This is a genomic window from Parvibaculum sp. (genome assembly GCF_019635935.1).
In the GTDB taxonomy this organism is placed as follows: Bacteria; Pseudomonadota; Alphaproteobacteria; order Parvibaculales; family Parvibaculaceae; genus Parvibaculum.
In genome coordinates this window covers 2,105,707-2,162,204 of the sequence record NZ_JAHBYN010000001.1, presented here as the reverse complement: position 1 = coordinate 2,162,204, position 56,498 = coordinate 2,105,707, and the positions used below count along the sequence as shown (strand labels likewise).

The 56,498-nt window shown below is 64.3% G+C and carries 56 protein-coding genes (2 of these 56 only partly in view); 21 read left to right on the top strand and 35 right to left on the bottom strand.

The features are described from left to right. Positions 1–823 carry the 5' portion of an MBL fold metallo-hydrolase gene (locus tag KF719_RS10800; protein WP_293508723.1) on the bottom strand. It extends 158 nt beyond the left edge of the window, so only the first 823 of its 981 coding nucleotides appear in the window; it begins with the start codon at positions 821–823; the stop codon falls past the left edge of the window. 108 nt (positions 824–931) lie between these two features. After that, on the bottom strand, positions 932–1,507 hold the full coding sequence (locus KF719_RS10795) for an ankyrin repeat domain-containing protein (protein WP_293508722.1): 576 nt from the start codon (positions 1,505–1,507) through the stop codon (positions 932–934). Positions 1,508–1,680: 173 nt separating this feature from the next. Here KF719_RS10795 and KF719_RS10790 point away from each other — a divergent pair, with 173 nt between their 5' ends. The 3 genes from KF719_RS10790 to phaZ all read left to right on the top strand — a co-directional run bounded on the left by KF719_RS10790 (position 1,681) and on the right by phaZ (position 5,777). Next, positions 1,681–2,286: an SCO family protein gene (locus KF719_RS10790; protein ID WP_293508721.1), complete on the top strand. Its 606-nt coding sequence runs from the start codon at positions 1,681–1,683 to the stop codon at positions 2,284–2,286. Positions 2,287–2,550: 264 nt separating this feature from the next. After that, the gene (leuA, locus tag KF719_RS10785; protein WP_293508720.1) at positions 2,551–4,242 is read left to right on the top strand and encodes a 2-isopropylmalate synthase; all 1,692 of its coding nucleotides are present in this window, start codon (positions 2,551–2,553) and stop codon (positions 4,240–4,242) included. A 284-nt stretch (positions 4,243–4,526) separates the two neighbouring features. Next, entirely contained in the window at positions 4,527–5,777 is a 1,251-nt protein-coding gene (phaZ, locus tag KF719_RS10780; RefSeq protein ID WP_293508719.1) for a polyhydroxyalkanoate depolymerase, read from the top strand. On the opposite strand, the gene KF719_RS10775 is transcribed toward phaZ, so the two are convergent. Then, positions 5,774–6,205: a VOC family protein gene (locus KF719_RS10775; protein WP_293508718.1), complete on the bottom strand. Its 432-nt coding sequence runs from the start codon at positions 6,203–6,205 to the stop codon at positions 5,774–5,776. The genes phaZ and KF719_RS10775 overlap by 4 nt on opposite strands. Positions 6,206–6,301: 96 nt before the next feature. On the opposite strand from KF719_RS10775, the gene KF719_RS10770 reads away from it, so the two are divergent. Together KF719_RS10770 and KF719_RS10765 are read left to right on the top strand one after the other, a co-directional pair. Next, entirely contained in the window at positions 6,302–7,090 is a 789-nt protein-coding gene (locus KF719_RS10770; RefSeq protein ID WP_293508717.1) for a SprT family zinc-dependent metalloprotease, read from the top strand. Further along, a complete protein-coding gene (locus KF719_RS10765; protein ID WP_293508716.1) occupies positions 7,087–8,268 on the top strand; it encodes a multidrug effflux MFS transporter in 1,182 nt (393 codons plus the stop codon). Before KF719_RS10770 ends, KF719_RS10765 begins: the two co-directional genes overlap by 4 nt. Here the strand turns inward: KF719_RS10765 and KF719_RS10760 are convergent. From KF719_RS10760 to mutM, 11 genes are all read right to left on the bottom strand, one after another. After that, entirely contained in the window at positions 8,265–10,634 is a 2,370-nt protein-coding gene (locus KF719_RS10760; protein WP_293508715.1) for a PBP1A family penicillin-binding protein, read from the bottom strand. The genes KF719_RS10765 and KF719_RS10760 overlap by 4 nt on opposite strands. 71 nt (positions 10,635–10,705) lie before the next feature. Continuing rightward, positions 10,706–13,150 carry a DNA topoisomerase (ATP-hydrolyzing) subunit B gene (gene gyrB / locus KF719_RS10755; protein ID WP_293508714.1) on the bottom strand — a complete coding sequence of 815 codons (2,445 nt, stop codon included), beginning with the start codon at positions 13,148–13,150 and terminating at the stop codon, positions 10,706–10,708. Positions 13,151–13,197: 47 nt separating this feature from the next. Continuing rightward, positions 13,198–13,791, bottom strand: a complete 594-nt coding sequence (locus KF719_RS10750; RefSeq protein WP_293508713.1) for an ATP-dependent Clp protease proteolytic subunit — start codon at positions 13,789–13,791, stop codon at positions 13,198–13,200. Positions 13,792–13,815: 24 nt separating this feature from the next. Next, positions 13,816–14,988: a DNA replication/repair protein RecF gene (gene recF / locus KF719_RS10745; RefSeq protein ID WP_293508712.1), complete on the bottom strand. Its 1,173-nt coding sequence runs from the start codon at positions 14,986–14,988 to the stop codon at positions 13,816–13,818. A gap of 21 nt (positions 14,989–15,009) precedes the next feature. Beyond that, positions 15,010–16,128, bottom strand: coding sequence for a DNA polymerase III subunit beta (gene dnaN / locus KF719_RS10740; RefSeq protein ID WP_293508711.1), 1,119 nt, complete (start codon positions 16,126–16,128; stop codon positions 15,010–15,012). A 419-nt stretch (positions 16,129–16,547) separates the two neighbouring features. Then, the gene (dnaA, locus tag KF719_RS10735) at positions 16,548–17,978 is read right to left on the bottom strand and encodes a chromosomal replication initiator protein DnaA (RefSeq protein WP_293510636.1); all 1,431 of its coding nucleotides are present in this window, start codon (positions 17,976–17,978) and stop codon (positions 16,548–16,550) included. Between the two features lie 208 nt (positions 17,979–18,186). Continuing rightward, complete coding sequence (locus KF719_RS10730; protein ID WP_293508710.1) at positions 18,187–18,654, bottom strand: rhodanese-like domain-containing protein; 468 nt, start codon at positions 18,652–18,654, stop codon at positions 18,187–18,189. A gap of 495 nt (positions 18,655–19,149) precedes the next feature. Further along, complete coding sequence (gene rpsT, locus KF719_RS10725; protein ID WP_293508709.1) at positions 19,150–19,413, bottom strand: 30S ribosomal protein S20; 264 nt, start codon at positions 19,411–19,413, stop codon at positions 19,150–19,152. 182 nt (positions 19,414–19,595) lie between these two features. Then, a complete protein-coding gene (locus tag KF719_RS10720; protein ID WP_293508708.1) occupies positions 19,596–20,372 on the bottom strand; it encodes an enoyl-CoA hydratase in 777 nt (258 codons plus the stop codon). A gap of 51 nt (positions 20,373–20,423) precedes the next feature. Continuing rightward, on the bottom strand, positions 20,424–20,825 hold the full coding sequence (locus KF719_RS10715; protein WP_293508707.1) for a hypothetical protein: 402 nt from the start codon (positions 20,823–20,825) through the stop codon (positions 20,424–20,426). Between the two features lie 8 nt (positions 20,826–20,833). Continuing rightward, entirely contained in the window at positions 20,834–21,715 is an 882-nt protein-coding gene (mutM, locus tag KF719_RS10710) for a bifunctional DNA-formamidopyrimidine glycosylase/DNA-(apurinic or apyrimidinic site) lyase (protein ID WP_293508706.1), read from the bottom strand. Between the two features lie 67 nt (positions 21,716–21,782). On the opposite strand from mutM, the gene ubiE reads away from it, so the two are divergent. The 6 genes from ubiE to cysK all read left to right on the top strand — a co-directional run bounded on the left by ubiE (position 21,783) and on the right by cysK (position 27,541). Beyond that, on the top strand, positions 21,783–22,583 hold the full coding sequence (gene ubiE / locus KF719_RS10705) for a bifunctional demethylmenaquinone methyltransferase/2-methoxy-6-polyprenyl-1,4-benzoquinol methylase UbiE (protein ID WP_293508705.1): 801 nt from the start codon (positions 21,783–21,785) through the stop codon (positions 22,581–22,583). A 2-nt stretch (positions 22,584–22,585) separates the two neighbouring features. Beyond that, positions 22,586–24,193 (top strand): 2-polyprenylphenol 6-hydroxylase, encoded by a 1,608-nt coding sequence (gene ubiB, locus KF719_RS10700; RefSeq protein WP_293508704.1) that lies wholly within the window; start codon positions 22,586–22,588, stop codon positions 24,191–24,193. Positions 24,194–24,343: 150 nt separating this feature from the next. Then, positions 24,344–25,588 (top strand): bifunctional phosphopantothenoylcysteine decarboxylase/phosphopantothenate--cysteine ligase CoaBC, encoded by a 1,245-nt coding sequence (coaBC, locus tag KF719_RS10695; protein ID WP_293508703.1) that lies wholly within the window; start codon positions 24,344–24,346, stop codon positions 25,586–25,588. Then, positions 25,585–26,058: a dUTP diphosphatase gene (dut, locus tag KF719_RS10690; RefSeq protein WP_293508702.1), complete on the top strand. Its 474-nt coding sequence runs from the start codon at positions 25,585–25,587 to the stop codon at positions 26,056–26,058. The genes coaBC and dut overlap by 4 nt, the downstream gene beginning before the upstream one ends. A gap of 16 nt (positions 26,059–26,074) precedes the next feature. Further along, positions 26,075–26,524, top strand: coding sequence for an Rrf2 family transcriptional regulator (locus tag KF719_RS10685; protein WP_293508701.1), 450 nt, complete (start codon positions 26,075–26,077; stop codon positions 26,522–26,524). A 54-nt stretch (positions 26,525–26,578) separates the two neighbouring features. Next, positions 26,579–27,541 (top strand): cysteine synthase A, encoded by a 963-nt coding sequence (cysK, locus tag KF719_RS10680; RefSeq protein ID WP_293508700.1) that lies wholly within the window; start codon positions 26,579–26,581, stop codon positions 27,539–27,541. Here cysK and KF719_RS10675 read toward each other — a convergent pair. Then, a complete protein-coding gene (locus tag KF719_RS10675; RefSeq protein ID WP_293508699.1) occupies positions 27,508–28,008 on the bottom strand; it encodes a helix-turn-helix domain-containing protein in 501 nt (166 codons plus the stop codon). The two genes, cysK and KF719_RS10675, sit on opposite strands and share 34 nt — an antisense overlap. A gap of 203 nt (positions 28,009–28,211) precedes the next feature. On the opposite strand from KF719_RS10675, the gene KF719_RS10670 reads away from it, so the two are divergent. Genes KF719_RS10670 through KF719_RS10650 form a run of 5 tightly spaced genes read left to right on the top strand, consistent with a single transcriptional unit; the run spans position 28,212 to position 31,731 of the window. Continuing rightward, positions 28,212–28,949, top strand: coding sequence for an SDR family oxidoreductase (locus KF719_RS10670; protein ID WP_293508698.1), 738 nt, complete (start codon positions 28,212–28,214; stop codon positions 28,947–28,949). 24 nt (positions 28,950–28,973) lie between these two features. After that, entirely contained in the window at positions 28,974–29,576 is a 603-nt protein-coding gene (locus tag KF719_RS10665; RefSeq protein WP_293508697.1) for a 2-hydroxychromene-2-carboxylate isomerase, read from the top strand. A 15-nt stretch (positions 29,577–29,591) separates the two neighbouring features. Next, on the top strand, positions 29,592–30,188 hold the full coding sequence (locus KF719_RS10660) for a 2-hydroxychromene-2-carboxylate isomerase (RefSeq protein WP_293508696.1): 597 nt from the start codon (positions 29,592–29,594) through the stop codon (positions 30,186–30,188). A gap of 29 nt (positions 30,189–30,217) precedes the next feature. Continuing rightward, positions 30,218–30,919, top strand: coding sequence for an SDR family NAD(P)-dependent oxidoreductase (locus KF719_RS10655; protein ID WP_293508695.1), 702 nt, complete (start codon positions 30,218–30,220; stop codon positions 30,917–30,919). Beyond that, positions 30,916–31,731, top strand: a complete 816-nt coding sequence (locus KF719_RS10650; RefSeq protein WP_293508694.1) for a thioesterase family protein — start codon at positions 30,916–30,918, stop codon at positions 31,729–31,731. Before KF719_RS10655 ends, KF719_RS10650 begins: the two co-directional genes overlap by 4 nt. A gap of 71 nt (positions 31,732–31,802) precedes the next feature. Here KF719_RS10650 and KF719_RS10645 read toward each other — a convergent pair whose 3' ends face one another. Then, positions 31,803–32,240, bottom strand: a complete 438-nt coding sequence (locus KF719_RS10645; protein ID WP_293508693.1) for a CBS domain-containing protein — start codon at positions 32,238–32,240, stop codon at positions 31,803–31,805. A gap of 347 nt (positions 32,241–32,587) precedes the next feature. Here KF719_RS10645 and KF719_RS10640 point away from each other — a divergent pair, with 347 nt between their 5' ends. Continuing rightward, positions 32,588–33,391 (top strand): HesA/MoeB/ThiF family protein, encoded by an 804-nt coding sequence (locus tag KF719_RS10640; RefSeq protein ID WP_293508692.1) that lies wholly within the window; start codon positions 32,588–32,590, stop codon positions 33,389–33,391. A gap of 16 nt (positions 33,392–33,407) precedes the next feature. Here KF719_RS10640 and KF719_RS10635 read toward each other — a convergent pair whose 3' ends face one another. Next, complete coding sequence (locus tag KF719_RS10635) at positions 33,408–34,400, bottom strand: D-glycerate dehydrogenase (protein ID WP_293508691.1); 993 nt, start codon at positions 34,398–34,400, stop codon at positions 33,408–33,410. Positions 34,401–34,527: 127 nt separating this feature from the next. On the opposite strand from KF719_RS10635, the gene KF719_RS10630 reads away from it, so the two are divergent. Continuing rightward, on the top strand, positions 34,528–35,100 hold the full coding sequence (locus KF719_RS10630) for an SH3 domain-containing protein (protein ID WP_293508690.1): 573 nt from the start codon (positions 34,528–34,530) through the stop codon (positions 35,098–35,100). A 34-nt stretch (positions 35,101–35,134) separates the two neighbouring features. On the opposite strand, the gene KF719_RS10625 is transcribed toward KF719_RS10630, so the two are convergent. From KF719_RS10625 to irrA, 4 genes are all read right to left on the bottom strand, one after another. Next, complete coding sequence (locus tag KF719_RS10625) at positions 35,135–35,719, bottom strand: DUF3501 family protein (protein ID WP_293508689.1); 585 nt, start codon at positions 35,717–35,719, stop codon at positions 35,135–35,137. 12 nt (positions 35,720–35,731) lie between these two features. After that, positions 35,732–37,087: a heterodisulfide reductase-related iron-sulfur binding cluster gene (locus tag KF719_RS10620; RefSeq protein WP_293508688.1), complete on the bottom strand. Its 1,356-nt coding sequence runs from the start codon at positions 37,085–37,087 to the stop codon at positions 35,732–35,734. 89 nt (positions 37,088–37,176) lie between these two features. After that, on the bottom strand, positions 37,177–37,599 hold the full coding sequence (locus KF719_RS10615; RefSeq protein WP_293508687.1) for a rubrerythrin family protein: 423 nt from the start codon (positions 37,597–37,599) through the stop codon (positions 37,177–37,179). Positions 37,600–37,826: 227 nt separating this feature from the next. Next, positions 37,827–38,267 carry an iron response transcriptional regulator IrrA gene (irrA, locus tag KF719_RS10610; RefSeq protein WP_293508686.1) on the bottom strand — a complete coding sequence of 147 codons (441 nt, stop codon included), beginning with the start codon at positions 38,265–38,267 and terminating at the stop codon, positions 37,827–37,829. A gap of 241 nt (positions 38,268–38,508) precedes the next feature. Between irrA and fabA the strand changes: the two genes are divergently transcribed. The 3 genes from fabA (at position 38,509) to fabI (ending at position 41,218) form a co-directional block, all read left to right on the top strand. Continuing rightward, positions 38,509–39,027, top strand: coding sequence for a 3-hydroxyacyl-[acyl-carrier-protein] dehydratase FabA (gene fabA, locus KF719_RS10605; RefSeq protein WP_293508685.1), 519 nt, complete (start codon positions 38,509–38,511; stop codon positions 39,025–39,027). Between the two features lie 50 nt (positions 39,028–39,077). Continuing rightward, positions 39,078–40,304, top strand: coding sequence for a beta-ketoacyl-ACP synthase I (gene fabB / locus KF719_RS10600; RefSeq protein ID WP_293508684.1), 1,227 nt, complete (start codon positions 39,078–39,080; stop codon positions 40,302–40,304). A 110-nt stretch (positions 40,305–40,414) separates the two neighbouring features. After that, a complete protein-coding gene (gene fabI, locus KF719_RS10595) occupies positions 40,415–41,218 on the top strand; it encodes an enoyl-ACP reductase FabI (RefSeq protein WP_293508683.1) in 804 nt (267 codons plus the stop codon). A 5-nt stretch (positions 41,219–41,223) separates the two neighbouring features. Here the strand turns inward: fabI and KF719_RS10590 are convergent, their stop codons facing one another. The 14 genes from KF719_RS10590 to KF719_RS10525 form a co-directional block, all read right to left on the bottom strand. After that, positions 41,224–41,844 (bottom strand): DUF4893 domain-containing protein, encoded by a 621-nt coding sequence (locus tag KF719_RS10590; RefSeq protein ID WP_293508682.1) that lies wholly within the window; start codon positions 41,842–41,844, stop codon positions 41,224–41,226. 71 nt (positions 41,845–41,915) lie between these two features. Then, the gene (gene pnp, locus KF719_RS10585) at positions 41,916–44,099 is read right to left on the bottom strand and encodes a polyribonucleotide nucleotidyltransferase (protein ID WP_293508681.1); all 2,184 of its coding nucleotides are present in this window, start codon (positions 44,097–44,099) and stop codon (positions 41,916–41,918) included. A 323-nt stretch (positions 44,100–44,422) separates the two neighbouring features. Continuing rightward, the gene (rpsO, locus tag KF719_RS10580) at positions 44,423–44,692 is read right to left on the bottom strand and encodes a 30S ribosomal protein S15 (RefSeq protein WP_293508680.1); all 270 of its coding nucleotides are present in this window, start codon (positions 44,690–44,692) and stop codon (positions 44,423–44,425) included. Between the two features lie 9 nt (positions 44,693–44,701). Continuing rightward, complete coding sequence (truB, locus tag KF719_RS10575) at positions 44,702–45,625, bottom strand: tRNA pseudouridine(55) synthase TruB (RefSeq protein WP_293508679.1); 924 nt, start codon at positions 45,623–45,625, stop codon at positions 44,702–44,704. 5 nt (positions 45,626–45,630) lie between these two features. Next, positions 45,631–46,077: a 30S ribosome-binding factor RbfA gene (rbfA, locus tag KF719_RS10570; protein ID WP_293508678.1), complete on the bottom strand. Its 447-nt coding sequence runs from the start codon at positions 46,075–46,077 to the stop codon at positions 45,631–45,633. Between the two features lie 57 nt (positions 46,078–46,134). Further along, complete coding sequence (gene infB / locus KF719_RS10565; RefSeq protein ID WP_293508677.1) at positions 46,135–48,768, bottom strand: translation initiation factor IF-2; 2,634 nt, start codon at positions 48,766–48,768, stop codon at positions 46,135–46,137. Next, entirely contained in the window at positions 48,765–49,445 is a 681-nt protein-coding gene (locus tag KF719_RS10560) for an RNA-binding protein (RefSeq protein ID WP_293508676.1), read from the bottom strand. Before KF719_RS10560 ends, infB begins: the two co-directional genes overlap by 4 nt. Then, positions 49,432–51,045, bottom strand: a complete 1,614-nt coding sequence (gene nusA / locus KF719_RS10555) for a transcription termination factor NusA (protein ID WP_293508675.1) — start codon at positions 51,043–51,045, stop codon at positions 49,432–49,434. The genes KF719_RS10560 and nusA overlap by 14 nt, the downstream gene beginning before the upstream one ends. A gap of 5 nt (positions 51,046–51,050) precedes the next feature. Continuing rightward, a complete protein-coding gene (gene rimP / locus KF719_RS10550; RefSeq protein ID WP_293508674.1) occupies positions 51,051–51,668 on the bottom strand; it encodes a ribosome maturation factor RimP in 618 nt (205 codons plus the stop codon). Between the two features lie 140 nt (positions 51,669–51,808). Further along, positions 51,809–52,534: a tRNA (guanine(46)-N(7))-methyltransferase TrmB gene (locus KF719_RS10545; protein ID WP_293508673.1), complete on the bottom strand. Its 726-nt coding sequence runs from the start codon at positions 52,532–52,534 to the stop codon at positions 51,809–51,811. A 119-nt stretch (positions 52,535–52,653) separates the two neighbouring features. Further along, positions 52,654–53,823 carry a methionine adenosyltransferase gene (gene metK / locus KF719_RS10540; RefSeq protein ID WP_293508672.1) on the bottom strand — a complete coding sequence of 390 codons (1,170 nt, stop codon included), beginning with the start codon at positions 53,821–53,823 and terminating at the stop codon, positions 52,654–52,656. A gap of 158 nt (positions 53,824–53,981) precedes the next feature. Further along, the gene (locus tag KF719_RS10535) at positions 53,982–54,356 is read right to left on the bottom strand and encodes a helix-turn-helix domain-containing protein (protein ID WP_363318013.1); all 375 of its coding nucleotides are present in this window, start codon (positions 54,354–54,356) and stop codon (positions 53,982–53,984) included. A 221-nt stretch (positions 54,357–54,577) separates the two neighbouring features. Further along, the gene (lnt, locus tag KF719_RS10530; protein ID WP_293508670.1) at positions 54,578–56,251 is read right to left on the bottom strand and encodes an apolipoprotein N-acyltransferase; all 1,674 of its coding nucleotides are present in this window, start codon (positions 56,249–56,251) and stop codon (positions 54,578–54,580) included. Positions 56,252–56,255: 4 nt separating this feature from the next. Next, a protein-coding gene (locus tag KF719_RS10525; protein ID WP_293508669.1) for a hemolysin family protein crosses the window boundary here: on the bottom strand, positions 56,256–56,498 show its 3' portion. 693 nt of this gene lie beyond the right edge of the window; only the last 243 of its 936 coding nucleotides appear in the window; the start codon falls outside the window, past its right edge — the gene reads right to left on this strand; it ends in the stop codon at positions 56,256–56,258.

Sequence of the window (56,498 nt, the reverse complement as noted above, 5' to 3'; positions counted from 1 at the left end):
TGCCGACGACACGTTTGGCCTTCAGGTCGCGGCCCATCTGCACGGCTTCCTCGGGCGTTGCATGGGAGGCCTTCATCATCACGCGCGGTTCATAGGCGCCGATGCCGAGCAGCGCGGTGTCGAAGGGTCCGTACTCCTCGCCGATCTCACTGAAGACGGGCCCATAGCCCGAATCGCCGCCGAAGAAGAGATGATGCGTCTCGCTTTTCAGCGCAAAGCCCGCCCAGAGCGTGCGGTTGGTGTCGAAGCCCGAACGCCGCGACCAATGCACCACCGGCAGCGCGGTCGCCGTCACGCCGCCGATTTTGTGGCTCTCATGCCAGTCGAGTTCGACGACATTGGCAAAGCCGCGCTCGCGGAAAAAGCCGCCAAGCCGGAGCGGCACGGCCACGGTCATCCGGTCCTTGCCGGCAAGCCGCGCCAGCGCGCGTTCGTCGAGATGGTCGTAGTGATTGTGGCTGACGACCAGCAGATCGACCGGCGGCAAGGCCGACATCGGTACGCCGCATTTGACATAGCGGCGCGGGCCGAGGCCCGCAGGACCCGCATAGCTCGTGAGATAGGGGTCGGTCAGAACCGTCAGCCCGCCGATGCGGATCAGAAACGAGGCATGGCCGAGCCAGGTGATGAAATCGCCGCCATCCTCGACATGCGTTTCAAGCGCGCGGGTCGCAAGATCGCGCGGCACGACATGATTTTCGGGGATCTCGACCTTGCGCCGCCCCATTTTCAGCATTTCGAGGAAAAACGGCGCCGCCGTTTTCAGACGCGCCTGGCCGCGGCTCGGGCTTCCCTTCGGATTGCGGAAGGTGCCGTCGGGCATGTGGTGCCAGGGCTTCGCGCCGGCGCCGGGGGGAGGTCTGCGATCTGTCATGTCACACAAGGAGATAGGGCGCCGCGCCGTCCTCAGCAAGATGCGGTGTGTGGCGGGTCAATAGGCGCCCGCGGCGCGCAGGATGGAGATGATTTCGCGGTAGTGGTTTTCCTCCGCCAGATCGAGCGCCGTGCGGCCGGTGACGTCCGTCTCCTCGATATCGGCGTTGTGGCGCAGCAGTGCCTCGACGAAGGCCGCATTGCGCGCCCGCGTCGCGATCAGCAGCGGCGCATCGCGGTCGCGGCCGAGCAGGTTCGGATTGGCGCCGCCCTGCAGCAAGGCCTCGGCAATGTCGGCGCGTCCGACGAGAGCGGCCATCGACAGCGGCGTCGTGCCGTCGGGCGCGCGCCGGTTGGGGTCGGCGCCTTTTTCGAGCAGCAACTCGACCACCGCCAGATGACCGTTGCCGACCGCGAGGATCAGCATCGGGATGCGGTCGCGGCCCGCCTCGTTGGGGGTGATGCCCTTCATCAGGTCGATGCGCAGCTTCTCGATGTCGCCGCTGCGCGCCGCATGGACCGTTTCGTTGTCGACGATGTAGTTGCTCGGACCGCCCGGCGGCACGGCAAGCGCCGGCCCCGTCAGGAGGAACAAAACCAGCAAAACGCCCGGAAGCGCGGCAATACGTGTCATTTTGTCGCCCCGAAGCCCTTTCGCAAAGCCCGCCGCCGGTTTGCGGCAGGCCTTTTTGGCGTTAAACAGATGCCCGGAAATGGCGGCGCCCCAAGGGCCCGTCCGGAAAAATCAGTATAACCCATGTGGCGGGCGGCGTCCGCTTTTCAGATCGCCGGAACGGGAGAACGACCATGACACGCAACGGCATCATCGCACTTGTGGCCGGCGTCGCGGTCGCCATTGCCGCCGGCATCTGGCTTTCCGACCTCGTCATCTCGAAGGTCGAGACCCGTCAGGCGCAGGACAATGGCGCGGCGCGTGTCGGCGGGCCCTTCACGCTGGTTAACGAACGGGGCGAAACCGTCACCGAGGCCGATTTTCGCGGCCGCTACATGCTGATCTATTTCGGATTCACCTTCTGCCCCGATGTCTGCCCGACCGAGCTGCAGGTGATGGCGAGCGCCATCGAGGCGCTGGGTCCGCGCGGCGAGAACATTGCGCCGGTCTTCATCACCATCGATCCCGAGCGCGACACGCCCGACGTCATGGCGCGCTACGTCGCGCTCTTCCATCCGCGCCTGACCGGCCTCACCGGAACACCCGAACAGATCGCCGCGGCGGCGAAAGCCTGGCATGTCTTCTACCGCAAGGCCGAGGACGCAAGCTCGAGCGCCGACTACACGATGGACCACTCCTCCATCGTCTTCCTGATGGGCCCAGAAGGCGAGTATCTGAAACTCTTCGCGCCCGGCACGAGCCCGGACAAAATGGCCGACGACATCGCGGCGTTTTTGTGAGGCCGGTCAGCGACACTGTCCCTTTCATCCGTGTCTTGACGGTTTTCGGACATCCGCCTATGTTCCGCGCATGGATCGCGACGCGCATATCGAATTCGGCCGCAAGCTTGGCCTTGAACTCGCTCTTCGGGGCGCGCTTCTCTGCGCTTGAGCGCAGAAAACAGATCCACCTCACCCACAGATACCTGAATTTCCCTTTGCGCCGCGAAAGCGACACGCCGACATTGGCCTGTGCGCTCCCGCGTTGAAGATGCGAGAAAACCGATGTTGAAGAACCCCGCCGTCAAATACCGCGCCTTCCGGCCGGTCGACCTGCCCGACCGGCAATGGCCGTCGAAAACGATCGAAAAGCCGCCGATCTGGATGAGCACCGATCTCCGGGACGGCAATCAGGCGCTATTCGAACCGATGAATGCCGAGCGCAAGCTCCGCATGTTCGAATTGCTGGTCAAGATCGGCTTCAAGGAAATCGAAGCGGGCTTCCCTTCCGCGTCGGATACCGATTTCGGTTTCATCCGCAAGCTGATCGAGGACGGTCATGTGCCGGACGATGTGCGTATCGAGGTGCTGACACAGGCGCGGCCGGAGCTGATCGCGCGCACGATGGAGAGCTTGCGCGGCGCAAAAAACGCCATTGTCCATGTCTATAACGCCACGGCGCCGAATTTCCGCGAAGTGGTGTTCGGCCAGGGCAAGCAGGGCGTGAAAGCCATCGCCACCGAAAGCGCGCACCAGATCAAGGAACTTGCGGCGGCGCAGCCTTCGACCAACTGGACCTTCCAGTACAGCCCGGAGGTTTTTTCCGGCACCGAACTCGACTTCGCCAAGGAAGTCGTCGACGCGGTGACGAAAGTCTGGGATGCGGGGCCCGACAACAAGGTCGTCATCAACCTGCCGGCGACCGTCGAAATGGCGACGCCGAACGTCTATGCCGACCAGATCGAATGGATGCACCGCAATCTCGAACGGCGTGACGGCATCGTGTTGAGCCTGCATCCGCATAACGACCGCGGCACGGCGGTCGCTGCCGCCGAACTCGGCGTGATGGCCGGCGCCGATCGCGTCGAGGGCTGTCTCTTCGGCAATGGCGAACGCACGGGCAATGTCGATCTCGTCACGCTGGCGCTCAATCTCTACAGCCAGGGCATTCATCCGGGTCTGGATTTTTCGCAGATCAACGAGATCGCACGCACATCCGAATATTGCACGCAGTTGCCGATCCATCCGCGTCACCCCTATGTGGGCGATCTGGTGTTCACCGCCTTTTCGGGTTCGCATCAGGACGCGATCAAGAAAGGGTTCGGGGCGCGCAAGGAAGGCGATATATGGGAGGTGCCCTATCTGCCGGTCGATCCGAAAGATCTGGGGCGCTCCTACGAATCCATCATTCGCGTCAACAGCCAGTCGGGCAAGGGCGGCGTCTCCTATCTTCTCGAAGCCGAATACGATCTGAAGCTGCCGCGCCGGCTTCAGGTCGAATTCAGCGCCGCCGTGCAGCGCGTCACCGACGACAGCGGCAAGGAAGTGCGCGCGGCGGACATCTGGCGGATTTTCGAGAACGAATATCTGACGCTGGTCGAGCCCATCGAGTATCGCAGCCATTCGCTTTTCGACGAGGGCGGCAAGCAGGGCGTAAAGCTCCGTGTACGCCGTTTCGGCAAGGACGAGGAGCTTGTCGGCTTCGGCAACGGCCCGATCGACGCCGTCGTCGACGCGCTGAAACTCGGCGTCCAGTTCCGCCATTTTGAGGAGCACTCGATCGGTTCGGGCTCGGACGCCAAGGCGGTTGCCTTCATCGAGGTCGCGGACCCGGCCGGCGCCGGCGACATTTTCGGCGTCGGCATCGACCCCAACATCATCACCGCCTCCTTCCGGGCGCTGATCGGCGGGGCGAACCGGGCCGCAAAGCGCCTGCCGGAGGCGGAGCGGCGGCGCTTCTGCGGCCTCCAGGACTGACGCGGCGGCTTGTTCCGGCATCGAGCGGGGATGAAGGCGGGGACAAGTTTTTTGCGCTTGTCGCCGCCTCGTCGCCGCGCCTTCGTCACATCCGGCCGCACGACCATCGAATTCGGCGAGTGACAGTTGCTTGACAGTCCCGTGACATATCGATGGCAGTCGCCGGATTATGGGTCTTAATCCCCCGCAAAAAAGACCTTGGTAGGCTCCGCGTCAGGGCCTACATTTGATGTTGCGCCGCAACATAAGCGGGGCGCCGGAGGCCGTTCGATACGAGGTACCGTGTGCTTTATCACATTTACGAAATGAACCATGCGGCCGTCGCGCCGTTCCGCGCCGCCGCCGAAATGGGCCTGTGGGCGCTCCGGCATCCGCTCAATCCCTTCGCCGAAACGGTCGCCGGCAAAACGCTTGCCGCCGCGCTCGACGTTTTCGAGACGACGACGCGGCGTTACGGCAAGCCCGCCTTCGGCCTTCACGAAACGGAGATCGGCGGCAAGCCCGTTCCGGTCGTCGAGAAAACCGTCTGGGAACGTCCTTTCTGCAAGCTGATCCATTTCGAGCGCGAGCCTTCGGCGCTGAAGAATGTCGCGCCGCAGCCGAAGCTCCTGATCGTCGCGCCCTTGTCCGGCCACTACGCAACGCTGTTGCGCGGTACCGTCGAGGCGATGCTGCCCTATTGCGAGGTCTACATCACCGACTGGATCGACGCGCGAAAAGTGCCTGTGACGGAAGGCTCCTTCGATCTCGACGATTATATCGACTATGTGATCGACATGTGCCGCCTGCTCGGGCCGGACGTGCATCTGCTCGCCGTCTGCCAGCCATCCGTGCCGGTCTTCGCCGCCGTCGCGGCGATGCACGACATTGACGATCCTTGCGTGCCGCTCAGCATGACGCTGATGGGCGGACCGATCGACACGCGCGAGAGCCCGACGGAAGTCAATCGTCTTGCAACCGAGCGCGGCACCGAATGGTACGAGCGCAATGTCGTGATGACGGTGCCCTGGCCGCATCCGGGCGTCATGCGCCGCGTCTATCCGGGCTTTGTGCAATTGTCGGGTTTCATGGCGATGAATCTCGACCGCCACATCGATGCCCACTGGAACTATTTCGACCACATGGTCGAGGGCGACGGCGACTCGGCGGAAAAGCACCGCGAGTTTTACGACGAGTACCTGTCCGTCATGGACATGACGGAGGAGTTCTACCTCCAGACCGTCGACGAGGTTTTCGTCAAGCATTCGCTGCCCAAGGGCGAATTCGTGCATCGCGGCCGGCCGGTCCGGCCGGAGGCCATCACCCGCACCGCGCTGATGACGGTCGAGGGCGAGAAGGACGATATTTCGGGCGTCGGGCAAACCAGGGCGGCGCACAAGCTCTGCACCAACCTGCCGGCGTCGATGAAGACCCATTGGGAACAGCCGGGCGTCGGCCATTATGGTGTCTTCAACGGCTCGCGCTGGAAAAACGAAATCGCGCCCCGCGTGCGCGAATTCATCGCCGCCCATGGTTCGCGGCCAGCAAAAAGCTAGAGCGTCCGGGCGAAGATCTGCGCCTCGTCCTGAAAGGCCTTGAACTCGAGCGCATTGCCGGCGGGGTCGCGAAAAAACATCGTCGCCTGCTCGCCGGCCTCGCCCTTGAAACGGATATGCGGCTCGACGACGAACGGCGTTCCCGCGGCGCGCAGGCGGGCGGCCAGTTCGTGCCAGTCGTTCCAATCGAGGATCAATCCGAAATGGGGCACCGGCACGTCGTCGCCGTCGACCGCGTTGGATGCGACATCGGCGCGCTCGCGCGGCGGCGCCAGATGAGCGACGATCTGATGACCGCGAAGGTCGAAGTCGACCCAGGTGCCGGACGAGCGGCCTTCCGGGCAGCCGAGCAGGCCACCGTAAAATTCTCTGGCCCGGGCCAGATCATCGACCGCGAAAGCGAAATGAAATCGTGGCATCCTTGACATGATTCGAGCCTATCTTTTCTACCCTCGAACAGGAACGACCAGACCGCCGTCATCGCCCCGCCGGCCGCCCCGGAGGGCATTGGGTTCGACCGCATTATGAACAAACCGCTGAAGCCCGCATCGCTCCATTTCGATCATCTCCAGATCGGGGGGCGCACCGTCCCGGTGACCGTGCGCCACAACCCGCGCGCCAAGCGCGTCATTGTTCGCGTCGACCTCGCCGCCGGTTCGGTCCAGGTCACGACGCCTTCGAAGCGCGGCCTCGGCAAGGCGCTTCTGTTCGCCCGCGAGCAGCGCGAATGGATCGCCGAGCGTCTGCATCAGGTGCCGACGCCGGTTCCCTTCCGCAACGGGGCGCGCATTCCCTATCGCGGCAAGGAACACATTGTGCGTTATGTCGGCGCGCGGCGCGAGGACGCGCTGGAGCGGGGGCCGGTCTGGCGCGTGCGCAGCGCCGATACGGGCGGCATTCCAGAGATCCGCGTCACCGGCCACCCCGATTTCGTGCAGCGCCGCGTCACCGACTGGCTGAGAGCCAAGGCGCGCGACGAACTCAACGAGCAGGCGCTTTTTTACGCCGATCTTTTCGACGTCCGCCCGTCGCGCATCACGGTGCGCGACACGACGACCCGCTGGGGTTCCTGTTCGCCGACGCGGGCGCTGTCGTTTTCGTGGCGGCTGATCCTCGCGCCCTCCTATGTGCTCGACTATGTGGCCGCCCATGAAGTCGCGCATATTAGGCACATGAATCACGGACCGCGTTTCTGGAATCTCGTTGCCGACGCGATCCCGAATTACGAGATGGCCAAGCGCTGGCTCGAGGTGAACGGCCCCGGCCTTCACCGCTACGGCGCCGACCCGCTCGGCATTTTCGCGGACCGATGAGGCTTTCGCCGGGTACCGCTCTCTTCACCGTCTTTCTCGGTGCGTTGACGGCGGTCGGTCCGCTGTCGACCGATATGTACCTGCCCTCGCTGCCCGCCATTGCGCTCGCCTTCGCGGCCGATACCGGCGCAACGCAACTCACCTTGAGCGCACATCTCGTCGGCTTTGCCGGCTCGCAGCTTTTTTACGGACCGATGTCCGACCGCTACGGGCGGCGGCCGGTGCTGCTTGCGGGTCTCATCCTCTATATCGCGGGCTGCTTCGCCTCGCTTTTCGTGGGTTCCATCGAAGAGCTGATCGCGGCGCGTTTCTTTCAGGCAATCGGCGGCGGCGCCTCGGTGGTGCTGGCGCGCGCCGTCGTGCGCGACCTCTATGAAGGGCCGGCGGCCGGACAGATGCTGGCGCGCATGGCCGCGATCATGGGCATCGTGCCGGCGCTGGCGCCGATGCTGGGCGGCGTCATCGAAGCGGCTTATGGCTGGAAGATGAATTTTGTCGTCATGGGCGCTTTCGGCGCCGTGCTGGTGCTGATCGTTCTGACCAGCCTCGACGAAACGATGCCGCCAGCGCGACGGCAAAGTGCGGCGCCGCGCGCGATCTTCAGCCACTACCGGCGCCTCATCGCCGACCGGCGCTACCTGCGTTATCTCGCCATCGCCAGCACCTGTTTCGCGGGCCTCTTTGCCTTCATCTCCGGTTCGTCCTTCGTGCTGCAAGGTCTCTACGGGTTGTCGCCCGTCGTCTACGGATTTTGCTTCGGGCTGATGGCAGCGGGCTATATCGCCGGTTCGCTGACCGGCGGGCGACTGGTCCGGCGGCTCGGCATCGACGACACATTGAAAATCGGCGGCGCTTCGGCCTGCGTGGCCGGGTTCGCAATGCTCGCCGGCACGCTCGCAACCATCTCGCCGCTCGCGATTGTCATACCCGTCATGCTTTACGGATTTGCGGTCGGGCTCACCATGCCGCAGGCGATGGCGGGCGCGCTGACGCCGTTTCCGGAAATCGCCGGCACCGCGTCGGCGCTGTTGGGCTTCCTGCAGGCCGGAGCAGCAGCGGGTGTCGGCATCTATGTGGGCCACGGCGTCGGCGCGAGCGCCATGCCGATGGTCGGCACGATCGCGGCGACCGGACTGCTGGCATTCGCCGTGACGGTTTTCAGGCGGCCTCAGGCCTAGCGGCGACCGCCGGGCTCCAAGAGAGGCCGGCGTGGTTCGCCGCGGCCGAAGAGACGGTCGAAGAAGCCGGGTTCTTCCCATTCATATTCGCGCTCACCCCCATCGCCTATCGCCGATGCCGGGAAGACGGATGTTTGCGGTACTTCGGCGACCACCATGTCGGGAAGTTCGGCGACCGGTACCTCGCCTTGCGTGCGCATCATGAAGTCGTGCCAGATGCGCGCCGGCAAGGTGCCGCCCGTGACGTTCTTCATCGGTGCGCCGTTGTCGTTGCCGACCCAGATGCCGACGACGAGATCGGCGGTGTAGCCGATGAACCACGCGTCGCGGAAGTCCTGGCTGGTGCCGGTCTTGCCGCCGGACGGCCGCTCGCCGAGCGCCGCGTTGCGGCCCGTGCCAGAGATCATCACGGCTTTCAGCATGTTGTTCATCGCGCCGGCGGTGCGTTCGTCGATGACACGGCCGAGGCCGGAGCCGTGGCGGCGATAGAGCTCCTCGCCCGATTGCGCATAGACTTCCGAAATGCCGTGCGGAATGACGCCGTAGCCGCCATTGGCGAAAGTTGCGTAGGCGGCGGTCAGTTCGATCAGGGTGGCGCTGCCGGAACCGAGCGCCAGCGACAGGTTCGACGGCAGTTCCTCCTGCAGGCCGAGGCGGCGGGCGGCGGAAACGACATTGCGGACGCCAACCTCGCGCGCGACCTGCACCGCGACTGTGTTGATCGATTTCGCCAGCGCCGTGCGCAGCGTGACCTCGCCTTCGAATCGGCCGCTATAGTTCGAGGGCGACCAGCCGCCATAGGTCACCGGACGATCGACACGCATCGTGTCGGGGCTCATGCCCTTTTCGATGGCCGCCAGATAGACGAAAGGCTTGAAGGCCGAACCCGGCTGGCGCTTGGCCTGGACCGCGCGGTTGAACTGGCTCAGCGCATAGGAACGGCCGCCGACCATGGCGCGCACCGCGCCATCCGGCGTCATCGCGACAAGCGCCGCCTGACCGGCATTCATCGCCTCGCCGTCGTTCGCGAGGACGGCGGCGATGACAAGCTCGGCTTCGCGCTGGAGAACCGGATCGATGGTGGTGACGACATCGACATCGGCGGCGGAGCGTCCGGCATAATCCGGCAGGGCCTCGGCCACCCAGTCGACAAAATAATTGATCGAACCGCGCGCCGCATAGCCTTCGAGCGAGGCCGGGCTGACATTTGCCAGATGCGCTTCGTCGGGCGAGATGTAGCCGGCGGCGACCATGTTGCTCAGCACGATGGCAGCGCGGCCGCGGGCCAGATCGATGTCGTTGGTCGGCGAATAGCGCGACGGCGCTTTCAGCAATCCTGCCAGCATCGCCGCTTCGGGCAATGTCAGGGCGCGGGCCGGCTTCCTGAAATAGCGCTCCGATGCCGCTTCGATGCCGTAGGCGCCGCCACCGAAATAGACGCGGTTCAGATAGAGCGTCAGGATTTCTTCTTTCGAGAAGCGCAGCTCCAGCCAGACGGCGAGCACCATTTCCTCGATCTTGCGCGAGAGCGTGCGGTCGGGCCTCAGGAAGATGTTCTTGGCCAATTGCTGGGTGATCGTCGATCCGCCCTGCACATAGGCGCCAGCGCGATAGTTCTCGACCATCGCGCGGCCGAGACCGACGGGATCGACGCCAAAATGCCAGTAGAAGCGGCGGTCCTCGGTCGCCAGCACTGCTGCCGGCACATGCGCCGGCAGATCGGCGAGCAGCGTGTAGCCACCTTTCAGGTCGCCGCGATGGCTCAACACCTGACCGTCGATGGCGCGAATGGAAATCGACGGCGCCTGACGGACGTTATAAAGGCCCGACGTGTCGGGCAGATTGAGGCCGTACCAGAACAGCAGGCCGCCAAACGCGATGACACCCCAGAGCGCCAGCACCGAGCCGTAATAGAATGCGGCGCCGAGCACGTTGCCGCGACGCGACGGCGTGCGCTTGCGTGCGGTGGACGACTTGCCGGCAGGCTTGCGGCGCGCGGCTTTGGGCGGCGTCTTGGCGGATGACGATTTTTTTACCGGGCGCGTGGGTTTGGGTGCCGGCTTGCGCGGTTTCGGCGCGGGCTTTTTGCGCGGTTCGAACGACGGATCGAGACGGCGCATGCCGCGATCTTCGAAGGCATCGTCTTCCCAGCGCGCCATGTCCTCGTCGTCATCCTCGTCGTAATCGTCGGCGGTGGAGGCGTTGGCACCGACGCCGAGCCGCACCGGACGCAAGCCGGGGACGCGAACGACCGTCCAGTCGCCGTCATCCGCCGCGCCGCGCCGCGCGAACCCTGTTGTCGGCTTGCGGGATGCCATGGAGCCTTGAACCTCGTCCTGCCACGCCGGCGCAGCTGCGCGGCGCACGGGATTTCGTCCCGAAGCTAGACACCGATAGTTAACGCGCTGTTAACGCTTTGGCGCCGGGCGGAACGGCCTCAAATGTCGAGATTGGCAACATTCAGGGCGTTTTCGCGGATGAAGTCGCGGCGCGGTTCGACCACGTCGCCCATCAGCTTGACGAAGAGATCGTCCGCCTCGTCGAGTTCGCGGATCTTGACCTGCAGCAGCGAGCGCGCCTCCCGGTCGAGCGTGGTTTCCCAGAGCTGGTCGGGGTTCATCTCACCGAGACCCTTGTAGCGCTGAACCGAATTGCCCTTGGAACCGGCGGCCAGAATGGCGTCGAAGAGCTGCGAGGGCGAGCGGATGAGATGGGTTTCGTCCTTGCGGCGCAGCGTTGCCGCCTTTCCATATACTTCCTGCAGATGGCCGGTATATCCATCGAGGCGCCGCGCGTCGGCGCTGGCGATCAGCGGGCCGTCGATCGACACCTCCTCGCGCACGCCGCGGACTTCGCGGGCGAAACGCAATCCGCCATCCGACGTCGTCTCGCCGGTCCAGCCGCGTTCGGTTTCTTCCGACAGCAGATCGAGACGGCGAGCAATGTATGCGGCGGCTTCCTTGGCATGCGTCTCCTCGGCCAGCGCTTTCGGGTTTAGCGCACCGGCGATCGCGGCCTGTTCGATGACGAAGCGGGGATACTTGCCCGGCAATCCGTCGAGCACAGTCCTGACGGCACGCGCCTTCGACACGATGTCGGAGAGGTCGGGCCCGGCGCGCTGCGACCCGTCTGCGAGCGTCAGCACCATGTCCTCGATGCCGGTCGCCGCCAGGAAATCGTTGAGCGCCTTTTCGTTTTTCAGATAGGTCTCCGACGTTCCGCGGCGCACCTTGTAGAGCGGCGGTTGGGCGATGTAGAGATGGCCGCGCTCGATGACTTCCGGCATCTGCCGGTAGAAGAACGTCAGAAGCAGCGTGCGGATATGCGCGCCGTCGACGTCGGCGTCGGTCATGATGATGATCTTGTGGTAGCGCAGCTTCTCGATGTTGAAATCGTCGCGGCCGATCCCTGTGCCGAGCGCGGTGATGAGCGTGCCGATTTCGTTTGAGGAGAGCATCTTGTCGAAACGCGCACGCTCGACATTGAGGATCTTGCCCCGAAGCGGCAGGACGGCCTGATTGGATCGGTCGCGCGCCTGCTTGGCCGAGCCGCCGGCCGAATCGCCCTCGACAATGAAGAGTTCGGATTTCGCCGGGTCGCGCTCCTGACAATCGGCGAGCTTGCCGGGCAGGCTCGACACATCGAGCGCGCCCTTGCGCCGCGTCAGCTCGCGGGCCTTGCGCGCGGCCTCGCGGGCGGCAGCGGCCTCGACGACCTTGGAGACGATCTGGCGTGCTTCCGCCGGGTGCTCCTCAAGCCAGGTCGACAGCGCGTCGTTGACGAGGCCTTCGACGACGGGGCGCACTTCGGAAGAGACGAGCTTGTCTTTCGTCTGCGAGGAAAATTTCGGATCGGGCACCTTGACCGACAGCACACAGGTCAGGCCCTCGCGCGCGTCGTCGCCGGTCAGCGTGACCTTTTCCTTCTTCGCGATGCCGCTTTCGTTCGCATAAGCGTTGATGACGCGGGTCAGCGCGCCGCGATAACCTGCCAGATGCGTGCCGCCGTCGCGCTGCGGGATGTTGTTGGTGAAGCAGAGGACGTTCTCGTGATAGCTGTCGTTCCACCACATCGCGACTTCGACCGTGATGCCGTCGCGCTCGGCGGAAATGGCGATCGGCGTCTGGATCAACGGCGCCTTGGTGCGATCGAGGAAGCGGACAAAGGCTTCGAGTCCGCCCTCATACATCAGGTCCACCACTTTCGGCTCAACGCCGCGATTGTCGGTGAGATTGATGCGGACACCCGAATTGAGGAACGCCAGTTCGCGCAGGCGATGCTCGAGCGTGCCGAAGTCGAATTCGGTCTGGGTGAAGGTGCCGGACGAGGGATGAAACGTGATCTCGGTGCCGCTGAGGGGCTTGCCGGCGGCGTCTTTCGGCGCATCACCGACGATCGCCAGCGGCGCATCGGGGACGCCGTGCTGGAAGCGGATCAGATGTTCCTTGCCGGCGCGCCAGATGCGCAATTCGAGCCAGTCGGAAAGCGCGTTGACCACCGACACGCCGACGCCGTGCAGGCCGCCCGAGACCTTGTAGGAGTTCTGGTCGAACTTACCGCCGGCATGAAGCTGGGTCATGATGACTTCGGCCGCCGACACGCCTTCGCCCTTGTGGATTTCGACCGGAATGCCGCGGCCATTGTCCCAGACGGTGCAGGAGCCATCGGCATTGAGACGCACATTGACCGCGTCGCAATAGCCGGCCAGCGCCTCGTCGATCGAGTTGTCGACGACCTCGTAGACCATGTGATGGAGGCCCGAGCCGTCGTCGGTGTCACCGATATACATGCCCGGACGCTTGCGGACCGCATCGAGGCCTTTCAGGACCTTGATCGATTCCGCACCATATTCCTCGGGCGTATTTTCGACGGGCGTGGACATCTGTTTCTTCCTTCGTATTCTCTCGCCGGCCCCGGGCGGGCAAGCCTTCAGGCGATTTCGGCCGCAGTGCGGACGATCTTGCCGACGACGCCGTAGGCCTTTGCTTCCTCGGCGTTCATCCAATGATCGCGATTGGTGTCCTTGACGATCTTTTCGAGCGGCTGGCCTGTCGCTTCGGCGAAGATCAGGTTCAGGCGTTCGCGCATCTTCAGAACCTCGCGCGCCTGAATGTCAATTTCGGTCGCCGAGCCGCCGATGCCGCCGCGCGGTTCGTGCAGCAGGAAGCGCGTGTTCGGCAGGCAATAGCGGTCCTCGCGGTCGGCCGCCACATAGATCAGCGCGCCGGCGCTTGCGACCCAGCCGGTGCCCAATGTGCGGACGCGCGGTTTGATGTATTTGATCATGTCGTGGATCATGTCGCCGGATTCGACATGGCCGCCGGGCGAGGAAACGATCAGCGTGATCGGATCGTCGCTCTCGCCGGCCATCGCCAGCAGCCGCTCGGAAACGGTGCGGGCCTGACGATCGTTGATCTCGCCGGTGACGAGTATGGTGCGCGACTTGAAGAGGCCATGCTCGACCAGCGGCGTGAACTGGCCCTTCAGTGCGTCGATATCGGGGGTCTCGTTGTCGTTTCTCATCCTGGTCATTCCTTTGCGCCGGACCTAGCCGGCATTTTCGATGGCGCCGCGCGCGACACGGAAATTCTGTGCCCGCGCGCCGAGAGTTTCAAAAAGCGACGGGTCGGCGCCCGTCAGAAAGGCCTGCAGGCCCAAAGCGACGATCTCGTCGAACAGCGCGGCGCGGCGCTTTTCGTCGAGATGTGCCGCGATTTCGTCGAGCAACAGCAGCGGCGGCGTGCCGCGCGCCGCCAGCAGGCGCGCATTGGCCAGCACGATGCCGATCAGCAGCGCCTTCTGCTCGCCTGTCGAACAGCTTCGCGCCTCGCGATCGCGCGCCACGTGCCGGACCGCAAGGTCGGTGCGATGCGGGCCGGTGAGCGCGCGCCCGGCGGCGGCGTCGCGGCCGCGCATGGCGGCAAGCTCGCGGCGGAAAGCATCTTCGATGTCGACCGCCGCGTCACTTTCGAGCGCGGCTTCGAGCGTTCCGTCGAGCGCCACCTCGGCGCGCGGAAAGGCATGCGTCTCAGCCGCATCGAGCGCGCCGCGCAACCTGGCCAGCGTTTCGACGCGCGCAGCGGCAATCGCTACGCCATGCTCGGCCATCTGGGTTTCGAGACCCGACAGCCAGGCGTCGTCGAAAACGCCGTCGGCGAGCAGGCGGTTGCGCTCGCGCAGCGCCCGGTCATAGGCGTTGACGCGCGCACCATGCGCCGGATCGAAGCCCATGACGAGGCGGTCGAAAAAATGGCGGCGGTCGCTCGCGCCATCGAGAAAGAGCCGATCCATGGCGGGCGTCAGCCAGACGGTGCGGATATGCGCGGCGAGCGCCGAGGGGCCCGCGACTTCGCCGTCGATCCGAACCGTGCGGCTGCGCGCGGCGGGCTCCGCGCCCGGTTCGATGCCGGTGCCGATGCGCAAGGGGCCTTGTGCGGTTTCGAGCGTCGCGGCGACGGCCCAGCCACCCGCGCCTTCGTCGCGCGCGATTTCGGCATAGGGAACGCCGCGAAGTCCGCGGCCCGGCGAGAGCAGCGAAATCGCTTCGAGCAGGTTTGTCTTTCCGGCGCCGTTTTCGCCCGTCAGCACGGCGGGCCGTCCGTCCAGTGCCAGTTCGGCGCGCGCATAGGAACGGAAGTCCGTGACCACAAGACGGCTCAGGCCGATGCGTGCATGGGCCGCCGGCCTTTCGACAGCGATCAACTCACCCGTAGGATGCACTCCCGATCCTCTGTTTTCGGCCTAGACGCGCATCGGCATCAAAACATAGATCGCCATGCCGTCCTCGCTGTCGCGCACAAGCGTCGGCGAGCCGGAATCGGCAAAGGCGAACGTCGCCTCCGCGCCGTCGATCTGGCCGGTGATGTCGAGCAGGTAGCGCGCGTTGAAGCCGATCTCCAGCGGCGTGCTCGAATAGGCAACCGAAAGTTCCTCGGTCGCGCTGCCCGAATCCGGATTGGTGACAGAGAGCGTCAGCTTGCCCTCGTCGAGATTGAGTTTCACGGCGCGGGACTTTTCGGTCGAGATCGTCGAGACGCGATCGACGGCTTCCGCAAACCGCTTGCCGTCCACCTGCATCATCTTGTCGTTGCCCGCCGGGATGACGCGCCCGTAATCCGGGAAGGTGCCGTCGATCAGCTTTGAGGTCAGGACGATGCCGCTGAACTCGAAGCGGATTTTGGTTTCCGATACGCCGACCGACAGTGAGCCCGTGTCGCCTTCCAGCAGCTTCTGCAATTCGAGCACCGTCTTGCGGGGGACGATGACGCCCGGCATGCCGGAGGCGCCGTCGGGCAGGTCGTAATCGACTTGGGCAAGCCTGTGGCCGTCCGTTGCGACCGCACGCAGGGCTTTCTGTTTGCCGCTCTCGACCGCGTGCACATAGATGCCGTTCAGGTAGTAGCGCGTTTCCTCGGTGGAGATCGCAAAACGCGTCTTGTCGATCAGGCGGCGCATGGCGTCGGCCGGAATCTCGAAGCGATGCGGCAGGGAGCCCGCGGCCATCGCCGGGAAGTCTTCCTGCGGCAGCGACTGCAGCGCAAAGCGCGAGCGGCCGGCCGTCAGTTGCAGGCGCCCCTCGTCGGCGCCGGTCGAGAGCTCGACCTGCGCGCCTTCCGGCAGCTTGCGCACAATGTCGTAGAGCGTGTGGGCGGACGCCGTGGTCGCGCCGGCTTGCGCGACATCGGCATCGATCGCCTCCACGATCTCGATGTCGAGATCGGTCGCTGTCAGGCTCAACTGGCCGTCGGCGGCCTTGATCAGCACATTGGAGAGAATGGGAATTGTGTTGCGGCGTTCGACGACCGACTGCACATGGTTGAGAGACTTGAGCAGCGCGCCCCGTTCGATCGTGATCTTCATGGTCTCTCTTCGGTCCCCCCGGTTGGGTACGCTTGTGTGGCCTGTTCAGCATCGCGGATCGTGGCCCAGAGCCCGGCAATCCGTGCCTCACGCGACATTTCGCGGGTCTTGCCCCTCTCCGCCGGAGATTTTCCGGAGTGTCCGGGGACGCCGCTCGCGCCTCTGCAGACACGCCGTTTCCTCAAGGACCTCTCGCGAACAGGGGGTCGGACGCGGCCGGTTCGGACAACCCGGATCGAGAGAGCCGGAGGCCGCGCCGGGCGCATTCCGGCGGCAGCCGGAATTCCGCGGGAATTCGCGTCACGAGTATATCAGAACGTTCGCGCGATGCACGTTTTTCGACGGATTTCAGGACCCGCATACGGCCCTGCAACACTCTGATTCTCAAAGGGTTTTCGGGAGCCTTGCGGCAGGGTCCGTCAGTTGGGGGCGTGTCCGCCCTCGAGCATCCGGCGCAGGAGATCGACGTCCTCTTCAATGCCCGAATCGAGGTGGCAAAGCTCGTCGATCTTGCGGACCGCATGGATGACCGTCGTGTGGTCGCGACCGCCGAATTTGCGGCCGATCTCGGGCAGGGAGCGCGAGGTCAGCTGCTTGGCGAGATACATCGCTACCTGGCGCGGACGGGCAACCGCCCGGGCGCGGCGCGCCGAAAGCATGTCGGCGAGGCGGACGTTGTAATATTCGGCGACGCGGCGCTGGATTTCCTCGATCGTGATCTTGCGGTCGTTGGAACGCAACAGGTCGCGCAGCACTTCCTGCGACATGTCGAGCGTGATCGGGCGGCCGACAAAGGAGGCATAGGCGACGACGCGCTTCAACGCGCCTTCAAGCTCGCGCACATTGGAAACGATGCGGTGGGCGAGAAATTCCAGAACGCCCGGCGGAATGGTCACCGGGCCGTTCTTCTGCATCATATCGTCGGCCTTGGCCTGAAGGATGCCGAGACGCAGCTCGTAGTCGGTCGGGTGGATGTCGGCGGCAAGCCCCCAGCCGAGGCGGGAGCGAATGCGCTCTTCGATGCCTTCGAGATCGGAGGGCGAGCGGTCGGCCGAGATGATGACCTGCCGGTTGTGGTCGATCAACGCGTTGAAGGTGTGGAAGAATTCTTCCTGCGTCGAATCCTTGCCGGATATGAATTGCACGTCGTCGATCATCAGCACGTCGACCGAACGGAACTGCTGCTTGAAGGCCATCGTGTCCTTGAAGCGCAGCGCGCGGACGAACTGGTACATGAATTTTTCGGCGGAGAGATAAAGCACCTTGCGCTCGGGCTGGCGGGTGCGGATTTCCCAGGCAATGGCGTGCATCAGATGCGTCTTGCCGAGACCGACGCCGCCATAGAGAAAGAGCGGGTTGAAGCTGACATCCGTCGCTTCGGCGACGCGGCGGGCGGCCGCATGCGCAAGCTCGTTCGACTTGCCGACGACGAATGCGTCGAATGTGAAGCGCGGATCGAGCGGCGCGCCGACACCGGCATCCTCGAGACCCGACGGAATGGCACTCGCGACGACCGCACCATCGGCCTGTGCCGGCGCGGAGACGGGGCGCTTGTCGCGCGACGGCTCTTCGATGCTTTCTGCAATGCTTTCCGGTTTGGGCTCGCCCGCCGCAACCAGAATGTCGACACGGGCAAAGCCTTCGTCCTCGTCCGCCCAGAGCTTCGCCAGCCGGTCGGCATAATGCGAGACGATCCAGTTGCGAATGAAGCGCGTCGGCACGCTCAGCATGACGCGGCCGTCGCCGACGCCGATCAGATCGATCTGCTTGAACCAGCTGTTGAATGTCGCCTCGCCGAGTTCGGCCTGCAACCGGGCGCGCACACGGCGCCACTGATCGTTGAGGCTCATACCCGCGACCCGCCGAACCGAAGTCCGTTCCTCGCCGGCCGCCGCGACCGGATGGTGGGGAACGCCTTTCTCCGCGGGAGATGCACCCATGTCTTCCTCGTTCAAAACCTTGGCCCCGTTTTCTTGCCGGCCCATATCGCGGCACCGGATTTTCCCCTCGGCCGGGATTCTCGTGTCCCGATCCCTCACCCCTTCAAGTCCGTCCCGCTCAGGATTGAGCCCAGGGCAGACCCGTCGCCTTCCAGCCGTTGCGCCCACCGCGATGGCGGGCACTGTCGAGATCCCCCTCGAACCCGCCGGCGATGTTGAAACAACGCCCGAAACCCGCCGCCGTCAGCGCGATCGCCGCCGCCCGGCTCCGCGCGCCCGACCGGCACAGAAAAAAGACCGGCACGTCCTTTTTGTCCGGGCCCAGCGCCGAAGCCAGATCGTCGGCGAAGCGCGGATTGCGCTCCATGGCGGGGAAGACCTGCCATTCCAGCAACATCGGCTCCTTGCCCATACCGGAGAGGTCAGGCAACCCGACAAAGGACCACTCGGCCCGTGTGCGGACATCGACAAGCGTCGCATTCGGATCGGCACCGAGCACCCGGAACGCCTCTTCCGGCGTTACGTCGCCCGCATAGTCATCCGGCTGTTTCCCGATCACTTCCGGCACAACGCCCCCGCTCGCCATGGCCGCTTCACCGCCCGTTGTCCGAGACACAGCAACCCGGACGGGGGCAATAACGGAACCGCCCCGGCTCGTCAATCAAGCTATGTTTGGATACTTGCTTTTTGCCCCATTGAGCAAACATCAATACTGTATTGTTTAAATATTTACTACAAAAACACAGTATTGGTGGGCCCCTCTGAGGTTGTTAAACATACCGGCTGCGCGGGGGTGAGGCAAGCGGAAGAATCGCCTCTGTCAAAAAAAGTTCGCGTGTGTGACACCGCGCGCACGCAACATCCTGTGGCCATCGCAACGCAAACACACAGGTGCGTCCGCAAGTGCCGACGCGGCCCGAATTTTTTATTCCTGCATCAAAAGTTTTGCGGCGCACCCGTCCCGCGATGAGACCGCGACGCGTGCAACAAAAAGCCCGCAGATCGTTCGATCGCGGGCTTTCGGATTTTCACACTTGGCAGACGTGCGATTACACGCAACGTGGCGCGCGAGAAGTGCCTGTCAGGCAAGCGCTTTCACGCGCTGCGCGAAACGCGACACCTTGCGCGAGGCGGTGTTCTTGTGGATCACACCCTTTTGCGCGGCGCGCATGATCTCGGGCTGCGCGGCGCGGAGCGCGAGCTCGGCTGCCTTCTTGTCGCCGCTCGCCAAGGCTTCCTCGACCTTGCGGACGAAGGTGCGCATGCGGCTGCGCCGATCCTTGTTGACTTCGGTGCGCGCCGCGATCTTGCGGATTGCCTTTTTTGCGGACGTTGTATTCGCCATCGATCTTCGGACCTTCGTGTCTCGCCCGGTCCATTTTCGGACCCGCGGAAATGCCGTTCAAGAAAAGCCCGCCAATACATAAATATGCGGCCTGGCCCCATGAAAGCGGGGGTTATACGCGCCCACCCATCGTTCGTCAACAGGCCGGGAAGCGCTCAAAAATGCGACAAAACCGCCTTTTTTCAGCGGTTGCGGAACTGCGGCTGGCGCTTTTCGACGAAGGCGGCCATGCCTTCGGTCTGATCGTCGGTCGCGAACATCGAATGGAACAGCCGGCGCTCGAAACGTACGCCTTCCGAAAGGGTGGTTTCATAGGCGCGGTTGACGCTTTCCTTGGTCATCATGGCGATCGGCAGCGACATGGCGGCGACGGTCGCTGCCGTCTTCAGCGCCTCGTCGAGCAGTTGATCGGCCGGCACGATGCGGCTGACAAGCCCCGCGCGCTCGGCCTCTTCGGCGTCCATCATGCGGCCGGTCAGCGACATCTCCATCGCCTTCGACTTGCCGACGAAGCGCGTCAGACGCTGGGTGCCGCCCGCGCCCGGCATGACGCCGAGCTTGATTTCGGGCTGGCCGAACTTTGCCGTTTCGGCCGCGATGATGAAGTCGCACATCATCGCCAGCTCGCAGCCGCCGCCCAGCGCATAGCCCGCGACCGCCGCGATCACCGGTTTGCGGCAGCGCGTCACGCGCTCCCAATTGGCGGTGATGAAATCTTCCTTGTAGACATCCATGTAGGATTTCGGCTGCATTTCCTTGATGTCGGCGCCGGCGGCGAAGGCCTTTGCCGAGCCGGTGAGAACGATGCAATGAATATCGTCGTCGCTCTCCCAGGCATCCAGCACCGCCGTCAACTCGTCCATCAATGCCTTGTTGAGCGCGTTCAACGCATCCGGGCGGTTGAGCGTGATCAGGCCGACCGCGCCTTTCTTTTCGACCAGGATGTTCTCGTAGGCCATTAATCTCTCCTGTTGCGGGATGTGAGTTGCGCGGACGTTGCGGGCTTGACGTTATTCAGGTGCGATCGAGAACCGTACTTCCGTTCGCGTTGCGGCGTCGCCGGACAACGACACGATCTGGATTTCAAGTCTCTCACCCTCGCGGCGGAAGAGCAGCAACCCGCCGATCAATTCCAGTTCCTCAATACGTTTCCAGCCGAGTTCCGGCAAGACGTTCACATAGAAGGCTTCGACCTTGCCGGGGGCGACATCGCCCTGCGCAACCGCGCGGACAATGCGGCCGCCGGGCTTGTCGAAGATAATGCCGCTGTCGCCGGTTTCGCTCAGGCCCGACATCAGCGGCATGTCGTCGACGTCGTCGAGATAGCCACCCTCGGCGAACGCCGCCGCCGGCAATATGCACAGCAGCAGCGCGGCGAAGACAGACCGCCAGAAGTTTGGGGCATTCGTCATTAGCGTCATCACCTCTGGCAGGATGAACAGAAGAAGGTCGACCGGCCCGACTGCACAATGCGGGTCACGGTACCGCCACAGCGCGGCTTTGAACAGGCTTCGGCCTCGCGCCCGTAAACCGCGAAGGAATGCTGGAAATAACCAAGCTCGCCATCCGTATGCGCATAGTCGCGCAAGGTCGAGCCGCCGGCCACAATCGCCTCTTCCAGAACATCGCGAATTGCGGCGGCAAGGCGCGCGGAACGCAGGGGCGTCGCCACGGTCGCCGCTGTGCGCCGGGGCGAGAGGCCGGCGCGGAACAGCGCCTCGCAGACATAGATATTGCCGAGGCCCGCGACGGTGCGCTGATCGAGCAGCGCTGCCTTGATCGGCGCCCGGCGGCCGGTCAGACGTTCGGCGAGGACGGGGCCCGAAAATTCATTGCCGAGCGGCTCCGGCCCGATGCCGGCGAGATGCGCGCACTCCATCAGCGCCGCCTCCGGCACGAGGTCCATGAAGCCAAAGCGGCGATGATCGGCATAGACGATACGGGTGCCGCCCTCCATGTCGAAGACGATGTGGTCGTGGCGTTCGGCGCCGGGCATCCCGTGATGAAACCGGCCGGGCGCCCGCGCGCCGTCGGGTTCATGGATGGTGAACCGGCCCGACATGCCGAGATGCATGATCAACACTTCTTCCGCCGCCTTCGGCGTCGCATCGAGATGCACCAGAATGTATTTGGCGCGGCGTTCGAGGCGGGCGACGCGCCGTCCCGTCAACCGCGCGGCGAAACGTTCCGGCAACGGAAATCGGAGGTCCGGCCGGCGCTGCGTCACATGCGCGAAGCGGCGGCCCTCAAGGGCGGGCGCGAGGCCGCGGCGGACGGTTTCGACTTCAGGAAGTTCGGGCATGGCGGCTTTCGTCACGGGTGGGGGATCAAAGTAGCGCCCCCGGCGGCGGCGCGCTATGGTCCGGCGCATGAGCGCAGATGCAAAAAAGCAGGCCGAAACGGGCGCTTCCGGAGGCCCGGACGGCGAGACCCATTTCGGCTTCCGGACCGTTCGCGAAGGCGAGAAGGCCAGGCTCGTCCACGAGGTCTTCGAGCAGGTCGCCGAACGCTACGACCTGATGAACGACCTGATGTCGGGCGGGCTTCATCGCGCCTGGAAACAGGCGATGATCGACTGGCTCAATCCGCCGCGAACGCAACGGCCCTTTCATTTGATCGATGTTGCCGGCGGCACCGGCGACATCGCCTTCCGTTTTCTCGACTGCGCCGGCGCGGGCGCGCAAGTGACGATTTGCGACATCAACAAGCACATGCTCGGCGTCGGCCGGTCCCGCGCCGAGGCGAAGGCCTATGAAGGCCGGGTCGAGTTTGCCTGTGGCGACGCCGAGCGCCTGCCCTTTCCCGACCGTTCGTTCGACGCCTACACGATCGCTTTCGGTATTCGCAACGTGACGCATATCGAACGGGCGCTTGCCGATGCCCGGCGCGTGCTGAAACCGGGCGGGCGTTTTCTCTGTCTCGAATTTTCGCATGTCGCCGTGCCGGGGCTTGAGGAAATATACAATGCCTATTCCTTCGCCGCGATCCCGCGCATGGGCGAATGGGTAACGGGCGACGGCGCGCCCTACCAGTATCTTGTCGAGAGCATCAGGCGCTTTCCCGATCAGGAGACGTTCAAGCGGATGATTGCACAAGCCGGGTTCGGCCAGGTGAGCTACCGCAATCTCACCGGCGGCGTGGCGGCGCTGCATTCGGGCTGGCGTCTCTGACGATGCTGCGCACCCTCCGCTCCATTGGCCGGCTCATCCGCGCGGCGCGCATTCTCGGCCGTCACGATGCGCTGATGCCGCTGGAACTGCGCGGCGAGATGCCGGCGTCTCTGCTGGCGCTGCTGCCGCTTGCGAAGATTCGTCTTCCATGGGAGGCGCCGCCGCAGGATCCAACCGGCAGCGCGGGCGAACGGCTCGCGACCGCGCTGGCGGCGCTCGGGCCTTCCTATATCAAGCTTGGACAGTTTCTGGCGACGCGGCCCGACATTATCGGCGTCGAACTGGCGCGGGACCTCACGTCGCTGCAAGACAAGCTGCCGCCCTTTTCGATGGAAGAGGCGCGGGCCATTGTCGAGGAAGGTATCGGCAAGCCGGTCGAGGAATTGTTCAGCACCTTCAGCGAACCGATCGCCGCGGCATCGATCGCCCAGGTGCATCGCGCGCGGACCTTGCCGGAGGGAGAGGACGGGCAAAGCCGCGATGTCGCGGTGAAAGTTTTGCGGCCCGGCATCGAAACGCGTTTCGCCGCCGATCTCGACAGTTTTTTCTGGGCGGCCGAAACCGTCGAACGGGTCTATGCGCCGGCGCGCCGCCTCAGACCCGTCGAAGTGGTGCAGACGCTTGCCGACAGCGTGAAGATCGAAATGGATCTCAGGCTCGAGGCGGCCGCGATGTCGGAGATGGCCGAGAACACCGCGAAGGATGCAGGCTTTCGCGTGCCGCAGATCGACTGGGAGCGAACCGCACGGCGCGTAATGACGATGGAATGGATCGACGGCATCGCCGCGTCCGACCGCGCCGCGCTTGTTGCCGCCCGGCACGATCTGAAGCGGCTCGGGCGGCAGGTCATCCAGTCCTTCCTTACGCATGCGATGCGCGACGGCTTTTTCCATGCCGACATGCATCAGGGAAATCTCTTCGTCGACGCGGATGGCGTGCTCGTCGCGGTCGATTTCGGCATCATGGGGCGTATCGGCGCGACCGAGCGGCGCTTCCTTGCCGAAATTCTCTATGGCTTCATCACGCGCGATTACCGCCGTGTTGCCGAAATTCATTTCGAAGCCGGCTACGTGCCGAACTCGAAAAGCATTCACGCTTTCGCACAGGCCTTGCGTTCGATCGGCGAGCCGATTTTCGGGCGGCCGGCACGGGAAGTGTCGATGGGAAAGTTGCTGGCGCAGCTTTTCCAGGTGACCGAACAATTCGACATGAAGACGCGGCCCGAGCTGATCCTGCTGCAAAAGACGATGGTCGTCGTCGAGGGCGTCGCGCGGCATTTCGATCCCGATCACAACATCTGGGAGAGCGCGGAGCCGGTCCTGAAAGCCTGGATGATCGAGCGCATGGCGCCCGAGACGCGCATCGAGGAAGCGGCCGCCGGCGCGTTGCAGCTCGGCCGCATGATGAGCCATCTGCCGGATGTGCTCGACCGCGCCGAACGCACGGCGCGGCTCCTGGCCGAGAATGTCGATGAAGAAGGCGTGCGCATCCACCCCTCGTCGGCCGACGCCATTGCCCGCGCGCAGGAGCGGCGCTCGGGCTATGCGCGGCCGCTTTTGTGGCTGGCCATCGGTGCGCTGGGGGCGCTGCTCCTCGCCAACCTCATGTAAATAAAGGAAAATCCGGCCTTATTTCCTTTCTTTCCCTGTCGTTGGTTTTGATCTACAAATCTTGGGCGTGAATACTTATGTTTTCACGCAGAACGCGGCAGAACCTTTTTGCGAGGTCGCCTGCCGCGGCGGCGACGCGAGGAGAAGGGTTTGGCCGAGAGCACAGTGAGCGGACGGCGCGTGCTGCTGATTATCGGCGGCGGCATCGCGGCCTATAAATGTCTGGAGCTGATCCGGCGGCTCAAGGAACGCGGCGCATTGGTGCGCGCGATCATGACGCAAGCCGCGCATCAATTCGTGACGCCGCTTTCGGTGTCGAGCCTGACGGGCGAAAAGGTCTATGCCGATCTCTTCGACCTGACCGACGAAGCGGAGATGGGGCATATCGAGTTGTCGCGCGACGCGGACCTTCTCGTCGTCGCGCCGGCGACCGCCGACCTGATGGCGAAGATGGCGAACGGGATCGCGGGCGATCTTGCGAGCACAGCGTTGCTCGCCACCGACAAGAAGGTGCTGATTGCGCCGGCGATGAATGTGCGGATGTGGACGCATGCCGCGACGCAGCGCAATTTCGAAACGCTGCTGGCCGACGGCGTCGAATTCGTCGGCCCGAACGACGGCGACATGGCCTGCGGCGAATACGGGCCGGGGCGCATGGCGGAGCCCGCCGAAATTCTCGCGGCCATCGAAGCGCATTTCTCCGAACTTGCCTTTCCGGGCGGCGGTCCGCTGAAGGGCAAGCGTGTGCTCATCACATCCGGACCGACGCATGAGCCGATCGATCCGGTGCGCTATCTCGCCAACCGTTCGTCGGGTAAGCAGGGCTATGCGATCGCGCAGGCCATGGCGCGGCTTGGCGCCGAGACCGTTCTCGTTTCCGGGCCAACCAACCTGCCCTCTCCGCCCGGCGTCACCGTGACGCGTGTCGAGACGGCGCGCGAAATGCTGAGCGCCTGCGAAGCGGCGCTGCCGGCCGACATCGCGATCTGCGCGGCCGCCGTTGCCGATTGGCGCGTCGCGAGCGACGCCGAACAGAAACTCAAAAAGGCGCCGGGTGAACAGGCGCCGGCGCTGATGCTGGTCGAGAACCCCGACATTCTGGCGACGCTGTCGCATCTGACCGCCAACCGCCCGCGGCTCGTTGTCGGCTTTGCGGCCGAGACCGAGAAAGTCGTCGAACATGCCGTCGCCAAGCGCGCGCGCAAGGGCTGCGACTGGATCGTCGCCAATGACGTATCGCCGGCAACGGGCGTGATGGGCGGCGACCTCAACACGGTTCACCTCATCACGCGCGAGGGCCAGGAGGACTGGCCGCTCTTGCCGAAGCAGGCGGTGGCCGAACGGCTGGCGCGGCGCATCGCCGATCATTTCTCAACCGCGAAGGCCGCCGAATGAATCCGTTGATCGACGTGCGTGTGCAGCGGCTGGCGCATGCGGAGGGATTGCCGCTGCCGCGCTACGAGACGGCGGGCGCTGCCGGCATGGACCTCATCGCGGCGCTTCCTGAAGACCAGCCGCTGACGCTTGCGCCCGGCGCGCGGGCACTGGTGCCGACGGGACTTGCAATCGCCTTGCCGCAGGGCTTCGAGGCGCAGGTGCGGCCGCGCTCGGGGCTCGCCGCGAAGAACGGCGTCACCGTTCTCAATTCGCCGGGCACGGTCGATTGCGATTATCGCGGCGAGGTGAAAGTGATCCTGATCAATCACGGCGCCGAGCCGTTTCTCATCGAACGCGGATCGCGGATCGCGCAGATGGTGGTGGCGCCGGTGACGCAGGCACAGCTTCATGTCGTCGAGACGCTCGATGAAACCGCGCGCGGACAAGGCGGCTTCGGATCGACGGGAACATCGGGCGGCGGAAGATGACGGGGATGGTTGGGCGATGCTGAGACTTTCCAAGAAAACCTGGCTGGCGCTCGAGGCCGTTGTCGATGTCGCGATCAATGCGCGGCCCGACCCCGTGCAATCGAAAGAGATCACCAAGCGTCAGGGCATTCCGCAGCGCTATCTCGAACAGGTGATGCAACAGCTCGTGCATGCCGGCATTCTGAAAGGGGTGCGCGGGCCCCGCGGCGGCTATACGCTGGCGCGCGAGCGGCGGCGGATCGCGGTCGGTGAAGTGGTGCGCGTCGTAGGCGCGATGGAGGCGTCCGACGAACCGACAAGCAGCGGTCCTTCCGAGCTTGGCGAGCGCGTGATCGCGCCCTTGTGGGAAGAAGTGCAGCGCGACCTGATGGAAAAGCTCGACGGCATTACGGTGGAGGATCTCTGCCGGAAAGCGGACGAAGCGGGCGTCGGCAATTCGAAACCGACGGCCGACTTCACGATCTGATACGCTCCCTTCAAGGGGCGCGCGGAAACGTTACTGAAGGCCCGGGAGGCCAGCATGAGCGACAGCAGCAAGAAGCCCGGACGCGGACGCGTCTATGACAGCATTACAGAGACCATCGGCGACACGCCGCTGGTGCGCATCAACCGCATGGCGAAGGAAGCCGGCGTCGTTGCCGACATCCTGTTGAAGCTCGAATTCTTCAATCCGTTGTCGAGCGTCAAGGACCGGATCGGCGTGTCGATGATCAATGCGCTGGAGAAGCAAGGCAAGATCGCCGAGAATACCGTCATCATCGAACCGACCTCCGGCAATACCGGCATTGCGCTTGCCTTTGTGTGCGCGGCGCGCGGCTACAAACTCATTCTCTGCATGCCGGAAAGCATGTCGATCGAACGGCGCAAGATGCTGGCGCTCCTGGGCGCGCAACTCGAACTGACGCCGCGCGAGAAGGGCATGAAGGGCGCCATCGCGCGCGCCGAGGAGTTGCTGGCGCAGTATCCGAACTCGGTGATGCCGCAGCAGTTCGACAATCCGGCCAATCCGGAAATTCATCGCGTGACGACGGCGGAAGAAATCTGGAACGACACCGAAGGAAAAGTCGACGCCGTGATTTCCGGCATCGGTACGGCAGGCACTTTCACCGGTGTCGGACAGGTGCTGAAGGCGAAGAAGCCGGGCCTGAAAATGATTGCGGTCGAACCGGAAGACAGCCCCGTTCTTTCAGGCGGGCAGCCGGGACCGCATATGATTCAAGGCATTGGCGCAGGGTTCGCGCCGGGCAATCTCGACAAGTCGCTGATCGACGAGATCGTCACCATCGGCAATGCGACGGCGTTCGAACATGCGCGCAAGGTGGCGCGGATGGAAGGGATTGCCTGCGGCATCTCGTCGGGCGCGGCGATTGCGGTGGCGCTTGAGGTTGGCGCGCGGCCGGAGATGAAGGGAAAGACGATCGTCGTGATCATCCCGTCGTTTGCCGAACGCTATTTGTCGACGGCGTTGTTCGACGGTCTCTGAGGAAGAACGAAACCCGCCGGCGCGCCGGGGCCGGGCTCGGCCGACATCGCGCGCGCGTCGAGCGGTTCGCCGCATTCGGAACAAGCGGTTACGGCATGCGCAACATGGCCGCATGTCTTGTGACGGCGGAGCAGCGGCGGGCCTTCCTTGCCGGACATGTATTTGTCGCCCCAGTCGAGCAGCGCCAGCAGCGCCGGATAAAGCGCCAAACCTTTTTCGGTGAGACGATATTCCTCGCGGCGCGGGCGCTCCTGATAGGGAATTTTCTCGAGCACGCCGGCTTCGGTCAGTTTTTTCAGCCGGTCGGCCAGCACATGGCGCGCGATGCCGAGGCGCTGCTCGAATTCCTCGAAGCGCCGTATACGGAGGAAACACTCGCGCAGCACCAGCAGCGTCCAGCGGTCGCCGACGACCGAGAGCGTGCGGGCGAGCGAGCAGGGTTCGCGGTCGAGTTCTTCCCAGCGCATCGAGGCTCCTTTTCGCGCCAGTATAGCTTGACAAGTTCTATTTCGGAACCCATTCTTGTATCTCCATTCTGAAATGGAACTGACAATTGTGACAGTGATTGTGACAGCGAAAAACCCCCCTCTGTCACCGAACTGTCAAATCACTGTCACACGCGATTTCGGGGCCTCTCTGGAGGTTCGTCGCGAGGCGGAAGGACAAGATTATGGGAAGAGATAAGGCCGCAAAAGTTGCCTTGGTCATCGGCGCGGGCGACGCGACCGGCGGCGCGGTCGCCCGGCGCTTCGCGCGCGAGGGATATGTCGCCTGCGTGACGCGGCGCGAGGCCGAAAAGCTCGTCTCCCTCACCACCCAGATCGAGGCGGAAGGCGGACGGGCGCGCGGCTTCGGCTCGGACGCGCGGCAGGAAGATCAGGTTACGGAGCTTTTCGCGACCATCGAGCGCGAGGCGGGACCGGTCGAGGTCATGGTTTTCAATATCGGCGCCAATGTGAATTTTCCGATCCGCGAAATGACCGAGCGCGTCTACCGCAAGGTGTGGGAGATGGCGGCGCTAGCCGGCTTTCTGACGGGCCGTGAGGCGGCGCGCGTGATGACCCCGCGCGGACGCGGCACGATCATCTTTACCGGCGCGACGGCGAGCCTGCGTGGCGGACCGGGCTTTGCGGCTTTCGCGGGGGCCAAGTTCGCGCTGCGGGCGCTGGCGCAGAGCATGGCGCGGGAACTCGGACCGCAAGGCATCCATGTCGCGCATCCGATCATCGACGGCGCCATCGACACGGCGTTCATCCGCGACAACTTTCCGGAGCGTTACAAGATGAAGGAACAGGACGGCATCCTGAACCCCGAACATATCGCCGATGCCTATTGGCACCTCCACTGCCAACCGCGCAGCGCCTGGACGCATGAGCTCGATCTGCGGCCATGGATCGAAAAATTCTGAATCGCAAACACAAGGAATGCGCGGATGAGCAAGAAGGTTGAATATCTTTTCGATTTCGGCAGCCCCAACGCCTATCTCGCCGGCAAGGCGCTGCCGGCGATCGAAGCCCGTACCGGCGCGAAATTCGCGTATGTGCCGGTGCTGCTGGGCGGCATCTTCAAGGCGACGGGCAATGTGTCGCCGGCGATTTCGGAAGCGGGGATCAAGAACAAGCCTGAATACGGGGCGCTCGAAATCCAGCGCTTCATCAAGAAGCACGGGCTGACGAAGTTCAAATTCAATTCGCATTTCCCGGTCAACACGCTGCAGATCATGCGCGGCGCGATTGCCGCCGAGATGGACGGCGTGCTGCCGATATATTTCGAGGTGGTCGCCGCCGCGATGTGGGAACAATCGCTGAAGATGGACGAGCCGGAAGTCATCAAGGCGGCGCTCGACGCGGGCGGCATCGACGGGGCGCATATTCTGGCGCGCATCCAGGACGCGGACGTGAAAGCGAAGCTGATCGCCAACACCGAGGACGCGGTGGCGCGCGGCGTCTTCGGCATTCCGACCTTCTTTGTCGATGGCGAAATTTATTTCGGCAAGGACCGTTTGCGCGAAGTGGAAGAGGCAATTTCCGCCTGACAGGAAGGATACGTCATGACCAAAACCGTCGAGTTCTATTACGACTATCCGAGCCCCTACACCTATCTCGCGCACAAGCAGATGAAGACGCTGGGGGCGCCCGTCACCTACCGGCCGATGCATATTCTCGGCGTGATGAAGCTCGTCGGAAACATACCCTCGCCCCAATGTCCGCCGAAGGGTCGCTATGCGGGAATGGATGCGGCGCGCTGGGCGAAGCGGCTCGGCATTCCGATGACGACCAATGCGGATTTCTGGGCGGCGCTGCTCGGCGGCAAACTCGACTCGACACTTCTGACGAAGGGCGCCATGGCGGCGCAGGATCTCGGCGTCGCGGATGCCTATAACGACGCGATCTTCGACGCGATCTGGAAGACACCCCGGGACATCGTGTCGGCGGAGGGCCGCAACGCCGTGCTGGCCGATGCCGGGATCGCGGGCAAGGGCATCTGGGAGAAAGCGGAAACACCGGAATTCCGCGAAAGACTGGAAGCGGAGACGAAGGCAGCGGCGGCGCGCGGCGTTTTCGGCACGCCGACCTTCTTTGTCGGCGACGACATATTTTTCGGTAATGACCGTCTCGACTTCGTGCGTGAAGCGGCCGCGGCCTGAAGGCCGCTCCGGCAACAAAGGACAGCACCATGACAAAACCCGTGGCGATGATTACCGGCGTCGGCCCCGGCACCGGATCGGCGCTGGCGCGGCGGTTTGCAAAGGGCGGCTATGCCGTCGCCATGCTGGCGCGCGACAAGGAACGGCTCGCGACGCTTGAAGCCGAGCTGCCGGATGCGAAGGCCTTTATCTGCGACGTGTCGAAGGAAGACCAGATCGCGGCGACCGTGAGACAGGTGACCGAGACGATGGGTGCGACAGAGGTCTTCGTTCACAACGCGGTGGGCGCCGCGTGGGGTGGCTTTCTCGAAATCGACCCGAAAACGCTCGCGATGAATTTCCAGGTGAATACGATGGCGCTGCTGCATTTCGCGCAAGCGCTTGCGCCTTCGATGATCGAAGCGGGCAAGGGCGCGATTGCGGTGACGGGCAATACGTCGGCGCATCGCGGCAAGGCCTTCTTCGCGGGCTTCGCACCGACCAAGGCGGCGCAGCGCATTCTCGCCGAAGCGATGGCGCGCGATCTGGGTCCCAAAGGCGTCCATGTTTCCTACATCACCATCGATGCGGTGATCGACGTGCCATGGGCGCGGGAACGCTTCAAGGATGCGGCGGATGATTTCTTCATCAAGCCGGCGGCCATTGCCGATGAGGTGTGGCATGTTGCACATCAAGACAAATCGGCCTGGTCGTTCAATGTCGAAATCCGGCCCTTCCGCGAAAACTGGTGAGTGAGACCATACCGATGAATGCATCGCGTACAGCGTTGAGTTCCGTTTTCCATCGCGACGGCGAGGTGTGGTGCGCGCTGCCGGAGGCGCAGGGGCCGTTCGGCGGCATGCATGGCGGTGCGGTGGCGGCGCTTGCCGTCGGCGAAATGGAGACGATGGCAGCGGGGAAGGGATGGGGGGCGCTCGTTTCCGCCAATCTCTATCTGCTGCGTCCGCTGCCGCTTGACGGCATATCGAGCAAGGTGACGCCGGTTCGCGAGGGCGGGCGCGTCGCCGTTGTCGAGAATGAATTGTGGGCAGGCGGCAAGCTGCAGGCAAAGGCCAGCGCCTGTTTTCAGAAGCCGGTTGAAATCGACGGCCTGCCTGGCGCGCCGGAGAGCGTCGTCTTCGAACCCGAAAATTTTTCGAAATGGGAGCGTCCCGTATTTTTCAAGCAGGCGAATAGCGGTCCCGGCTTTCTCGATCTTTGCGATATACGCGACACGACCCATGACGACGGAACGCGCGCCAAGTGGTTCCGCTTGAAGAGGCCGTTCCACGACGCGCCGACGCCCTTTTCGCGCGTCATGGCGGTTGCCGACGTCTCGACGCTGTTCACGGTGACGGATGCGGGCGAGCGCCCCAACGCCGCCGGCTGGCCGAATGCGGACCTGGCGCTGCATCTGGCGCGCGATCCCACCGGCGAATGGATCGGCGTCGCGCAGCGCGGCGACTGGCGCGGCGACGGGCGGGGGCTGACGGAATCGGAAATCTTCGACGTTTACGGGCGCATCGGACGGTCGTGCCAGAGCGCGGTGCTGCTGGCGCCTTGAGCCTCGTGTGTGCTGCACCCCTCACCCAACCCTCTCCCCGAAGGGGAGAGGGCTTTTTGTGAGTGTGCCGGTCAGGCGCTTTTGGCGTGGCGTTCGGCGTCGCGCGCGACGAGATGGATCACGTCGGCGGTGAGCGACTTGCCGGCGCGGAAGGCGAGATCGCCGAGCGAGAGCACGCCGACAATGCGCTTCTTGCGATTGAGCACCGGCAGATGGCGGATGCCTTTTTCCTCCATCAGTTCGGCGGCTTCCTTGTCGGTCTGGTCGTCGAAGCACCAGACGATGCCGTCGGTCATCACGTCGCGCGCCGTCGCCTTGTCGGGATCGAGCCCGTCGGCGACGCCGCGGCAGCAGATGTCGCGGTCGGTGATCATGCCGACCAGGCGATCGTTTTCGCCGACCGGCAGGCAACCGATATTCTTGTCGCGCAGCGTGCGCGAGACGTCGCGCAGGGGCGTCGTCGCCTCGATCCACTCCGCATGGTTGGTCATCAGTTCCTTTATCCGCATCGTAACCTCCTCTGTTTCGGGCTCTGTTGCAGAAGGCCGAAACCGGATCGTCCGCCGCGCGGGGACGCAAAATCCTGCTCGCGCCCGCAGGGTATTGCCCGGGGCGTTGTCGACGGCGGAAAGCTGAACGCGGCCGGCGGCCGATGGGAAGCGCGTTACCGCAGGCCGATGCGCAGCCGCGACCCGGCACAGGCCGGAACGCCGCACGCGAATGAACGCTTCCCTTTTCGCGAGCGGCGAAGCCTAACGATAGCAGAGGCGGCGCGGCGCGGCCACCGGTTCCGGACCGATTCATCGATGAGACAGAGATGCTTCCCTATTGCCGCCGGCGTGATAAGACTCCGCGCATGGCACTGAGCGACACACAACTCGAACGCTACGCGCGGCATATCGTGCTGAAGGAGATCGGCGGGCCGGGGCAGCAGAAGCTGCTGAAGGCCCGGGTGCTGATCGTCGGCGCGGGCGGGCTTGGAAGCCCTTGCCTCATTTATCTCGCGGCGGCGGGGGTCGGCACGATCGGCATTATCGACAATGACGAGGTGTCGCTGTCGAACCTGCAACGCCAGATCGCGCATGGGACGGCGGATGTCGGCCGTGCGAAGACGGAGAGTGCGGCGCAAGCGGCGCGGCGCATCAACCCCGATGTGCGCGTGATCGAACATCGCGTACGGCTGACCGCGGCGAATGCGCTCGACATTATTTCGCAATACGACATCGTGGCCGATGGCTGCGACAATTTCGCGACGCGATTCCTCGTCAACGACGCCTGTTATTTCGCGCGCGTGCCGCTGGTCTCGGCGGCGGTCGGGCAGTTCGAGGGGCAGGTGGCAACGTTCCGCGCCTTCGAGCGCGACGCCGACGGCAAGCCGAAACCCAATTACCGCGACTTTATCGGCGAGACGCCGGCGCCGGGCTCGGTGCCGACATGCGAGGAGGCCGGTGTGCTGGGGGCGCTGACCGGCGTTGTCGGGTCGCTGCAGACGCTCGAGGTCATCAAGGAGATTACCGGCGCGGGGGAGAGCCTTGCCGGCAAGCTCCTGATCTACGACGCGCTCGACACGCGGTTTCGCACGCTGACGCTCAAATGGGACCCGAAGAATGCGCTGACGGGGGAGACGCCGACGATCACCGATCTGTCGGGGCATGCCTGACGCGGGCGGCCCGCTCTCACATGATCGCCGGGATCACGCGGTCGGGCGGGCGGTGGCCGTCCATGAAGGTCTTGATGTTGACGATGACCTTGCCGCCCATTTCGACGCGGCCCTCGATGGTGGCCGAGCCCATGTGGGGCAGCGAGATGACATTTTGCAACGCGACGAGGCGCGGATTGACCGAGGGCTCACGCTCGAAGACGTCGAGGCCGGCGCCGGCAAGTTCGCCCGCTTCGAGGGCGCGCAGCAGCGCGTTTTCGTCGATGATTTCGCCGCGCGCCGTGTTGACGATATAGGCGTCCGGTTTCAGCAGTTTCAGGCGGCGCGCGTCGAGCAAATGGAAGGTCTGCGGCGTCAGCGGGCAATTGACCGAGACGATGTCGACCTTGGCCAGCATGCCGTCGAGATTTTCCCAGAATGTCGCTTCGAGCTCGCGCTCGATCACCGCGTTGGCGGGCTTCCTGTTGTGATAGTGGATTTCGAGGCCGAAGGGGCGGGCGCGGGCGGCGACCGCCTGGCCGATGCGGCCCATGCCGATGATGCCGAGGCGTTTGCCGGTGATGCGGTGGCCGAGCATCCAGGTCGGCGACCAGCCGGGCCAGGCGCCCTCATGCTCGCGCAGGTAACGCGCGCCTTCGCTCAAGCGGCGCGGCACGGCGAGGATCAGCGCCATCGTCATGTCGGCGGTGTCTTCGGTGAGGACGCCGGGTGTGTTCGTCACCGTGATGCCGCGGCGGCGCGCGCTTTCGACGTCGATATTGTCGACGCCGGTGCCGAACTGGGCGATCAGGCGGAGGTTTTCGCCGGCCTGGGCCAGCAGCTTCGCGTCGATGCGGTCGGTGACGGTGGGGACCAGCACATCGGCCTCGCGCATGGCCGCCGCCAGATCGGATGCCGTCATCGGGTGGTCATCCGCATTGAGGCGGACATCGAAAAGCTCGCCCATGCGCGCCTCGATGGCGGCCGGCAATTTGCGGGTGACGATGACGAGCGGCTTTTTGGCGGACATGCGGGGGGACTCCGGTAGCGAACAGCCCTTATTAGCAGGTTTTATCGCTTCCGTTGGCGCATTTTCTGGCAAAATCAGCTGAGTCGCGGGGGCCGGGGCCATGCATCCGCGGAAGGTGGAAATGACGATGCGGGAGATGCGATCGATTGCGGGGGCGGGGCTTGCCGCGCTGCTGGCGGGCGCGCTGTGGGCGGCGGCGCCGGAGGCGCATGCCGAGACGCTGCATGCGACGCTGGCGCAGGCGCCCGCCGAAACCGCCGCCGAGCGCGGACGCGTGACCGGGCTGCCGGTGCCGCGCTATGTCAGCCTGAAGGCGGGACGCGCCAATGTGCGGCGCGGACCCGGCACCGATTTTCCGATCGACTGGGTTTACACCAAACGCGGCGTGCCGCTGGAAGTGACGGCGGAATCCGACCACTGGCGGCGCGTGCGCGACCATGAAGGCGACGGGGGCTGGATCTGGCACACGATGCTCGACGGCGCGCGCAGCGCCATCGTGACCGGCGACAGGTCCGAACCGCAGCCGCTGCACGACAAGCCCGACGAAGCGGCCGACATCGTCGCCCTGCTGGAGCCCGGCATCGTGGCGTCGGTCAGGGCGTGCAAGGCCGGCTGGTGCCGGCTCGAGGCGCGCGGCCATGGCGGCTGGATCGCGCAGGATGCGCTGTGGGGCGTCTATCCGGGCGAGGAATTCGAATAATCCGTATGCGTCTCTTCCGCCGCGCGCCCGACGCTCAGGCGAAATCCTTCGCGAGCGCTTCGCGCTCCGCCGGCGAAAGCATGGCCATGTGGTGGTAATTCTCATGTGCGACGACGGCCATGACCGGCACCGAAGGATCGCGGAACTTCGCGATCTGCGGGGCCGAAAAGCGGAAATGGACGAAGTGGACGGATGAGGTCTTGCCGTCGGCCTTGGTGCGCTCGACATCGGTTTCGGCTTCGCCGATGATGTGTTCGCCGCCGACATCGATGTAGAGGTGCTTTTCGACCCAGGTGATGGACCGCAGGAACTTGTCACGGCGGACCGGATCCTCGATCTCGAACATGACCGTGGCGACAAGCTCGTTTCCCTGCGGGATCAGCGGATTGTAGGCCGAGAGTTCGTCGGCGAGCTGTTCGTCGCCGCCCTTCTCGATGTGCAGCATTTCGTGGATCTGCTGGAACATCGTGTCGTAATTCTCGAAGTAAAAAGTCGCATGCGGGCCGACCGGGACGCGACGGTCCTTCTTCAGCGCCATGGCGGCGGCGCGCCGCGCCTTGCGCTCCTTCGCATAGGTTTCGTAAGGCAGAATATCGGCGGGGGTGATTTCTTTTTTCATTGCAGTCATCTCTCAGATCAGTCCCCAGGCGCGCGCCATGATTTCGACCGGGTGTTGCGGCGCCGGACGCTGCGGCTCGCCCATCTCATCGATCTCGTGGACGAGATGCTTGGCGGCCAGCGGGCAATCGGACGTCACATATTTGTTGCCGGTCTTGGCGACATTGCGGGCGGCGGTCTTGCCGACCTTCATCGCGGCGTCGAAGGTTTCCTTCATCACGCCGAATGTTCCTCCGTGTCCGGAGCAACGCTCGACGACATCGAGCTTGATTTCAGGAATATAGCGCAGCATCTCGGCCGATTTCGCACCCATGTTCTGGGCGCGGGCGTGGCAGGCGAGATGCGCGGTGACGCCGCCTTCGACCGGCTTCAGACCCGGTGCGAGGCCTTCCTTCTTCGCGATGTCGACGATGTATTCGTCGATGTCGAAGGTGGCGGCGGCGAGCTTCGCCACATCCTCATTGCCGGGCAGGATCAACGGCCATTCGAATTTGAACATCAGGCCGCATGACGCGGTCAGCGCGACGATGTCGTAGCCCTTGTCGATCCAGGCACCCATGTCCTTCGCGACTTTCTCCGCCTGGGCGGCCACCTTTTCGATATTGCCCTGCTCGAGAAATGGCATGCCGCAGCAGCCGGGATAGGCGACTTCCGTTTCGACGCCGTTATGCGCCAGCACAAGGCGCGCGGCCTCGCCGACGGCCGGATTGTTGTAGTTGACGAAACAGGTGGCGAAGATCGCCGCCTTGCGGCCTTTGGCCGGCGCGTCTTTCGGTGCGGCGAGACCTTGCTTGTCCTGTTTCTTCGCGCGCATCGCGAAGGTCTGCCCATGAAACTTCGGCAGCTCGGCGCGGGCGTCGATGCCGGTCACGGCTTCGAGCGCCGGCCGCGTCAGCTTGTTGCCGCGCGTCGAGCCCCAGTTCGCAACCGCTGCGACGGGTGCTGCAAGCTTGCCGTTGCGATCCGTCTGCGCAAGCTGGCCGGGCACGAAGGGATAGGCGCCTTTCCGTTTCGCTTCGGCGGCGCGGTAGCGCAGCATCAGATGCGGGAAATCGAGATTGAATTCATGCGGCGGCACGTAGGGACACTTCGTCATGAAACACATGTCGCAAAGCGTGCAGGCCTCGACGACGGGCGCGAAATCCTGCGACTTCACTTCGTCGAGTTCGCCGGTCGGGCTTTCGTCGATCAGATCGAAGAGGCGCGGGAAGCTGTCGCACAGATTGAAGCAGCGGCGGCAGCCATGACAGATGTCGAAGACGCGGCGCAGTTCGGCGTCGAGTTTTTCGAGATCGTAGAAGTCGGGATTGTGCCAGTCGAGCGGATGGCGCGTGGGGGCTTCGGTACTTCCCTCTTTCGGGCTGCTCATCGACAAGTCTCCGACGGAATGTAAACGGCAGGATGCGGGCGGCGGGAGACATGCAATCTCCCGCCGCCGGATTCATCTCTCAAAGCAGGTCAACTGCCGAGGCTGTCGAGGGCCTTCTGGAAGCGGCCGGCATGGCTCTTTTCAGCCTTGGCCAGCGTTTCGAACCAGTCGGCGATTTCGTCGAAGCCTTCGTCGCGCGCCGTGCGGGCCATGCCCGGATACATGTCGGTGTATTCATGCGTCTCGCCGGCGATGGCGGCCTTGAGGTTCTGGTCGGTGGCGCCGATGGGCTCGCCCGTCGCCGGGTCGCCGACTTCCTCGAGGAATTCGAGATGGCCATGCGCGTGGCCCGTTTCGCCTTCTGCGGTCGAGCGGAAGACGGCGGCCACGTCGTTGAAGCCTTCGACGTCGGCCTTCTGCGCGAAATAGAGGTAGCGGCGGTTGGCCTGGCTTTCGCCGGCAAACGCTTCCTTGAGATTTTCCATGGTCTTCGAACCGGAAAGCGATGGCATGTGCTCGTGCTCCTAACCCGTATGCAATTGGACCGGGACAACATGCCGGCCGGGCGGCCGGCGCTGTTGCGCCCCGTTGGGGAATAACGCCCGTCGTGACTTCGGAAAGAATCGTCCGGGGGTTGGATCAGAGACTAGGATTGCGGCGCGCCGCGGTCAACAGTCTGGAGATATTCCAAACAAACTTTTTAGTGTTTGTTTTTGCGAAGAATTCTCAAATCAGATTGTCAGCGATCCGAGCGATCCTGCAGACGGACGATCACGTCGACGCGGGCGATGTCCATGCCGTCGGGCGCCGGGGGCAATTTGCCAATGGTGACGTCGTCGCCGGCAATGTCCATCAGCGCGCCATCCTTCTCGACAAAGAAGTGATGGTGGTCGTCGATATTGGTGTCGAAATAGGTGCGGGAACTATCGACCACAACCTCGCGCAGGAGACCGGCGCCGGTGAACTGGTGCAGCGTGTTGTAGACGGTCGCCAGCGAGACGCTGACGCCGGCGCGCTGCGCCTCGTCGTGGAGGGCTTCGGCGGTCACATGGCGGTCGCCGCCGTCGAAGAGCAGGCGGCCAAGTGCAAGCCGCTGCCTGGTGGGGCGCAGCCCCGCCTCGCGCAGCTTGCCGAGCGTCTGGGCATAGGGCCGTTCCTGCATCACTCCACTGTCCTTCATTCAATGCAGTTTGTAATCGTTACAAACAATAAATAGGGGGTCCGTCACCGGTTTGTCAAGGGCGGGGCCAAGGGCTGGCGGCGGCTTGCGGGCCAGCCCCGGCCCCAAGCCTGAGGGTTTGCGCGGACCTCGCGGTGTGTTACGAAGCGGCCAAGGGAGGCGGCGAAAAGACCGCCCAGGAACGAGACCGGCCGGCGCGACGCCCGAGGGCGCCTGCAAGGCCCCAAGCGAGCGGACCCGAATGGCGGACAAGAAAGCGGCCTATTCCTACGAAGACCTGCTCGAATGCGGCCATGGCCGCCTGTTCGGACCGGGCAATGCGCAACTGCCGCTGCCGCCGATGCTGATGATCGACCGCATCACGCATATTTCCGATGAAGGCGGCGAACACGGCAAGGGCCTGATCAAGGCCGAATACGACATCAAACCGGATCTCTGGTTCTTCCCCTGCCATTTCGAAGGCGACCCGATCATGCCGGGCTGTCTCGGGCTCGACGGCGCGTGGCAGCTGCTCGGATTCTTCCTCGGCTGGATCGGCGGCAAGGGCAAGGGACGCGCGGTCGGCGTGGGCGAAGTGAAATTCTCCGCGATGGTGACGCCCGCGATCAAAAAGATCGAATACATTATCCAACTGAAGCGTGTCGTGAACCGCCGCCTCGTGGTCGGCGTCGCGGACTGCACCATTCTGGCGGATGGCGAACTGGCATTCACCATCACCGACATGAAAGTCGGGCTGCAAGCCGCGGGGCAGGCCGCCTGACGCCACGGCCACACGTGGTACGGAATTTTCGTAGTGAAAGAGAGGCTGCCATGAGGCGAGTGGTCGTCACCGGCATGGGCATCGTTTCCAGCATCGGAAACAACACCCAGGAAGTGCTTGCGTCCTTGCGCGAGGGAAAATCCGGCATCGTCAAATCCGACGTCTATGCCGAGATGGGATTTCGAAGCCAGGTGCATGGCAGCCTGAAGATCGATCTCGAACAGGCGGTCGACCGGCGGGCGCGGCGCTTCATGGGCGACGGTGCGGCCTATGCCTGCGTGGCGATGGATCAGGCGATCCGCGATGCGGGGCTTGAGGAAAGCGACATCAGCAATCCGCGCACGGGCCTCGTGGTCGGTTCGGGCGGACCTTCGACCAAGGCGATCGTTGCGGCCGCCGACATGGCGCGCAGCGAACCCGTCAAAGGTCCGAAGAAAGTCGGCCCCTTCGCGGTGCCGAAGGCAATGTCGTCGACCTGCTCGGCCAATCTCTCGACATGGTTCAAGACCAAGGGCGTCAACTACTCGATCAGCTCGGCCTGCTCGACATCGGCCAACTGCATCGGCAATGCGGCCGAACTCATTCAGTGGGGCAAGCAGGACATGATGTTCGCCGGCGGCGGCGAGGAACTCGACTGGTCGTTGTCGGTGCTGTTCGACGCGATGGGCGCGATGTCGGCGAAGCGCAACGACACGCCGGAAAAGGCCAGCCGCGCCTATGACAAGGATCGCGACGGCTTCGTGATTTCGGGCGGCGGCGGCATTCTGGTGCTGGAAGAACTCGAACACGCGAAAGCGCGCGGCGCGAAAATCTATGCCGAGATCGTCGGCTATGGCGCAACGGCGGACGGCGCCGACATGGTGGCGCCTTCGGGCGAGGGCGCGGTGCGCTGCATGAAGATGGCGCTTGAAAACGTCAAGGCGCCGGTCGACTACATCAATCCGCATGCGACATCGACGCCGGTCGGCGACATTCCCGAGATCAACGCGATCCGCGAAGTCTTCGGCGCGAAGATGCCGCCGATCAGCGCGACGAAATCGCTGACCGGCCACGCGCAGGGCGCGGCGGGCGTGCATGAGGCGATCTATACGCTGCTGATGATGCAGGGCGGCTTCGTTGCCGCCAGCGCCAATATCGACGAGATCGACCCGGCCGTGGCGGATGCCAATATCGCGCGGGAGCGCATCGACGGCGCCGACATCAATCTGGCGATTTCCAACAGCTTCGGTTTCGGCGGCACCAATGCGACGCTGGCGTTCCAGCGTCATAACGGGTGACGGTGCGGGGGCACCGGGTCTGAAGCGGAAGCAAATCGGGGAACAGGCAATTCATGCACGGGTCTGACGAAAAGCCGGGAGAACGGCGGCCGATACTGACGGGATCGCTGATGACCGGACGGCGCGGCCTGATCATGGGCGTCGCCAACGATCATTCAATCGCCTGGGGCATCGCGCGCGCGCTCGCGGCACACGGCGCCGAACTCGCCTTTACCTATCAGGGCGAAAGCTTCGGCCGGCGCGTCAAGCCGCTGGCGGAATCGGCCGGATCGAAATTGCTGCTGCCCTGCGACGTGACCGACGCCGCGAGCCTCGATGCGGCGTTCGAGACGCTCGAAAAGGAATGGGGCGTGCTCGACTTCGTCGTCCATGCAATCGCCCATTCCGACAAGAACGAACTCAAGGGCCGCTATGTCGATACGTCGCGGGAAAACTTCCTGAGGACGATGGATATTTCCTGCTTCTCGTTCACCGATGTGGCACGGCGCGCGGCAAAGCTGATGACGCGGGGCGGCTCGATGGTGACGCTGACCTATGGCGGCTCGACGCGGGTGATGCCGAACTACAATGTGATGGGCGTGGCCAAAGCCGCGCTCGAGGCGAGCGTGCGCTATCTCGCGGTCGATCTCGGGCGGCACGGCATTCGCGTCAACGCGATTTCGGCCGGCCCGATGCGGACGCTGGCGGGTTCGGCGGTTGGCGATGCACGCTTCGTGTTCAAATGGAACAAGACGCATGCGCCGATCAAGGAATCGATCGAACTCGACCATGTGGGCGGGGCAGGGCTCTATCTCCTCTCCGACCTGTCGGAACGCGTGTCGGGCGAAGTGCATCATGTCGATGGCGGCTTCAACATCATCGGCATGCCGCGGGCGGAAGAGCTGAAAGCGCAGATGGAGAGCGACGAGGGCTGAGGCTCTTATTTTCGCCGCGTCATCTCCAGCACGTTGAAGGTCGATTCGAGCGCCGGCCAGGGGAAGACGATGCGGGCGCGGCCGTCTTCGAGAAGTGCGGCGATTGCCGGCTGGTCGATCATCTGCGGATCGATGACGCCGCCCTCGGGACCGGAATAGGCGCGGATCGGACCGGAGTGACCTTCGTTCGGCGCGGCGAGCAGCACCCAGGTTTTCTCGTCGCGCGGATAGAAGAAACCGGACTGGCGCTGCGAGCCTGTCAGCTTTTCGAAAAAGAGGCGGCCCTCCTTTTCGACGATCTCGCAGCGGAACCAGCCATAGACGACGAAGCCGGCGAAGGGGCCACCCGCCTTGATGGTGCGGCAGTTCCACCGGCCCTTCAGTTTTTCGGGGTCGGCGGGGGCGAGCGTTCCTTCCATCACGCTCACAAGTTCGTTGTAGGCGCCGTGCTCCTCGCCCGCGACGCGGGATTCCATCATGCCCTGCGTGACGGCGTCTTCGTAACGCGCGAGGCGGTCGCGGTCATGCGCGGTGACATGGGCCTCCCAGCCGGACGGCGCCGCTTCGTCGGCGTAGACGGGCGCGATCCAGAAGAGAGCGGCAAAAAGGGCGGCGATGCGGCGCATGGATGTCTCCCAAAAGAAAACGGGGCCAGCCTGAGCTGACCCCGCAATCCTAACCGCATTCACGGCAAGCGTCAGTCGCGTTCGCGACGGCGGCCGCGGCCGCCACCGCCGCCTTCGCGGCGCGGCTGCTCGGCGGGTTCGTTTTCGTAGACGATCTCTTCGCCCGTCTCCTGGTTCACATGCTTCATCGACAGGCGGACCTTGCCGCGATCATCGAAGCCCAGGAGCTTGACCTTGACCTTGTCGCCTTCCTTGACGACGTCGGAGACCTGCTCGACGCGGGTCGGCGCCATCTGCGAGATGTGCACCAGCCCGTCGCGCGGACCGAAGAAGTTGACGAAGGCGCCGAAATCGACCGCCTTCACAACCGTGCCTTCGTAAATCTTGCCGACTTCCGGCTCGGCAACGATGCCCTGGATCCAGGCAATCGCCTTGCGGATCGCTTCGCCGTCGGAGGAAGCAACCTTGATCGTCCCGTCGTCGGAAATGTCGATCTTGGCGCCGGTCTTTTCGACGATCTCGCGCACCACCTTGCCGCCCGTGCCGATGACTTCACGGATCTTGTCGGTCGGCACGTTGATGACTTCGATGCGCGGCGCATGCTCGCCCATTTCGGGGCGGGCGGTGTCGAGCGCCTTCGCCATCTCGCCGAGGATATGGATGCGGCCGCCCTTCGCCTGGGCGAGCGCCTGCTTCATGATGCCTTCGGTGATGCCGGCGATCTTGATGTCCATCTGCAGCGAGGTCACGCCTTCCGCCGTGCCCGCCACCTTGAAGTCCATGTCGCCGAGATGATCCTCGTCGCCGAGAATGTCGGAGAGCACCGCGAAGCGCTCGCCTTCGAGGATCAGGCCCATGGCGATGCCCGCCACCGCCCGCTTGACCGGCACACCGGCATCCATCATCGCCAGCGACGAACCGCAAACGGTCGCCATGGAGGAGGAGCCGTTCGACTCGGTGATTTCCGAGACGAGACGGATCGTGTAGGGGAACTCGTTCTTGGGCGGCAGCACGGCGCGCAGCGCCCTCCAGGCGAGCTTGCCATGGCCGACTTCGCGGCGGCCGGTGAAGCCGACGCGGCCGGTCTCGCCGACCGAGAAGGGCGGGAAGTTGTAGTGCAGCAGGAAGTTTTCCTTGTAGGTGCCTTCCAGCGCGTCGATGAACTGTTCATCGTCGCCGGTGCCGAGCGTCGCGACCACAAGCGCCTGCGTTTCGCCGCGCGTGAAGAGCGCCGAACCGTGGGTGCGCGGCAGCAGGCCGACCTGCGAGACGATGGGGCGCACCGTTTCGAGATCGCGGCCGTCGATGCGGTTCTTGGTGTCGAGGATCGAATTGCGGACGATGTCGCTTTCGATTTCCTTGAAGACGCCGCCGATTTCCGTTTCCGGCACGGCGTTTTCGTCGTCCGGGTTGCAGAACGCGGCCTTGGCCTTGTCCTTCGCCTTCGAGATCGCTTCGTGGCGCTGGCCCTTGTCCTTGAGGCCATAGGCGGCGCGCAGGTCGCCTTCGACCAGCGAACGCACCTTGGCGACAAGCGCCGAGTTGTCCTTGACGTCGATGGCGCGGGGTTCTTTCGCGCATTTCTCGGCCAGGCGAATGATCATGTCGATCACCGGCTGGAAATGCTTGTGACCGTGCATCACGGCGCCGAGCATGATGTCCTCGGAAAGCTCTTTCGCTTCCGACTCCACCATCATCACGGCGTCCGCCGTGCCGGCGACGACGAGGTCGAGATCGCTTTCGATCATTTCGTCGATCATCGGGTTGAGCTTGTACTCACCGCCGATGTAACCGACGCGGGCAGCGGCGATGGGACCCATGAAGGGCAGACCCGAAATCGTCAACGCGGCCGACACGGCGACCATCGCGACGATGTCGGGATCGTTTTCCATGTCGTGGGAGAGCACGGTCGCGATGACCTGGGTTTCGTTCTTGAAGCCCTTGATGAAGAGCGGGCGGATCGGACGGTCGATCAGGCGGCAGACCAGCGTTTCCTTTTCGCTCGGACGGCCTTCACGCTTGAAGAAGCCGCCGGGAATCTTGCCCGCGGCATAGGTCTTTTCCTGGTAGTTGACGGTCAGGGGGAAGAAATCGAGCCCGGGCTTGGGCTTGCGGTCGCCGACAACGGTGGCCAGCACCGTCGTTTCGCCGTAGGTCGCGAGCACCGCGCCGTCGGCCTGGCGGGCGATCTTGCCCGTTTCGAGGATGAGCGGACGGCCGCCCCATTCGATTTCTTCGCGTGTAATTTCAAACATATCGGTTTCCTGTTCCGCGCCGCCGCTCATCATGCGTTCATTTCCACCATCATGCGGCGGGCGCTTTCTGTGCCGCCTTCCCGGCGGCCGGACAAACTGGATGACTGACGCGGCGTGCGCGAACCCTGCGCTACGCGAACTCGACGCAGGACCGGACGCCACGAGACAAAGGCGAAAGGTCCAGCCGCTTCACAGTCATCCGCTAACGGACGATTGTCTCTTCTCGAAGCCCCACAAAAGCACACGCCCGCCCTTCGGGTCCGGAGACCGTTCGGGCAGGCGCCGCGCCTTGCGAGACCGATGGGGCGATAAAACGCACCCCGTTACCGCCGGATCCCCAGACGGGCGATCAGCTTTTCATAACGCGCCTGATCCTTCTTCTTCACATAGTCGAGAAGGCTGCGGCGCTGGCTCACCATCTTCAACAGACCGCGACGCGAATGGTTGTCCTTCGCGTGGCCCCTGAAATGTTCGGTGAGGTTGACGATGCGCTCGGTGAGGATGGCGACTTGTACCTCGGGCGAACCCGTGTCGCCGTCCTTGCCGGCAAATTCCTTGATCAGCTCGGTCTTGCGTTCCGGCGTAATCGACATCGGTATCTCCTATGATGCGAGATTGAACACGCGCACGGGACGAAGCTCGCCTTTCTCGTATTCGGTGAGCGCCACCGGGTCTCCCCGATGGGTCGCCAGAACCGATCCGGAAAGGATGGGTGCGTCGCGTCCGCGCAACAAAACCCCCTGACCCTGTTTCAGTCGGGCCGCATCCTCGCCGCTCACGGCCAGTGCCGGGATGTCGTCCAGCGCGGTCTCAAGCGGCAGCAAATGGGCCCCAAGGTCGGGAGCGGGCGCAATATGGCCCAAGGCGCAGAGTTTATCCAGCGGAATTGCCACCGCCTCGGCAAAGGGGCCGTGGCGGGTCCGCCGGAGGGCCGAGACATGGCCGACCGTGCCCAGCGAAAGCGCCATGTCGCGGGCCAGAGACCGGACGTAAGTGCCTTTACTGCAAAGGATTTCGAGCTCCGCATGGTCCGCATCGGGGAGGCCCAGCAGGCGGATTTCGTGGATCGTGACCGGCCGGGGCTTCATTTCGACCGTCTCGCCGGCCCGGGCCCGCGCATAGGCCCGCTCGCCATCGATCTTGATGGCCGAGAAGGCCGGCGGGACCTGCTCGATCGGGCCGGTGAAGCGGGGGAGCAGGGCCTCGATTTCGGCGGCGGAGGGGCGGAGGGGGCTTGTCGACGTGACCTCGCCCTCGGCGTCGTCGGTGGCGGTCGCCTGGCCGAAGCGGATCGTGAAGCGGTAGCCCTTGGCGGCGTCGATGATGAAGGGAACGGTTTTCGTCGCCTCGCCGAGCGCCACCGGCAGGATGCCGGTCGCCAGCGGATCGAGGGTCCCGGCGTGACCGGCCTTGCGCGCATTGAAGAGGCGGCGGACGCGATTGACGACATCGGAGGAGGTCGGGCCGGACGGCTTGTCGACGATCACCCAGCCCGTCACCGCCTCGCCCGATTTGCGGCGGGACATTGCGCTCAATCCTCTTCTTCGGACTTCGAGAGATCGCGCGCGACAGGACCTTCTGTGTCGTGCGCGAGATCGCGCGCGACGGGTGGCGAGTGCAGCAGGCGCTCGATCTCGCTGGCCTTGTCGTAGGAGGTGTCGGGCTCGAAGGTGAGGTCGGGCATGAACTTGAAGGTGACCTCGCGCGAGAGCTGGCCGCGCAGATAAGCGCGCACGCGCGTCAGCGCGGCGGCGAGCGCGGCGGCATCGCCCGCCCCGAGCGGCGCGACGAAGCATGTCGCATGACGCAGGTCGGGGCTCATGCGCACCTCGGTGACCGAAAATGTGCGCTCGATCAATTCGGGATCGCGGATCGTGCCGCGCGCGACGATGTCGGCAAGGGCGCGGCGCACCAGCTCGCCGGCACGCAACTGGCGCTGGCTCGGACCTTTCGAGGCGTGCGTATGTTTTCTGGCCATGACGGCGTCTTTCCGTTGCGCCGGCAGCCGCGCCGGGGCGGGTGGCGGCCTCGCGCGTTATGCGAGGCTGCGCTTCACCACCTCGACATCGAAACATTCGATGACGTCGCCCTTGCGCATGTCCTGATAATTCTCGAAGGCCATGCCGCATTCCTGACCGGACTGCACTTCCTTCACTTCATCCTTGAAGCGCTTCAGGGTCGAGAGCTTGCCTTCATGCACGACAACGTCGTCGCGGATCAGGCGGACGCTGGAACCGCGGCGCACCACGCCCTCGGTGACGCGGCAGCCCGCAACCTTGCCGGTCTTGGAAATGTTGAAGATTTCCAGGATTTCGGCATTGCCGAGGAAGGTTTCGCGCAGTTCCGGCGAGAGCATGCCCGAAAGCGCCGCCTTGATGTCGTCGACGAGATCGTAGATGACCGAATAATACCGAATCTCGACACCCGCCTGCCGCGCCGCTTCGCGCGCCTGCGCGTTGGCGCGAACGTTGAAGCCGATGACGGGCGCGCCCGAGGCGGTGGCCAGCGTGATGTCGCTTTCGGTGACGCCGCCGGCGCCTACATGGATGACGCGCGCGGTGACTTCATCGGTGCCGAGTTTCTCGAGCGCCTGAACGATCGCTTCGGCCGAACCCTGCACGTCGGCCTTGACGACGATGGGGAGCTCTTTCTTGTCCTGCTCTTTCAGTTGCGAGAGCATCTGGTCGAGCGAGGTGCGGCCGCCGGTGCCGACGCGCTTGTCGCGCTGCACGCGCTGGCGATATTCGGTGACTTCGCGGGCGCGCGTCTCGCTTTCGACGACGCTCATCACGTCGCCGGCTTCCGGCGCGCCGCCAAGACCCAGAACCTCGACGGGTTCGGACGGTCCGGCGCTCATCACGTTTTCGCCGCGATCGTTGATCAGCGCGCGCACGCGGCCCCATTCGGCGCCGGCCACGATGATGTCGCCGACGCGCAGCGTGCCGCGCTGCACCAGCACGGTGCCGACAGGCCCGCGGCCGCGATCGAGCTTCGCCTCGACGATGATGCCTTCGGCGGCGCGATCGGGATTGGCGCGGATGTCGAGCAGTTCGGCCTGCAGCAGGATCGTTTCCTCGAGCTTGTCGAGGCCCATGCCCGTCTTCGCCGAGATCGGAACTGCGAGCACGTCGCCGCCGAAATCCTCGACGACGATTTCGTGCTGCAGCAGTTCGTTCTTGACGCGCGCCGGGTCTGCTTCGGGCTTGTCCATCTTGTTGATGGCGACGATGACCGGCACGCTGGCGGCCTTCGCATGATTGATGGCTTCGATCGTCTGCGGCATCACGCCGTCGTCGGCGGCAACGACCAGCACGACGATGTCGGTGACTTTCGCGCCGCGGGCGCGCATTGAGGTGAAGGCCGCGTGGCCCGGCGTGTCGAGGAAGGTGATGCGGGCGCCGGAGCTCAGGTTCACCTGATAGGCGCCGATATGCTGCGTGATGCCGCCGGCTTCGCCGGCCGCGACGTCGGTCTTGCGCAGCGCGTCGAGCAGCGAGGTCTTGCCGTGGTCGACATGGCCCATGACGGTGACGACGGGGGCGCGCGGCTTCTTCGTCTCGGTCGTGTCGTCCTCGCCGACAAGGCCTTCCTCGACGTCGGATTCCGCGACGCGCTTGACCGAATGGCCGAGTTCCTCGGCGACGAGCTGGGCGGTGTCGCTGTCGATCACGTCGGTGATCTTCAGCATGATGCCCTGCTTCATCAGGATCTTCATCACATCGACCGCGCGTTCCGCCATGCGGTTCGCCAGTTCCTGAATCGTGATGATTTCGGGGATGACGACTTCGCGGATGATTTTCTGCGGGGCTTCCTGAATGCCCATGTGCTTCTTGCGCTCGCGCTCGACGCGGCGGCGCATCGAGGCGAGCGAACGCTGGCGTTCGCCTTCATCGTCGAAAGCCTTGGTGATGGTCAGCTTGCCGCGGCGGCGCTCTTCGGTGCGGCGGGCAACCGGCGGCTTGGCGGGCGTGTGGCCCGCGCCGCGCTTCGGCTTCTCGTCGTCGTCGCCTTCGTCGGCCTTCAGGTCCTTCGTCGCAACGCGGCCGGCAGGCGCATCGGTGTCGAGGCGGCGCTTGGCTTCGTCGGCGGCGCGCGAACGCGTCGTCTGTTCGGCGGCGAGACGCGCGGCTTCCTCGGTGGCGCGCGCGGCGGCCTCCGTGCGCTCGCGCTCGCGGCGCGCATCTTCATCGGCGAAACGGCGCGCTTCTTCCTCGGCGCGGCGGCGGTCTTCGCCTTCGCGTTCGCGAGCGCTGTCGAGGGCAAGCGCGCGGGCCTGTTTTTCTTCTTCCGTCAGCGTGCGCAGCACGACGCCCGAGCGGGCGCGGCTCGCCGGCTTTTCCTTTGCGGCAGGCGCCGCGGCGGCGGGAGCGGCGGCAGGCGCCTCGGCCTTCTTTTTTGCCGGCTTCGGCGCTTCGGCTTCGACGGCGGCCGGCGCCGGCTCTTCCGCCGCTTTTGCGGCAGCCGGAGCCTTTTTCGCCTTTGCCGGTTCTTCGGCGGCAGCCGCGCCGGTTTTCAGCGTGCGGCTCTTCTTTTTCTCGACGACAACCGTCTTGGTGCGGCCATGCGAAAAATTCTGGCGCACATGGCCGGACTCGACCGTCCGCTTCAGGCTCAGCGTCTTGCCGCCTGTTTTCGGTTTGCGTTCGCTCGTATCGGCCTGATCGGTCATTCCGGTCCTTCGGTTACCCGTTCGCCCGCCGGGCCCTGAAAGCCCGCACGGGTATTTTCCGGGCGGTCCTTCCGCCCATAGCGCTCCAGCCTGGCGAGATCCGCCACGACTTTCGCCTGCATGCCTCCCTGGATCAGGGCTGCATGTATCACATTTCCGCGGCCCAATGCCAAACCCATTTCGTCCGCCCAGAGGGGGCTCAAAACGGGCACATCGGCCAGAATCTCCAGCTCTTTGGCCACCCGGAGGCGCTGTTCGAGCTTGCGGCGGCCATCCGTGGCGCCGTCGCGGGCCTCGATCAGGCAGACGATCCGGCCCTTCTCGATGGCCGTCGTCACCTTCTCGAAACCGGTGACCAGCGCGCCTGCCTTGCGCGCCAGTCCGAGCGCATCGGCAGCGCGGCGCGCCAGCAGATGCTCGACGAGATCGGCGAGGCCTTCATCGGCCTTCGCCGGCGCCCTGGCGGCACGCGAGAAATGGCCCTTGGCCACCGCCTTTGCAACCGCGTCACGGCTCGCCCGGACCCAGAGCCCGCGACCCGGAAGCCGGCCGGCCAGATCCGGCACCACGCGGCTTTCGAGATCGAGCACGAAACGGATCAGATCCGCCTTCGTGCCGCTTTCGCCGGTGACAATGCAGCGGCGCTCGGTCTCGTCTTCCTCTTTATGCCTCTTCACCGACCTCGCCCGCTTCCTCGTCCGGTTCTTCGGCGGGCGCGAGATCGGCCTCGGTGATCCAGCCGGCGCGCAGACGCGCCTGCATGATCATGTCGTTGGCTTCCTCCGACGAGACATCGAAGTCTTCCAGAATGCCCTTCTGGTGCTTTCGCTCGCCATTGACCGTTTCGTTCCAGCCGATCAGGTCGTCGGTCGCGCAGCCCGCGAGATCCTCGACCGTCTTGATTTCGTTCTCGCCGAAGGCCACCAGCATTTTCGGCGTGATGCCCGGCACTTCGCCCACTTCGTCCGCGACGCCGAGCGCGCGGCGCTTCTCGTCGAACTCCGCGTTCTGGCGTTCGATATATTCCAGCGCACGGTTCTGGATTTCCTGCGCGGTGTCCTCGTCGAAACCTTCGATGCTGGCGATTTCGTCGAGATCGACATAGGCGACCTCTTCCACCGAGGCGAAACCTTCGGAAGCCAGAAGCTGGGCGATCATCTCGTCGACATCAAGCGCTTCGGCGAAGGTGGCGCTGCGCGACTGGAATTCGGCCTGGCGGCGTTCGCTTTCCTCGGCTTCCGTCAGGATGTCGATGTCCCAGCCGGTAAGCTGCGAGGCGAGACGCACATTCTGGCCGCGGCGGCCGATGGCGAGCGACAACTGATCGTCCGGCACGACGACTTCGATGCGCTGCGCATCTTCGTCGAGCACGACCTTGGCGACTTCGGCCGGCGCGAGCCCGTTGACGATGAAGGTGGCGGCGTCGGGCGACCACTGGATGATGTCGATCTTTTCGCCCTGCAACTCGTTCACCACCGCCTGGACGCGGCTGCCGCGCATGCCGACGCAGGCGCCGACGGGATCGATGGAACTGTCGTTGGACAGCACCGCGATCTTGGCGCGGCTGCCCGGATCGCGCGCCACCGCCTTGATTTCGATGATGCCGTCGTAAATCTCCGGCACTTCCTGCGCGAAGAGCTTGGCCATGAATTGCGGATGGGAGCGCGACAGGAAAATCTGCGGACCGCGCTGTTCGCGGCGCACGTCGTAAATATAGGCGCGCACACGGTCGCCGTTGCGGAAGGTTTCGCGCGGCAGCAATTCGTCGCGGCGCACGATGGCTTCGCCTCGACCGAGATCGACGATGACGTTGCCGTATTCGACGCGCTTGACGATGCCGTTGATGATCTCGCCGATGCGGTCGCGATATTCGTCGTATTGACGCTCGCGCTCGGCGTCGCGCACCTTCTGCACGATGACCTGCTTGGCAGTCTGCGCGGCGATGCGGCCGAAATCGACCGGCGGCAATTCGTCCTCGATCAGGTCGCCGAGCTGGGCGGCCGGATTGCGCTTCTGCGCCGACTTGATGTCGATCTGGATGGCGTCGTTGTCGACCGCTTCGACGACTTCGAGCAGGCGCACCAGGCGGATCTCGCCGGTTGTCGGATTGATGCGGGCGCGGATTTCGTTTTCGGCGCCGTAGCGGGAGCGCGCGGCTTTCTGGATCGCCTCCGCCATCGCCTCGATGACGACTTCGCGGTCGATCGACTTCTCGCGTGCGACCGCATCCGCGATCTGCAACAGTTCAAGCCGGTTGGCGCTAACTGCCGTTGCCATTCTCTTTATTCTCCGTCGGAGGGGCTGCCGGCGGTTGCCGCCCTGCCCTGTCGTTTGAGACTTTCCCTGATAAGGTCGTCGCTCATCGTGAGCTTCGCCTCGCTTAGCTGCCGGAACGGCAGACCGAGTATTTGCGGTTCCGAAAATCCTTCGATCTCGCATTCGACGAGAACCTCGCCGTCCTCGACACCCTGAAGCAGACCACGAAAGCGCTTGCGGCCGGCAAGCGGCTCGGTCAGTTCGATCTTCGCCTCGAAGCCCGACCAGCGTTCGAAATCCTTCGGACGCGTCAGCGGGCGATCGATGCCGGGCGAGGAAATTTCGAGATTGTATTCGCCGGGGATCGGGTCCTCGACATCGAGCAGCGCCGAAATGGTGCGCGAAAGTTCCTCGCAATCGGCGACGCACATCGTGCCGTCGGGGCGCTCGGCCATGATCTGCAGCGTGTGTCCGTCCTGCAGGCCGAACCGCACGCGCACGATCTCGAAGCCGATGCCTTCGGCGGGACCGCGCAGAAGCTCGAAAATGCGGCGCGCGGGGCCGGGCGCGGCAACAAGCGGCGTATCGAGCACGGCATCCGCCGTCCCGTTCGCCTCCTTCCTGTCCAGACCCGTCGCCGTCAATTGCACACTCCGAATTGCGGGCCCCCAGATAACAAAAAAAGCGGGCCCCCGTTTCCGGAGACAGCCCACTCTTGAGAGCATCGCTGACTAATTGGGGCCTATATAGACCCTTTTGGGGGGCCGGGGCAAGGGCTGCGGCGTCAAAGACGCCGGAACGTCAGATAAGCCGGAACCCGGCCCTCGCGGATCGCCTTGGCTTCATAGCGGGTGCCCGGCCAACCCTCATAGGGTGTGCGCCAGTCGGCGGCCTGTTCGGCCGTCCAGCGGAAGGTTTCGCCGTTTTCGCGGTTGAAGCGGTCGATATGCGCGAGCGTCCAGGCGACATAGTCCGGGATGTCGCTGGCAAAACGCAGCTCGCCGCCCGGACGCAGTGCGGCGGCCAGAAATCCCAGCGTCTCCATGTTGATGAAGCGGCGCTTGTTGTGGCGCTTCTTCGGCCAGGGATCGGGATAGAGCACGAAGACACGCGCGAGCGAGGCCGGCGTCAGCCGTTCGAGCAGAAAGCGCGCGTCGTCGGTCAGGATGCGGATGTTGGCGAGGTTGCGTTCGTCGATTGCGGCGACCAGCTTGGCGACGCCATTGATGAACGGCTCGCAGCCGATAATGCCGATGCGCGGATGGAGCGCCGCGTGATGCGCCAGATGCTCGCCGCCGCCGAAACCGACTTCGAGCCAGGTCTCGTCGACATCCGCAAACAGATCGGCGGGATCGATGCGGGAGCCGGCAAGCGAAATGGAGACCCCGGGAAACAGGGTCTCCATCAATTTCGCCTGACGGGACCGCAGGCTCTTGCCCTTGGTCCGGCCATATACGTGACGGCGGGACTTTTCCGCGGCACTGCCCAGATGTGAACTTCTCGGGCTCATGCCGCCGTTGCTTCTCTCTAGAGTCTTTCAGTGTTTCGTAGAAACACTGAAAGACTCTAAGTTGTTGTTTGGTCGCGCTTCTTTTCGGAAAACCGGATTCCACTTTTCCGAGAAGCGCTCTAGCGGATTTCCGCCTTGAGCTTGTCGGCGAGGTCGGTCTTCTCCCAGGAGAAGCCGCCATCGGCATCCGGCGTGCGGCCGAAATGTCCGTAGGCCGCCGTGCGCTCGTAGATCGGCCGGTTGAGAGCGAGATGCTCGCGGATGCCGCGCGGCGAGAGATCCATCGCTTTCGCAACGGCGCGCTCGACCGCTTCCTCCTCGACCTTGCCGGTGCCGTGCAGGTCGACATAGATCGAGAGCGGCTTCGAAACGCCGATCGCATAGGAAAGCTGAATAGTGCAACGCTCGGAAATGCCTGCCGCGACAACGTTTTTCGCGAGGTAGCGCGAGGCATAAGCGGCCGAGCGATCGACCTTCGTTGGATCCTTGCCGGAGAAGGCGCCGCCGCCATGCGGGGCCGCGCCGCCATAGGTGTCGACGATGATCTTGCGGCCGGTCAGCCCGGCGTCGCCGTCGGGCCCGCCGATGACGAAGTTGCCGGTCGGATTCACATAGAATTCCTCTTCCGGCGGGAACCAGCCGGCGGGCAGCACTTCCTTCACCACGCCGCGCACAAGTTCGCGCAGGTCCGTCAGCTTCACGCCGGCCTTGTGCTGCGTCGAGACGACGACGGAGGTAATGCCGACAGGCTTGCCGTTTTCGTATTTCAGCGTGACCTGGCTCTTCGAGTCCGGCTCGAATTCGGGGCGCTCGCCGGAATGACGAAGTTCCGCCATGCGCTTCAGGATGCGGTGCGAATAGATGATCGGCGCAGGCATCAGCACGTCGGTTTCGGTGCAGGCATAGCCGAACATGATGCCCTGGTCGCCGGCGCCCTCATCCTTGTTGCCGCTGGCATCGACGCCCTGTGCGATATCCGCCGACTGCGCGTGAAGCAGCACGTCGACGCTGGCATTCTTCCAGTGGAAACCGTCCTGTTCATAGCCGATGGCCTTCACGGCCTGACGCGCGGTTTCCTCGATCTGATCCTTGGTGATCGAGGCCGGTCCGCGCACTTCGCCGGCCAGCACGATCTTGTTGGTCGTGGTCAGCGTTTCACAGGCGACGCGCGAAAACGGATCGCCCGCCAGATAGAGATCGACAACGGCATCGGAAATCCTGTCGCACACCTTGTCGGGGTGGCCCTCGGAAACGGATTCGCTCGTGAACAGGTAATTTGACCGTGCCAACTTGATCTCCCTCATGGGTCTGAGATGAGTTTTATGTCCGAAAACGGCGTTCGGCCGTCCGGCGAGAAGGTTTTTGCAAGGATCGGGAGCGGGGTCAACAGCCCGCGGCAAAAAGATATGCACATAAGTGCATATTGATTGACTATTTCCCGTAATAATCAGATATGGGGCAGTTCGCCGCCGGATTCGTCGGCCTCGTTGTCGCCCGCAAGCTGCTTGATCAGGTCGAGAATGCGCTTGCGGAGCTTCGGATCCTCGATGGCGAAGAAGGCGCTGTTGAGCTGGATGCCCTCGGCGGTCGACAGCCGATCCATCACGAAATGCACCGGCTCGGCCGCGACGACGCCGCCATCCTCGCCGTCGAGACCCTCGTAGAAATATTCGACCGGCGCGCCGAGCACGCGGCCGATCTGGAAGAGACGGCTGGCACCGATGCGATTGGCGCCTTTTTCGTATTTCTGCACCTGCTGGAAGGTCAGGCCCAATGCGTCGCCGAGCTTCTCCTGGCTCATGCCGATCAGCATGCGGCGCATGCGGACGCGGCCGCCTACATGAACATCGATTGGATTTGGCGATTTGCGCGGCACGGATAAAGCCTGTCTGAAACGCGGCGGGACGAATGCCGGAATGACCAGATTACAACCTCAAGTCGGCATCCGCAGCAAGCGACGCACCGTATCCGGCCCGATCATGCGGCGGAAATGGCCCGATTCCGGGCGCGCGCACCAAATCGGACACAACCTTTCGGCGACGGCTACCGCTTCAGCGGCTCGCGGCCGAAAGCGGCGGCAAAAGCGGTCGCGATCAGCAGCAGGGCCAGGAAGATATCGCCGAGCCTTGCATAGAGCGTCGGCTGCAGCGCCGCCGGCAGCGTCGCGTCGATGACGCCTTGCGTGTCGAGCGGAAGGCTTTTCACCAGCCGTCCGTAAGGATCGATCATGGCCGAGATGCCGCTATTGGCGGAGCGGACAAGGGGCAATCCCTGTTCGACGGCGCGAAGCCGCGCCTGCGAAAGATGCTGATGCGGGCCGATGGAAGCGCCGAACCAGGCGTCGTTGGTGATGTTGACCAGCCATTGCGGCCGCGTGCCGGGGGCGACGATGCCGCCCGGGAAAATCACCTCGTAGCAGATCAACGGACTGACCGGCGGCGTGTCCGGCAGTTCGAGCGTCACCGGTCCGGGACCGGTTTCGAAGCTGCCCTGAAACTGCACGATCTGGCGCAGACCCAAACGGCCGAGAATGTGACGCAACGGGACATACTCGCCGAACGGCACCAGATGATGCTTGTCGTAGGCCGCGGCGATTGCGCCGGCGGAATCGACCACGTAGAGGCTGTTGTAGAAAACGCGGAGGCGATTGGCCGGACCTTCGGCATCCGCTTCGCCGCGATTGGAACCGACGATCAGCTTCGCGCCTTCCGGCAGGACGCGGCCGATGGCCGAAAGCACATAAGGCTCGCGCGCCAGCAGGACCGGCACCGCGTTTTCAGGCCAGACGACAATCGTGTTGCCGTCGATGCCGCCGGGACGGGCCGGTGTCGGGTCGCGCGACATGCGAAGCAGTTGCCCGATGATGGCGAGTACGCGATCGGAATCGTTCCAGTTGTCGGCAAAGGGCGTGTTGGGATGCACGATACGGATCGACGTGCCGCTTGCGGCGGGCGCGGCGAGGTCGGCTGCCGAAAGGCGCGCGGCGCCGCCGAGCCAGATCAGCGCCAGACCGGCCAATGCGATTGCCGGCGCGGCCAGAAGCTCGATGCCCGGTCCGCGCTGCGCGGCGTGGACGCGGCTGTCGAATGTCGCGGGCGAGGCGATCACCAGCAGGGCGATGAAGGACAGGCCATAAGCGCCGACCATGGCGCCCGCCTGCATCAAGGCGTCGGAGGCGGTGAAGCTCTGGCCGATCATGTTCCACGGGAACCCGGTCAGCACATGGCCGCGCAACCACTCGAAGACCGTCCAGGCGACGGCGAAGACCGCGACGCGGCGATAGCCGCGAAACCAGAAAAGGCGGGCGAGGGCGGCGGCGGCGGCGGTGAACAGCGCCAGCCCCGCCGGCAACAAGGTGACTGCCAGCGGCAACAAAAAAGCGAATTTGTCGGCATCGACCAGAAAGGCATGCCCGACCCAGTAGAGCCCCAGGAAAAAATAACCGAAGCCGAACCACCAGCCGAGAAGACCGGCGCGCCACATGACGCGGCGGCGGCGCGAACGCGTCGGCTCGCCGACGCCGTCGAGCAGCCAGACGAGAACCGGAAAGGTGAGAAAGAGGATTGGCAGGAAGCCGTAGGGCGGCAGCGCCAGCGTGCTCAGGGCGCCGGCGAACAATGCCGCGAGTGTGCGCCGCCAGCCGCGAAGCTCGGCAAGTTCGGCGGCGATCTTTTCGATACGATAAACGGCGGCGGCAAGGCCGTTCTCGAACCGCACGCGCTCAGCTCTCGGTCGAGGCGGCGGCGGCCGCCTTGCCGGCGGACGGCAGAAGGTGCACGCGCATGCGCTTGATGCGGCGGGGGTCGACTTCCTTCACTTCGAATTCGATGCCTGCCGGGTGACGCACCATTTCGCCGCGCAGGGGCACGCGGCCGAGAAGCGAAAAGACGAGACCTCCCAATGTGTCGACATCGTCTTCGTTGCCGGCTTCGATCAGCCGCAACCCGGTCATCTCTTCCAGTTC

Coding starts and splice junctions, on each gene's coding strand:
- rbfA (WP_293508678.1), bottom strand. CDS start 46,077: ATGGCCAGAAAACATACGCACGCCTCGAAAGGTCCGAGCCAGCGCCAG.
- KF719_RS10750 (WP_293508713.1), bottom strand. CDS start 13,791: ATGAGAAACGACAACGAGACCCCCGATATCGACGCACTGAAGGGCCAG.
- irrA (WP_293508686.1), bottom strand. CDS start 38,267: ATGAAGGACAGTGGAGTGATGCAGGAACGGCCCTATGCCCAGACGCTC.
- KF719_RS10775 (WP_293508718.1), bottom strand. CDS start 6,205: ATGTCAAGGATGCCACGATTTCATTTCGCTTTCGCGGTCGATGATCTG.
- rpsT (WP_293508709.1), bottom strand. CDS start 19,413: ATGGCGAATACAACGTCCGCAAAAAAGGCAATCCGCAAGATCGCGGCG.
- KF719_RS10720 (WP_293508708.1), bottom strand. CDS start 20,372: ATGGCCTACGAGAACATCCTGGTCGAAAAGAAAGGCGCGGTCGGCCTG.
- rpsO (WP_293508680.1), bottom strand. CDS start 44,692: ATGTCGATTACGCCGGAACGCAAGACCGAGCTGATCAAGGAATTTGCC.
- KF719_RS10655 (WP_293508695.1), top strand. CDS start 30,218: ATGACAAAACCCGTGGCGATGATTACCGGCGTCGGCCCCGGCACCGGA.
- gyrB (WP_293508714.1), bottom strand. CDS start 13,150: ATGTCCACGCCCGTCGAAAATACGCCCGAGGAATATGGTGCGGAATCG.
- truB (WP_293508679.1), bottom strand. CDS start 45,625: ATGTCCCGCCGCAAATCGGGCGAGGCGGTGACGGGCTGGGTGATCGTC.
- fabA (WP_293508685.1), top strand. CDS start 38,509: ATGGCGGACAAGAAAGCGGCCTATTCCTACGAAGACCTGCTCGAATGC.
- dut (WP_293508702.1), top strand. CDS start 25,585: ATGAATCCGTTGATCGACGTGCGTGTGCAGCGGCTGGCGCATGCGGAG.
- KF719_RS10615 (WP_293508687.1), bottom strand. CDS start 37,599: ATGCCATCGCTTTCCGGTTCGAAGACCATGGAAAATCTCAAGGAAGCG.
- fabI (WP_293508683.1), top strand. CDS start 40,415: ATGACCGGACGGCGCGGCCTGATCATGGGCGTCGCCAACGATCATTCA.
- KF719_RS10620 (WP_293508688.1), bottom strand. CDS start 37,087: ATGAGCAGCCCGAAAGAGGGAAGTACCGAAGCCCCCACGCGCCATCCG.
- KF719_RS10535 (WP_363318013.1), bottom strand. CDS start 54,356: ATGCGCCGCATGCTGATCGGCATGAGCCAGGAGAAGCTCGGCGACGCA.
- KF719_RS10675 (WP_293508699.1), bottom strand. CDS start 28,008: ATGCGCTGGGAAGAACTCGACCGCGAACCCTGCTCGCTCGCCCGCACG.
- KF719_RS10765 (WP_293508716.1), top strand. CDS start 7,087: ATGAGGCTTTCGCCGGGTACCGCTCTCTTCACCGTCTTTCTCGGTGCG.
- mutM (WP_293508706.1), bottom strand. CDS start 21,715: ATGCCCGAACTTCCTGAAGTCGAAACCGTCCGCCGCGGCCTCGCGCCC.
- KF719_RS10545 (WP_293508673.1), bottom strand. CDS start 52,534: ATGAGCCCGAGAAGTTCACATCTGGGCAGTGCCGCGGAAAAGTCCCGC.
- ubiE (WP_293508705.1), top strand. CDS start 21,783: ATGAGCGCAGATGCAAAAAAGCAGGCCGAAACGGGCGCTTCCGGAGGC.
- KF719_RS10685 (WP_293508701.1), top strand. CDS start 26,075: ATGCTGAGACTTTCCAAGAAAACCTGGCTGGCGCTCGAGGCCGTTGTC.
- KF719_RS10625 (WP_293508689.1), bottom strand. CDS start 35,719: ATGAAAAAAGAAATCACCCCCGCCGATATTCTGCCTTACGAAACCTAT.
- KF719_RS10660 (WP_293508696.1), top strand. CDS start 29,592: ATGACCAAAACCGTCGAGTTCTATTACGACTATCCGAGCCCCTACACC.
- KF719_RS10630 (WP_293508690.1), top strand. CDS start 34,528: ATGCGGGAGATGCGATCGATTGCGGGGGCGGGGCTTGCCGCGCTGCTG.
- KF719_RS10645 (WP_293508693.1), bottom strand. CDS start 32,240: ATGCGGATAAAGGAACTGATGACCAACCATGCGGAGTGGATCGAGGCG.
- KF719_RS10665 (WP_293508697.1), top strand. CDS start 28,974: ATGAGCAAGAAGGTTGAATATCTTTTCGATTTCGGCAGCCCCAACGCC.
- ubiB (WP_293508704.1), top strand. CDS start 22,586: ATGCTGCGCACCCTCCGCTCCATTGGCCGGCTCATCCGCGCGGCGCGC.
- dnaN (WP_293508711.1), bottom strand. CDS start 16,128: ATGAAGATCACGATCGAACGGGGCGCGCTGCTCAAGTCTCTCAACCAT.
- KF719_RS10635 (WP_293508691.1), bottom strand. CDS start 34,400: ATGTCCGCCAAAAAGCCGCTCGTCATCGTCACCCGCAAATTGCCGGCC.
- infB (WP_293508677.1), bottom strand. CDS start 48,768: ATGACCGATCAGGCCGATACGAGCGAACGCAAACCGAAAACAGGCGGC.
- KF719_RS10770 (WP_293508717.1), top strand. CDS start 6,302: ATGAACAAACCGCTGAAGCCCGCATCGCTCCATTTCGATCATCTCCAG.
- KF719_RS10715 (WP_293508707.1), bottom strand. CDS start 20,825: ATGACGAATGCCCCAAACTTCTGGCGGTCTGTCTTCGCCGCGCTGCTG.
- nusA (WP_293508675.1), bottom strand. CDS start 51,045: ATGGCAACGGCAGTTAGCGCCAACCGGCTTGAACTGTTGCAGATCGCG.
- leuA (WP_293508720.1), top strand. CDS start 2,551: ATGTTGAAGAACCCCGCCGTCAAATACCGCGCCTTCCGGCCGGTCGAC.
- KF719_RS10670 (WP_293508698.1), top strand. CDS start 28,212: ATGGGAAGAGATAAGGCCGCAAAAGTTGCCTTGGTCATCGGCGCGGGC.
- KF719_RS10640 (WP_293508692.1), top strand. CDS start 32,588: ATGGCACTGAGCGACACACAACTCGAACGCTACGCGCGGCATATCGTG.
- KF719_RS10730 (WP_293508710.1), bottom strand. CDS start 18,654: ATGGCGAGCGGGGGCGTTGTGCCGGAAGTGATCGGGAAACAGCCGGAT.
- KF719_RS10590 (WP_293508682.1), bottom strand. CDS start 41,844: ATGCGCCGCATCGCCGCCCTTTTTGCCGCTCTCTTCTGGATCGCGCCC.
- KF719_RS10795 (WP_293508722.1), bottom strand. CDS start 1,507: ATGACACGTATTGCCGCGCTTCCGGGCGTTTTGCTGGTTTTGTTCCTC.
- pnp (WP_293508681.1), bottom strand. CDS start 44,099: ATGTTTGAAATTACACGCGAAGAAATCGAATGGGGCGGCCGTCCGCTC.
- cysK (WP_293508700.1), top strand. CDS start 26,579: ATGAGCGACAGCAGCAAGAAGCCCGGACGCGGACGCGTCTATGACAGC.
- dnaA (WP_293510636.1), bottom strand. CDS start 17,978: ATGAGCCTCAACGATCAGTGGCGCCGTGTGCGCGCCCGGTTGCAGGCC.
- KF719_RS10790 (WP_293508721.1), top strand. CDS start 1,681: ATGACACGCAACGGCATCATCGCACTTGTGGCCGGCGTCGCGGTCGCC.
- fabB (WP_293508684.1), top strand. CDS start 39,078: ATGAGGCGAGTGGTCGTCACCGGCATGGGCATCGTTTCCAGCATCGGA.